The 55,919-nt window shown below is 70.0% G+C and carries 50 protein-coding genes and 1 riboswitch (1 of these 51 running past the window's edge); of the genes, 29 read left to right on the top strand and 21 right to left on the bottom strand.

What is annotated here, in order from left to right:
* The 3 genes from NS331_RS12445 to NS331_RS12455 all read left to right on the top strand — a co-directional run.
* Nucleotides 1-1,015 (top strand): PglL family O-oligosaccharyltransferase (locus NS331_RS12445; RefSeq protein ID WP_193758098.1); only part of this gene is annotated, 1,015 nt, incomplete at its 5' end.
* Nucleotides 1,016-1,156: 141 nt separating this feature from the next.
* On the top strand, nucleotides 1,157-2,317 hold the full coding sequence (mnmA, locus tag NS331_RS12450) for a tRNA 2-thiouridine(34) synthase MnmA (RefSeq protein ID WP_058642309.1): 1,161 nt from the start codon (nucleotides 1,157-1,159) through the stop codon (nucleotides 2,315-2,317).
* Nucleotides 2,317-3,042 (top strand): 16S rRNA (uracil(1498)-N(3))-methyltransferase, encoded by a 726-nt coding sequence (locus NS331_RS12455; RefSeq protein ID WP_058642310.1) that lies wholly within the window; start codon nucleotides 2,317-2,319, stop codon nucleotides 3,040-3,042. Before mnmA ends, NS331_RS12455 begins: the two co-directional genes overlap by 1 nt.
* 7 nt (nucleotides 3,043-3,049) lie before the next feature.
* On the opposite strand, the gene NS331_RS12460 is transcribed toward NS331_RS12455, so the two are convergent.
* Nucleotides 3,050-3,970: a LysR substrate-binding domain-containing protein gene (locus NS331_RS12460; RefSeq protein ID WP_058642311.1), complete on the bottom strand. Its 921-nt coding sequence runs from the start codon at nucleotides 3,968-3,970 to the stop codon at nucleotides 3,050-3,052.
* A 156-nt stretch (nucleotides 3,971-4,126) separates the two neighbouring features.
* Here NS331_RS12460 and NS331_RS12465 point away from each other — a divergent pair, with 156 nt between their 5' ends.
* Together NS331_RS12465 and NS331_RS12470 are read left to right on the top strand one after the other, a co-directional pair.
* Nucleotides 4,127-5,512: a M20/M25/M40 family metallo-hydrolase gene (locus NS331_RS12465; RefSeq protein WP_058642312.1), complete on the top strand. Its 1,386-nt coding sequence runs from the start codon at nucleotides 4,127-4,129 to the stop codon at nucleotides 5,510-5,512.
* A 140-nt stretch (nucleotides 5,513-5,652) separates the two neighbouring features.
* A complete protein-coding gene (locus tag NS331_RS12470; protein WP_058642313.1) occupies nucleotides 5,653-6,096 on the top strand; it encodes a YidB family protein in 444 nt (147 codons plus the stop codon).
* Nucleotides 6,097-6,190: 94 nt separating this feature from the next.
* Here the strand turns inward: NS331_RS12470 and NS331_RS12475 are convergent, their stop codons facing one another.
* A complete protein-coding gene (locus tag NS331_RS12475) occupies nucleotides 6,191-7,693 on the bottom strand; it encodes a M20 family metallopeptidase (protein ID WP_058642314.1) in 1,503 nt (500 codons plus the stop codon).
* Between the two features lie 101 nt (nucleotides 7,694-7,794).
* Between NS331_RS12475 and NS331_RS12480 the strand changes: the two genes are divergently transcribed.
* A complete protein-coding gene (locus NS331_RS12480; RefSeq protein WP_058642315.1) occupies nucleotides 7,795-8,604 on the top strand; it encodes a DUF72 domain-containing protein in 810 nt (269 codons plus the stop codon).
* Nucleotides 8,605-8,622: 18 nt separating this feature from the next.
* On the opposite strand, the gene NS331_RS12485 is transcribed toward NS331_RS12480, so the two are convergent.
* Entirely contained in the window at nucleotides 8,623-9,150 is a 528-nt protein-coding gene (locus NS331_RS12485; protein ID WP_058642316.1) for a bactofilin family protein, read from the bottom strand.
* Nucleotides 9,151-9,342: 192 nt separating this feature from the next.
* On the opposite strand from NS331_RS12485, the gene NS331_RS12490 reads away from it, so the two are divergent.
* Nucleotides 9,343-10,305, top strand: coding sequence for an ion transporter (locus NS331_RS12490; protein WP_440589384.1), 963 nt, complete (start codon nucleotides 9,343-9,345; stop codon nucleotides 10,303-10,305).
* Here NS331_RS12490 and metW read toward each other — a convergent pair.
* From metW to NS331_RS12505, 3 genes are all read right to left on the bottom strand, one after another.
* A complete protein-coding gene (gene metW, locus NS331_RS12495; protein ID WP_058642317.1) occupies nucleotides 10,286-10,873 on the bottom strand; it encodes a methionine biosynthesis protein MetW in 588 nt (195 codons plus the stop codon). The two genes, NS331_RS12490 and metW, sit on opposite strands and share 20 nt — an antisense overlap.
* Nucleotides 10,870-11,997, bottom strand: coding sequence for a homoserine O-succinyltransferase MetX (gene metX / locus NS331_RS12500; protein ID WP_058642318.1), 1,128 nt, complete (start codon nucleotides 11,995-11,997; stop codon nucleotides 10,870-10,872). Before metX ends, metW begins: the two co-directional genes overlap by 4 nt.
* Nucleotides 11,998-12,150: 153 nt before the next feature.
* Nucleotides 12,151-12,723, bottom strand: a complete 573-nt coding sequence (locus tag NS331_RS12505; RefSeq protein ID WP_058642319.1) for a TMEM165/GDT1 family protein — start codon at nucleotides 12,721-12,723, stop codon at nucleotides 12,151-12,153.
* An 18-nt stretch (nucleotides 12,724-12,741) separates the two neighbouring features.
* Nucleotides 12,742-12,921: riboswitch (yybP-ykoY riboswitch) on the bottom strand.
* A gap of 375 nt (nucleotides 12,922-13,296) precedes the next feature.
* Between NS331_RS12505 and rbp the strand changes: the two genes are divergently transcribed.
* Nucleotides 13,297-13,824, top strand: a complete 528-nt coding sequence (gene rbp / locus NS331_RS12510; protein WP_058642320.1) for an RNA-binding regulator — start codon at nucleotides 13,297-13,299, stop codon at nucleotides 13,822-13,824.
* A gap of 173 nt (nucleotides 13,825-13,997) precedes the next feature.
* Here rbp and NS331_RS12515 read toward each other — a convergent pair whose 3' ends face one another.
* The 4 genes from NS331_RS12515 to NS331_RS12530 are packed head-to-tail and all read right to left on the bottom strand — an operon-like array spanning nucleotide 13,998 to nucleotide 17,018.
* Complete coding sequence (locus NS331_RS12515; RefSeq protein WP_058642321.1) at nucleotides 13,998-14,786, bottom strand: SDR family oxidoreductase; 789 nt, start codon at nucleotides 14,784-14,786, stop codon at nucleotides 13,998-14,000.
* Between the two features lie 29 nt (nucleotides 14,787-14,815).
* Nucleotides 14,816-15,457 carry an LPS export ABC transporter periplasmic protein LptC gene (gene lptC / locus NS331_RS12520; RefSeq protein ID WP_058642322.1) on the bottom strand — a complete coding sequence of 214 codons (642 nt, stop codon included), beginning with the start codon at nucleotides 15,455-15,457 and terminating at the stop codon, nucleotides 14,816-14,818.
* Nucleotides 15,454-16,032 carry a KdsC family phosphatase gene (locus tag NS331_RS12525; protein ID WP_058642323.1) on the bottom strand — a complete coding sequence of 193 codons (579 nt, stop codon included), beginning with the start codon at nucleotides 16,030-16,032 and terminating at the stop codon, nucleotides 15,454-15,456. Before NS331_RS12525 ends, lptC begins: the two co-directional genes overlap by 4 nt.
* Complete coding sequence (locus NS331_RS12530; protein ID WP_058642324.1) at nucleotides 16,032-17,018, bottom strand: KpsF/GutQ family sugar-phosphate isomerase; 987 nt, start codon at nucleotides 17,016-17,018, stop codon at nucleotides 16,032-16,034. The genes NS331_RS12525 and NS331_RS12530 overlap by 1 nt, the downstream gene beginning before the upstream one ends.
* A gap of 69 nt (nucleotides 17,019-17,087) precedes the next feature.
* Between NS331_RS12530 and NS331_RS12535 the strand changes: the two genes are divergently transcribed.
* Nucleotides 17,088-19,076 carry a monovalent cation:proton antiporter family protein gene (locus NS331_RS12535; RefSeq protein ID WP_058642325.1) on the top strand — a complete coding sequence of 663 codons (1,989 nt, stop codon included), beginning with the start codon at nucleotides 17,088-17,090 and terminating at the stop codon, nucleotides 19,074-19,076.
* Nucleotides 19,077-19,184: 108 nt separating this feature from the next.
* Here NS331_RS12535 and mnmE read toward each other — a convergent pair whose 3' ends face one another.
* From mnmE to rpmH, 5 genes are all read right to left on the bottom strand, one after another.
* Nucleotides 19,185-20,603, bottom strand: coding sequence for a tRNA uridine-5-carboxymethylaminomethyl(34) synthesis GTPase MnmE (gene mnmE, locus NS331_RS12540; protein ID WP_058642326.1), 1,419 nt, complete (start codon nucleotides 20,601-20,603; stop codon nucleotides 19,185-19,187).
* A 119-nt stretch (nucleotides 20,604-20,722) separates the two neighbouring features.
* Nucleotides 20,723-22,474, bottom strand: coding sequence for a membrane protein insertase YidC (yidC, locus tag NS331_RS12545; RefSeq protein WP_058642327.1), 1,752 nt, complete (start codon nucleotides 22,472-22,474; stop codon nucleotides 20,723-20,725).
* Nucleotides 22,471-22,731 carry a membrane protein insertion efficiency factor YidD gene (yidD, locus tag NS331_RS12550; RefSeq protein WP_058642328.1) on the bottom strand — a complete coding sequence of 87 codons (261 nt, stop codon included), beginning with the start codon at nucleotides 22,729-22,731 and terminating at the stop codon, nucleotides 22,471-22,473. Before yidD ends, yidC begins: the two co-directional genes overlap by 4 nt.
* 31 nt (nucleotides 22,732-22,762) lie before the next feature.
* Nucleotides 22,763-23,182, bottom strand: a complete 420-nt coding sequence (locus NS331_RS12555) for a ribonuclease P protein component (protein WP_058642329.1) — start codon at nucleotides 23,180-23,182, stop codon at nucleotides 22,763-22,765.
* A 191-nt stretch (nucleotides 23,183-23,373) separates the two neighbouring features.
* Entirely contained in the window at nucleotides 23,374-23,508 is a 135-nt protein-coding gene (rpmH, locus tag NS331_RS12560) for a 50S ribosomal protein L34 (RefSeq protein WP_006299042.1), read from the bottom strand.
* Nucleotides 23,509-23,886: 378 nt separating this feature from the next.
* On the opposite strand from rpmH, the gene dnaA reads away from it, so the two are divergent.
* The 7 genes from dnaA (at nucleotide 23,887) to NS331_RS12595 (ending at nucleotide 32,791) form a co-directional block, all read left to right on the top strand.
* Nucleotides 23,887-25,299 carry a chromosomal replication initiator protein DnaA gene (gene dnaA, locus NS331_RS12565; RefSeq protein WP_058642330.1) on the top strand — a complete coding sequence of 471 codons (1,413 nt, stop codon included), beginning with the start codon at nucleotides 23,887-23,889 and terminating at the stop codon, nucleotides 25,297-25,299.
* 87 nt (nucleotides 25,300-25,386) lie between these two features.
* The gene (gene dnaN / locus NS331_RS12570) at nucleotides 25,387-26,508 is read left to right on the top strand and encodes a DNA polymerase III subunit beta (RefSeq protein WP_058642331.1); all 1,122 of its coding nucleotides are present in this window, start codon (nucleotides 25,387-25,389) and stop codon (nucleotides 26,506-26,508) included.
* A gap of 115 nt (nucleotides 26,509-26,623) precedes the next feature.
* Nucleotides 26,624-29,245: a DNA topoisomerase (ATP-hydrolyzing) subunit B gene (gene gyrB / locus NS331_RS12575; protein ID WP_082702431.1), complete on the top strand. Its 2,622-nt coding sequence runs from the start codon at nucleotides 26,624-26,626 to the stop codon at nucleotides 29,243-29,245.
* A gap of 161 nt (nucleotides 29,246-29,406) precedes the next feature.
* A complete protein-coding gene (locus NS331_RS12580; protein WP_058642332.1) occupies nucleotides 29,407-30,867 on the top strand; it encodes an ATP-binding protein in 1,461 nt (486 codons plus the stop codon).
* 135 nt (nucleotides 30,868-31,002) lie between these two features.
* On the top strand, nucleotides 31,003-31,482 hold the full coding sequence (locus tag NS331_RS12585) for a carboxypeptidase-like regulatory domain-containing protein (RefSeq protein WP_058642333.1): 480 nt from the start codon (nucleotides 31,003-31,005) through the stop codon (nucleotides 31,480-31,482).
* A 198-nt stretch (nucleotides 31,483-31,680) separates the two neighbouring features.
* Nucleotides 31,681-32,187, top strand: a complete 507-nt coding sequence (locus tag NS331_RS12590; protein ID WP_153012836.1) for a hypothetical protein — start codon at nucleotides 31,681-31,683, stop codon at nucleotides 32,185-32,187.
* Nucleotides 32,188-32,332: 145 nt separating this feature from the next.
* Nucleotides 32,333-32,791 carry a RidA family protein gene (locus NS331_RS12595; RefSeq protein ID WP_058642335.1) on the top strand — a complete coding sequence of 153 codons (459 nt, stop codon included), beginning with the start codon at nucleotides 32,333-32,335 and terminating at the stop codon, nucleotides 32,789-32,791.
* Nucleotides 32,792-32,800: 9 nt separating this feature from the next.
* Here NS331_RS12595 and NS331_RS12600 read toward each other — a convergent pair whose 3' ends face one another.
* Nucleotides 32,801-34,438, bottom strand: a complete 1,638-nt coding sequence (locus NS331_RS12600; protein WP_058642336.1) for an MFS transporter — start codon at nucleotides 34,436-34,438, stop codon at nucleotides 32,801-32,803.
* Between the two features lie 78 nt (nucleotides 34,439-34,516).
* On the opposite strand from NS331_RS12600, the gene NS331_RS12605 reads away from it, so the two are divergent.
* On the top strand, nucleotides 34,517-35,344 hold the full coding sequence (locus NS331_RS12605) for an alpha/beta hydrolase (RefSeq protein WP_058642337.1): 828 nt from the start codon (nucleotides 34,517-34,519) through the stop codon (nucleotides 35,342-35,344).
* 35 nt (nucleotides 35,345-35,379) lie between these two features.
* Here NS331_RS12605 and NS331_RS12610 read toward each other — a convergent pair whose 3' ends face one another.
* Nucleotides 35,380-35,856, bottom strand: a complete 477-nt coding sequence (locus NS331_RS12610) for an Lrp/AsnC family transcriptional regulator (RefSeq protein ID WP_058642338.1) — start codon at nucleotides 35,854-35,856, stop codon at nucleotides 35,380-35,382.
* Nucleotides 35,857-36,034: 178 nt separating this feature from the next.
* Here NS331_RS12610 and NS331_RS12615 point away from each other — a divergent pair, with 178 nt between their 5' ends.
* The 5 genes from NS331_RS12615 (at nucleotide 36,035) to NS331_RS12635 (ending at nucleotide 45,922) form a co-directional block, all read left to right on the top strand.
* The gene (locus NS331_RS12615; RefSeq protein ID WP_058642339.1) at nucleotides 36,035-39,643 is read left to right on the top strand and encodes an indolepyruvate ferredoxin oxidoreductase family protein; all 3,609 of its coding nucleotides are present in this window, start codon (nucleotides 36,035-36,037) and stop codon (nucleotides 39,641-39,643) included.
* A 280-nt stretch (nucleotides 39,644-39,923) separates the two neighbouring features.
* Nucleotides 39,924-40,253 (top strand): preprotein translocase subunit YajC, encoded by a 330-nt coding sequence (yajC, locus tag NS331_RS12620; RefSeq protein ID WP_058642340.1) that lies wholly within the window; start codon nucleotides 39,924-39,926, stop codon nucleotides 40,251-40,253.
* A gap of 77 nt (nucleotides 40,254-40,330) precedes the next feature.
* The gene (secD, locus tag NS331_RS12625; RefSeq protein WP_058642341.1) at nucleotides 40,331-42,217 is read left to right on the top strand and encodes a protein translocase subunit SecD; all 1,887 of its coding nucleotides are present in this window, start codon (nucleotides 40,331-40,333) and stop codon (nucleotides 42,215-42,217) included.
* Nucleotides 42,218-42,241: 24 nt separating this feature from the next.
* On the top strand, nucleotides 42,242-43,198 hold the full coding sequence (secF, locus tag NS331_RS12630; RefSeq protein ID WP_058642342.1) for a protein translocase subunit SecF: 957 nt from the start codon (nucleotides 42,242-42,244) through the stop codon (nucleotides 43,196-43,198).
* A 225-nt stretch (nucleotides 43,199-43,423) separates the two neighbouring features.
* The gene (locus NS331_RS12635) at nucleotides 43,424-45,922 is read left to right on the top strand and encodes a DUF1631 family protein (protein ID WP_058642343.1); all 2,499 of its coding nucleotides are present in this window, start codon (nucleotides 43,424-43,426) and stop codon (nucleotides 45,920-45,922) included.
* A gap of 57 nt (nucleotides 45,923-45,979) precedes the next feature.
* Here the strand turns inward: NS331_RS12635 and dprA are convergent, their stop codons facing one another.
* Nucleotides 45,980-47,146, bottom strand: a complete 1,167-nt coding sequence (dprA, locus tag NS331_RS12640) for a DNA-processing protein DprA (RefSeq protein WP_058642344.1) — start codon at nucleotides 47,144-47,146, stop codon at nucleotides 45,980-45,982.
* 216 nt (nucleotides 47,147-47,362) lie between these two features.
* Complete coding sequence (locus NS331_RS12645; RefSeq protein WP_058642345.1) at nucleotides 47,363-48,547, bottom strand: LysM peptidoglycan-binding domain-containing protein; 1,185 nt, start codon at nucleotides 48,545-48,547, stop codon at nucleotides 47,363-47,365.
* Nucleotides 48,548-48,708: 161 nt separating this feature from the next.
* On the opposite strand from NS331_RS12645, the gene def reads away from it, so the two are divergent.
* From def to NS331_RS12675, 6 genes are all read left to right on the top strand, one after another.
* Complete coding sequence (gene def, locus NS331_RS12650; RefSeq protein WP_058642346.1) at nucleotides 48,709-49,239, top strand: peptide deformylase; 531 nt, start codon at nucleotides 48,709-48,711, stop codon at nucleotides 49,237-49,239.
* Nucleotides 49,236-49,727 (top strand): hypothetical protein, encoded by a 492-nt coding sequence (locus tag NS331_RS12655; protein ID WP_058642347.1) that lies wholly within the window; start codon nucleotides 49,236-49,238, stop codon nucleotides 49,725-49,727. The genes def and NS331_RS12655 overlap by 4 nt, the downstream gene beginning before the upstream one ends.
* A 35-nt stretch (nucleotides 49,728-49,762) precedes the next feature.
* A complete protein-coding gene (gene fmt / locus NS331_RS12660; RefSeq protein ID WP_058642348.1) occupies nucleotides 49,763-50,755 on the top strand; it encodes a methionyl-tRNA formyltransferase in 993 nt (330 codons plus the stop codon).
* A complete protein-coding gene (locus NS331_RS12665; RefSeq protein WP_058642349.1) occupies nucleotides 50,755-51,501 on the top strand; it encodes an AzlC family ABC transporter permease in 747 nt (248 codons plus the stop codon). Before fmt ends, NS331_RS12665 begins: the two co-directional genes overlap by 1 nt.
* Nucleotides 51,498-51,833: an AzlD domain-containing protein gene (locus tag NS331_RS12670; protein WP_153012837.1), complete on the top strand. Its 336-nt coding sequence runs from the start codon at nucleotides 51,498-51,500 to the stop codon at nucleotides 51,831-51,833. The genes NS331_RS12665 and NS331_RS12670 overlap by 4 nt, the downstream gene beginning before the upstream one ends.
* Before the next feature lie 95 nt (nucleotides 51,834-51,928).
* A complete protein-coding gene (locus tag NS331_RS12675; protein ID WP_058642351.1) occupies nucleotides 51,929-53,122 on the top strand; it encodes a phosphoglycerate kinase in 1,194 nt (397 codons plus the stop codon).
* Between the two features lie 159 nt (nucleotides 53,123-53,281).
* Here NS331_RS12675 and NS331_RS12680 read toward each other — a convergent pair whose 3' ends face one another.
* Both NS331_RS12680 and NS331_RS26165 read right to left on the bottom strand, forming a co-directional pair.
* A complete protein-coding gene (locus NS331_RS12680; protein WP_058642352.1) occupies nucleotides 53,282-54,415 on the bottom strand; it encodes a fatty acid desaturase in 1,134 nt (377 codons plus the stop codon).
* Nucleotides 54,399-54,635: a hypothetical protein gene (locus NS331_RS26165; protein ID WP_153012838.1), complete on the bottom strand. Its 237-nt coding sequence runs from the start codon at nucleotides 54,633-54,635 to the stop codon at nucleotides 54,399-54,401. The genes NS331_RS12680 and NS331_RS26165 overlap by 17 nt, the downstream gene beginning before the upstream one ends.
* Between NS331_RS26165 and pyk the strand changes: the two genes are divergently transcribed.
* Nucleotides 54,634-55,919, top strand: partial view of a pyruvate kinase gene (gene pyk / locus NS331_RS12685; protein WP_058642353.1) — the 5' portion only. 160 nt of this gene lie beyond the right edge of the window; 1,286 of the gene's 1,446 nt are visible here — the first part of the coding sequence; its start codon is at nucleotides 54,634-54,636; the stop codon falls past the right edge of the window. The two genes, NS331_RS26165 and pyk, sit on opposite strands and share 2 nt — an antisense overlap.

Raw genomic sequence — 55,919 nt, forward strand, 5'->3', positions numbered from 1 at the left:
GTCGGCACCGCTGGCCGCGCTGGCCCTGTACACGGCCCTCGCCTGGCTGCTCCCCGGGTCGGCGGTCGCAATCGCCACCTGGCAGGCCGGCGCGGCCGGCGGTGCCGACGTGCAGGGCATGCTGGTGCGCCTGCGCGAGGGCGCGCCGCCGGGCCACAGCCGCTGGCTGCTGTGGCAGAACGTGCTGCACCTCATCGCCGAGCGGCCCTGGACGGGCTGGGGCTGGGAGCGGCTGAGCCTGGCGCACTACCTGGCCGACTATCCCGGCCCGCGCTTCGTCGAGATCCTGGACAACGCCCACAACCTGCCGCTGCACCTGGCGGTGGAACTGGGCCTTCCCGCGGCGGTGCTGATCTGCGGCGGCTTCCTGGCGTTGGTGCTCGCGGCCCGGCCCTGGCGCGAGCGCGATCCGCTGCGCCTCATGGGCTGGGCGCTGCTGGGGGTGCTGCTGCTGCACAGCCTGCTGGAATACCCGCTCTGGTACGGCCCCTTCCAGCTGGTGTTCGGCGTGTGCCTGGGCCTGCTGTGGCCGGCGCGGCGGCCGTGCCGGTCCGCCGGCCACCGATCCGGCACCGCAGCACCGGGGCACGCCGGCGCGAGTTCGTCGCCCACGCCGTTCGCGCTGGCCGCGGCGGCGGCCATCCTCGTCGGCACCGGCTACGCTGGCTGGCACTATGTCCGCGTCAGCCAGGCCTACCTGCCCGCGGCCCAGCGGCTGCCGGGCTGGCAGGACGCGCCGCTGGCCCGACTGGACGGCAGCGACTGGCTCTTCGCCCGGCAGGCGCGCTTCGCCGCGCTGGCGCTCACGCCCCTCAGGCCCGAGACGGCCGAGCAGGTGCATGCCCTGGCGACCGCCTCCCTGGCCTTCTCGCCCGAGCCGCGCGTGGTGCTCAAGCTGATCGACAGCGCCCGGCTGCTGGGCCGCGAGGCCGAGGTGCGGCAGCACGTCGAGCGGCTGCGCCAGGTCTATCCCAAGGCTTACCTGAAATGGCTGGCCGGCCAGCCGCCCGCCTAGGCCCGTACGCGGCCCGGGCGGTGGGCAGCAAGTGACCGCGGCGCGCCACGGCCAGCAGGCTGCCCGCAGTTCGCACCTGCACCACGGCGCGCCGAGCCCCCGACCCGGCAGCGCCCGCCGGCGCCAAGGGACAATCGCCGGATGACCAAACATCGGATCGTCGTCGGCCTCTCCGGCGGCGTGGACTCGGCCGTGACGGCGCACCTGCTCAAGCAGCAGGGCCACGAGGTCATCGGCATCTTCATGAAGAACTGGGAAGACGACGACGACAGCGAATACTGCTCGTCCAACGTCGATTTCGTGGACGCGGCCAGCGTGGCCGACGTGCTGGGCATCGAGATCGAGCACGTCAACTTCGCCGCCGACTACAAGGACCGCGTGTTCGCCGAATTCCTGCGCGAATACCAGGCCGGCCGCACGCCCAACCCCGACGTGCTGTGCAACGCCGAGATCAAGTTCAAGGCCTTCCTCGACCACGCCATGCGCCTGGGCGCCGAGAAGATCGCCACCGGCCACTACGCCCGCGTGCGCGCCGTCGATGCCGCCACCGGCCAGCCCTTCGCCGCCGGCGAGTCGGTGCCAGCCTCCGCGCGCTACGAGCTTCTCAAGGGCCTGGACCCGGCCAAGGACCAGAGCTACTTCCTGCACCGCCTCAACCAGGCACAGCTGTCGAAGGCGCTGTTCCCCGTGGGCGAGCTGCACAAGACGCAGGTGCGCCAGATCGCCACCGACATCGGCCTGCCCGTGGCCGCCAAGAAGGATTCGACCGGCATCTGCTTCATCGGCGAGCGGCCCTTCCGCGACTTCCTCAACCGCTACATCAGCAAGGCGCCGGGCCCAATCAAGGACGAGCGCGGCCGCAGGCTGGGCGAGCACCACGGCCTGTCCTTCTACACGCTGGGCCAGCGCCAGGGCCTGGGCATCGGCGGCGTCAAGGACAGGGGCGCGCAGCGCGGCGGCGGCGAGCATGCGCCGTGGTTCGTGGCCCGCAAGGACGTGGCGGCCAACACGCTGTGGGTGGTGCAGGGCCACGACCATCCCTGGTTGCAGTCGCGCGCCCTGCTGGCGGCCGACGCCAGCTGGGTGGCCGGCCCGCCGCCCGCCGCCGGCGGCTATGGCAGCAAGACGCGCTACCGCCAGGCCGATGCGCCGGCGCAGTTCGCCGACCGCGGCGAGGGCCGCTTCCAGCTGGTGTTTCCGCAGCCGCAGTGGGCCGTCACGCCGGGCCAGTCGGCCGTGCTGTACGACGGCGAGGTCTGCCTGGGCGGCGGCGTGATCGACGCCGCGGAGGGCGTGGCCTGATGCCGCGCATCCACTGCGCCACGCCGCTCGCCCCCGGCGCCCAGCTGGGCCTGCCGCCGGGCGCCGCCCGCCATGTGCAGGTGCTGCGGCTGCAGCCCGGCGACACGCTCACGCTCTTCGACGGCCGCGGCGGCGAGTTCGGGGCCACGGTGACGCGCATGGGCCGCAGCGACGTCGACGTGCAGGTGGGCGCCCGGCTCGACGCCGAGCGCGAGGCCGACATCGCCGTGCACCTGGCCGTCGGCATGCCCGCCAACGACCGCATGGACTGGCTGGTCGAGAAAGCCACCGAGCTGGGCGTCGCCAGCATCCAGCCGCTGCAGACCGCGCACGGCGTGCTGCGCCTGGCCGGCGAGCGCGCGCAGAAGAAGCAGGACCACTGGCAGGCCGTGGCCGTCGCCGCCTGCGAGCAGTGCGGCCGCAACCGCGTGCCGCCGGTCCACCCGGTGCGCGACCTCGGTGCCTGGCTGGACGGCCTGGGCGACGACGCGCCGGCCGCCCGCCATGTGCTCGGCTTCGGCGATGCGGCGCAGCCGCTGGGCGGCGCGGCGCCGGCGGGCGGCAGCGCGCTCTTCCTCAGCGGCCCCGAGGGCGGGCTCAACCCGCAGGAGGAAGCGCGTGCGCGCGCCCGTGGCTTCATGCTGACCACGCTGGGCCCGCGCATCCTGCGGGCCGAGACGGCGCCGCTGGCGGCGCTGATGCACCTGCTGGCCGTGGCGGGCTGAGCCCGCCTCACCGGCCAGGCGGCGGTGCCCCCTCCGCTTCCTCGGCCACCTGCCCGTCCAGCCATTCGCAGAAGGCCTTGACCGCCGGATCGTCCGCCCGGTGCGGCGCCACGAACAGGCTGTAGCCGCGCGGTCCGTCGGCCTCGAAGGGATGCGCCAGGCACAGCTCGCCGCTGGCCAGCTCGCGCGCCACGCCGTAGCGCGGCAGCAGGCCCACGCCGAGGTCGGCGCGCACGGCCTCCAGCACCATCGAGAACAGGTCGAAGCGGTGGCCCACCAGAGGGTTGGGCGGCCGGTCCGCGATGCCCGCCTGCGCGAACCAGGCCTCCCACGCGCCCAGGCGCGAACTGAGCTGCAGCAGCGGCAGTTCCCGGAAGTGGCCCTGCGCCGCTGCCGCGCGCCAGCGCGACCGGGGCGCGCACACCGCGACCACCCGCTCGCCGCGCAAGGGACGCACCGCCGCGCCCGGCCAGCTCGCATCGTCGTATTGCAGGCCGACGTCGTAGTGCGGCTCCTCCATGTAGACCTGCGTGGGAAACACCTGCAGATGCACGCTGCACGCCGGCTGCTGCGCCAGAAAGCCGGGCAACCGCGGCAGCAGCCAGCGCTCGGCCAGCACGGGCACGGCACCCACCAGCAGGCGCACGCCATCCGGCCGCTGCGCCATGGCCTCGATGGTGTGGTTCTCCAGCCGCAGCAGATCGCCGGCCACCTGGGCGTGGTAGCGGCGGCCCGCCTCGGTCAGCGTGGTGCCACGGGCGCCGCGCTGCACCAGGCGCACGCCCAACTGCTGCTCCAGGAGCCGCAATTGCTGGCTCACGGCGCTGTGCGTCAGGCACAGCTCCTCGGCCGCCTTGACCACGCCGTGGCAACGGGCGACGGCATCGAACACGAGCAGGGCGCGGGTGCTGGGCAGATGGCGAGGCATGTTAGGAAATCCGACGGTGCGGCGGATTAAATCAGAGACAGCCACGCAGCCAGACGCCAGAATTTCCGCCGGCCTGTGGCTTGGCGTCAGCTGGATGACAGCTGATGCGTACCGCAGAACCTTTCCTGCACCTTTCCCTCGCCTACCTCCTCATTCATGACGCGTCCCTCTTCGCCCCGGCCTTCCGCGCCCCGCCTCCCCGCGCTCGCCCCGCTGCTTGCCCTGTCGCTGGCGCTGGCCGGCGCGTCGCCGGCCGGGGCCCAGTCCTTCAGCGCCGTTGCGCCCACGCCCGCCCAGGTGCGGCCGGCGGTGGACCAGGCCTACACCCAGCTGTTGGCGGCGCCGCAGATCCAGGCGCTGATGGAGGCCGTCAAGGCCGACCATGCCCGATCGATCGACGACCTCAGGATGCTTACCGAGATCGAGGCGCCGCCCTTCAAGGAGCGCCCGCGCGCCGAGGCCTTCCTGGCCCGCATGAAGGCGCTCGGCCTGGCCGACGCCCGCATCGACAGCGAAGGCAACGTGGTCGGCCTGCGCAAGGGCACCGGCCAGGGGCCCAAGCTGCTGGTCTCGGCGCACCTGGACACCGTCTTTCCCGCCGGCACCGACGTCAAGGTCAAGGAGCGCGACGGCCGCCTGTATGCACCGGGCATCTCCGACGACACGCGCGGCCTGGCCGTGCTGCTGTCCTGGCTCAAGGTGCTCAACGACCAGAACGTCCAGACCGTCGGCGACCTGCTCTTCGTGGGCAACGTCGGCGAGGAAGAACTGGGCAACCTGCGCGGCATGAAGCACATCTTTGCCGAGCACCGCGACATCGACGGCATGGTCGGCCTGGAGCCGGCGCCGGACGGTTCGGTGCTGATCCTGGGCACCGCCAGCCACCGCTACGAGGTCAGCTTCAAGGGCCCGGGCGGCCACAGCTACGGCGCCTTCGGCCAGGTGCCCAGCGCCATCCACGGCATGGGCCGCGCCATCGCCAAGATCGCCGAGGTGCGCACGCCGACCTTCCCCAAGACCACCTTCACCGTGGGCACGGTGGGCGGCGGCACCTCGGTCAACACCATCGCGCCGGATGCGCGCATGGCGGTGGACATCCGCTCGGACCAGATGGAATCGCTGCTGGCCACCGAGAAGAAGATCCTGGCCGCCATCGACGAAGCCGTGGTCGAGGAGAACAAGCGCTGGAACGTCGAAACGCTCACCGTGCAGACCAAGCTCATCGGCGACCGGCCGGGCGGCCGCACGCCGTCGGATTCGGTGATCGTGGAAGCGGCCACGCGCGCCAACGCCTCCTTCGGCCACAAGACGCTGCTGTCCGGCGCCAGCACCGATGCCAACGTGCCGATGGCGCTGGGCATTCCGGCCATCATCGTGGGCGGTGGCGGCAAGACGGGCGGCTTCCACGCGCTGAGCGAGTGGATCGACCTGACGGACGGCTGGAAGGGCGCGCAGAACTCGCTGGCGACGGTGCTGGGGCTGGTCGGCGTGCAGGGCGTGACCCAGCCGCTGCTGGAAAAGCGCCCGCCGCGTGCACCCTGAAAACGCAAACTTCAGTGTCCAGACAGTGACTTATTCACGGCTTCGCGGAAAAAACGAAACCGTGGCACACGCGGCGCAGCGTCTGCCCGAACAATCGCAGCCTCGTACTTCTTTTTTCTTCATTTCGCAGGGAAATCGCCATGGGTCTGCTCGATTCCGTCCTCGGTCAGGTGCTCAACAGCGGCGCAGCCGCGCCGCATGCCTCGGGCAGCGACCCGGCCGCCATCTTCGGCAGCCTGCTCCAGGAAAGCGGCGGCCTCGGCGGCCTGGTGCAGAAGCTGCAGCAGGCCGGCCTGGGCGATGCGGTGGGCTCGTGGATCAGCACCGGCCAGAACCAGCCGGTGTCGCCCGACCAGGTGCAGGGCGCGCTGGGGCAGGACGTGATCGGTGCCGTGGCCCAGAAGCTGGGCCTGAACGTGCAGACGCTGCTGCCGCTGCTGGCCACGCTGCTGCCGGTGCTGATCGACCGGCTGACGCCGCATGGGCGGCTGCCCGACCAGGAGCCCTCGCTAGGGGGCGGCGCGGGCACGGGCGGGCTGGGCGATCTGCTGGGCGCGCTCGGCCCGCTGCTGGGCAAGCGCTGAGCGGCGCTTCGGCGCAGCAGCACGCCTGGCCGCGACGCCGTGGGCCGGCGCGGCGGGCCAGGCGCGGCCGGACTTCGCCGGCCGCCGTAGCTCCTCAGTCCGCCTGAGCGGCCACGGCCTGCGACGCCGGCATCGCCGCGATCACCTGCGCCACCGCGGCCGTGAGCCGCTTGGCGTAGGGCACGTGCAGGAACTCGTTCGGCCCGTGCGCGTTGCTTTTGGGTCCCAGCACGCCGCAGACCATCATCTGCGCCTTCGGAAAGCCGGCGCTCAGCATGTTCATCAGCGGGATGGTGCCGCCCTGGCCGATGTAGCCGCAGGGCGCGCCGAAATGCGCCTGGCTGGCCGCGTCGAGCGCGCCCTGGAACCAGGGCACCACCGCGGGCGCGTTCCAGCCGGTGGCGCCGCCGCCGGACTCGAAGGTCACCCTGGCCTGGTAGGGCGCGTTGTCCTCGAGCAGCGCCTTCAGCTCCTGCACCGCCTGCGCCGCCTCCACCAGCGGCGGCAGGCGCAGCGACAGCTTGAAGGCCGTGTAGGGCCGCAGCACGTTGCCCGCGTCCTTCAGCGCCGGAAAGCCGTCGGCCCCGGTCACCGACAGGGTCGGCCGCCAGGTGCGGTTGAGCAGTGCCTCGACCGGGTCGGTGGTGGTGGGCAGCGCGAAGGCGGTGGCGCCGCCGCAGTCGTAATGCGCCCACGGGAAGCGCTTGTAGACCTCCTCGCCCAGGATGGCGGCCGTGGCCTGCGCCTGCGCGAGCCGGTCGGCCGGCACCTCGCAATGGAAGCTGGCGGGCAGCAGCCGGCCGGTCTTGCTGTCCTCCAGCCGGTCCAGCACCTGCCGCATGATGCGGAAGCTCGACGGCACCAGGCCCGAGGCATCGCCGGAGTGCACGCCCTCGGTGAGGATCTCCACCTTCAGCGTGCCGCTGGCCATGCCGCGCAGCGAGGTGGTGAGCCACAGCTGGTCGTAGTTGCCGGCGCCCGAATCCAGGCAGACCACCAGCGCCACCTCGCCCAGGCGGCTGCGCAGCGCGTCCACGTAGGGCAGCAGGTCGTAGGAGCCCGATTCCTCGCAGGTCTCGATCAGGCCGACGATGCGCGGATGGGCCACGCCCTGCGCCTTGAGCGCCTGGATGGCGGCGACGCTGGCGTAGATCGCGTAGCCGTCGTCGGCGCCGCCGCGGCCGTAGAGCAGGCCGTCTTCGTATTTGGGCGTCCAGGGGCCGAGGTCGCGGCGCCAGCCGGTGAACTCGGGCTGCTTGTCCAGGTGGCCGTACATCAGCACGGTCTCGCTCATCGCCGTGCCGCTGGCGGGCAGCTCGAAGAAGAGCACGGGGGTGCGGCCTTCGAGGCGCACGATCTCCAGCCTGAGGCCCTCGACCTTCTGCGCCTCGACCCAGGCGGCGGCATTGCGCAGCACCGTCTCCAGGTAGCCGTGCGCCACCCAGTCCGGGTCGAAGCCCGGCGACTTGGCCGGGATGGCGATGTAGTCGCTGAGCTGGCGCACGATGTCGCCGTCCCAGCGGGCGGTGACGTCGGCCAGGGCGCGCTCGGTGTCGAGCAGGCCGGCGGGGATCTCTTTGTGCAGGGGGGCGTTCATCGGCAGTTCTCCGTGGGGGCGCAGGGCCGGGCAAGCGGACCATTTTGCGCCGGGATGGGCCCCGGCGTAGAGTCCGCAGGCCGCATCACCCCTGCACGCCCATGCCCAAGAAATCCGCGCCCGCCGCCGCCGACCTGCCCGCCCCGCCGCAGACACCCGTGCGCGTCGGCATCGGCGGCTGGACCTTCGAGCCCTGGCGCGGCAGCTTCTACCCGCCCGGCCTGCCGCATGCGCAGGAACTGGCGCACGCCAGCCGGCGCCTGACGGCGATCGAGGTCAACGGCACCTTCTACAGCACCTTCAAGCCCGACACCTTCCGCAAGTGGCGGGCGGCCACGCCCGAGGGCTTCGTCTTCTCGCTCAAGGCGCACCGCGTGACCACGCACCGGCGCGAACTGGCGAAGGCGGGCGATGCGGTGCAGCGCTTCATCGGCAGCGGCATCGCCGAACTGGGCGACCGCCTGGGCCCCATCGTCTGGCAGTTCATGCCCACGCATGCCTTCGACCCGGCGGACTTCGGCGCCTTTCTCGAACTGCTGCCACCCAAGGTGGACGGCCTCGCGCTGCAGCATGTGATGGAGGTGCGGCATCCCAGCTTCATCGACCCGGCCTACCTGGCGCTGGCCGAGCGCCACGGCGCCGCGACCGTCTTCACCGACAGCCCGAAGTTCCCCTCCTTCGAGACGCCGCAGGGCCCCATCGTCTACGCGCGGCTGATGGATGCGCAGCCGCGCTTCGTCAGCGGCTATGCGCCGGCCGCGCTGGATGCGCTGGCTGCCCAGGCGCGCGGCTGGGTCGCCGGGCGGCCCACCTACGTCTTCTTCATCAACGGCCACAAAGAAAAAGCCCCCGCCGCGGCGGAGGCTCTTCTGAAGCGATTGGCCGGCACGTCGGCGCCGGCGCCCGGCTGAACGCCGGGGCGGCGGCGCTCAGACCGCCAGCGTGGAGGACGACGGCCTGGACTCGCTCGACGCGCCGGTGCCCACGCTGATCTCGCCGGAGAGCTGGCCACCCTCCTCGATCACGATCTTGCCATAGCGGATCTTGCCCGAGACCTTGCCGGTGGCATGGATCACCAGCTTCTGGCGCACCGTCAGGTTGCCGTCGAACACGCCGCGGATCTCGGCGATGTCGATCTCGGCCGAGCCCTTGAAGGCGCCCTGCTCGGCGATCTGGATGACGCGCGAATCCATGGTCGCCTCGACCGTGCCCTCGACCACGAGCGTGTCGCAGTCGGTGATCTCCACGCCCTTGAGCTTGATGTTGGGACCCACGGTCAGCTTGCTGCCCGCCTCCTGGGCAGGGGCCGGCGCCACGGCGGGCGCGGCGGACAGCGCAGCGCCGCCCACGGGATGGCCCGAGAGCGTGCTGCCGCCCATCAGGGGTGCGGGACGCGAAGTCAGGCTGTCGTTGCTGTCGCGGTCACGTTTGCCGAAGAAGGGGGATTGCGAAGCCAAAGGGAGATCTCCTTGCGAAAGCGCCAATGGTAGACAGCGCATTCTGCATCTTGGCACTTCTTTACGAAAGATCGGTAACAACACGCCGCGCCCCCCCGTGGCGGAACGAATGCCGATCCGGCGTCAGAATCCGCCGTCGCACCGTGAAGCGCCAAACACGCACCGGCGCCGCCGGCGCACCCATCGATCCGCATGCCCCAACACCACCCTGCCTCCTGTCCCGACACGCACGGCGACGACATCCCCGGCATGTTCGACGACCGCGCCGCCGATGCCCGCTTCGGCAAGCCGCAGGCCGGCTGGCGGCGGGCGCTGTTCACCGTCATCTTCGAGTCCGAGACGCGAGGCGGCCGGCTGTTTGACCTGCTGCTCATCGCAGCCATCCTGGTGAGCGTGGGCGTGGTGATGGCCGAGAGCGTGGTGCCGCTGCGCGCGCGTTTCGGGCCCTGGCTGCATGGGGCGGAATGGGTGTTCACCGTCCTGTTCACGCTCGAATACCTGGGGCGGCTGGCCTGCGTGCAGCGGCCGCTGCGCTACGCGTTGAGCTTCTATGGCGTGATCGACCTGCTGGCGTTGCTGCCCACCTACCTGGTGGCCCTGGAGCCCTCGCTGGGCGCGCTGATCGACGTGCGCGTCCTGCGGCTCTTGCGAGTGTTCCGCATCTTCAAGCTGTCGCGCTACACGCACGAGTACCGCACGCTCGCCCTGGCACTGGCCGCCAGCGGCCGCAAGATCACCGTGTTCCTGGGCTTCGTCATGCTGCTGGTGCTGGTGTCCGGCACGCTGATGTACGTGGTCGAAGGGCCGCCGCATGGCTTCACCAGCATTCCGACAAGCATGTACTGGGCGGTCTCGACCATGACGACCGTCGGTTTCGGCGACCTGGTGCCGCGCACCGACCTGGGCCGGCTGATCGCCTCGGCCATGATGCTCACCGGCTGGGGCGTGCTGGCCGTGCCCACCGGCATCGTCACGGCCGAGATGGGCGCGCAGCGCCGGCTGGAACTGCTGCGCGCCGAGGCGGGCGCCCCGTCGCACTGCACCGCCTGCGGCGCTGTCGGGCATGCCGACGACGCGCGCTACTGCCGCCGCTGCGGGGCCGCGCTGCCCGCGGGCGCGACCGCTGCGGCGCCGGTCAGTCCCGCTCGAACTTGAACACCGCGGTGGCCGCGCGCAGGTTGGGCAGCGCCCGCACCACGCGGCCGGCCTGCAGGCCGAAGGCGTCGAGCACGCGCAGGCGGTTCTTGCGGGCCAGCGCGTCGAAGTCGCGGAAGGTGCCGACGCGGATGTTGGGCGTGTCGTACCACTGGTAGGGCAGCCGCCGCGTCACCGGCATGCGGCCCTGCAGGATGCTCAGCCGGTTGGGCCAGTGCGCGAAGTTGGGAAAGGCGACGATGCCGATGCGGCCCACGCGCGCCGTCTCGCGCAGCATGACCTCGGCGTTGCGCAGGTGCTGCAGCGTGTCGATCTGCAGCACCACGTCGAAGCTCGCGTCCTCGAACATCGACAGGCCCTCGTCCAGGTTCAGCTGGATCACGTCCACGCCGCGGCGCACGCAATGCAGCACGTTGCCGTCGGCGATCTCCACGCCGTAGCCGGTGCAGCCGCGTTCGCGCTGCAGGCGCTCCAGCAGCGCGCCGTCGCCGCAGCCCAGGTCGAGCACGCGCGCGCCTTCGGGCACCAGGCGCAGGATGCTGTCGTTGATGTCGTGCGTGCTGCTCATGCCAGCTCCTTGGCGATGCCGTCGAACCAGGCGCGCACCACGCCCATGTAGCGGGTGTCGTCCAGCAGGAAGGCGTCGTGGCCGTGCGGGGCGTCGATCTCCGCGTAGCTGACGCTGCGCCGGTTGTCGAGCAGCGCCTTGACCAGCTCGCGGCTGCGCGCGGGCGAGAAGCGCCAGTCGGTGGTGAAGCTCACCAGCAGGAACTTGGCCGTCGCCCGCTCGAAGGCCGCGCGCAGGCTGCCGCCGTAGGCCGCCGCGGGGTCGAAGTAGTCGAGCGCGCGGGTGATCAGCAAATAGGTGTTGGCGTCGAAATACTCGCTGAACTTGTCGCCCTGGTGGCGCAGGTAGCTCTCGATCTGGAACTCCACCTCCTGCGTGGTGTAGCGCACCTGCAGGCCCTCGCGCAGCTGGCGGCCGAACTTGGTGTTCATCACGTCGTCGCTGAGGTAGGTGATGTGGCCGATCATGCGGGCGATGGTCAGGCCGCGTTTCGGCACCACGCCGTGGTCGTAGAAGTGGCCGCCGTGGAAGTCGGGGTCGGTCACGATGGCGCGCCGGGCCACCTCGTTGAAGGCGATGTTCTCGGCATTGAGGTTGGGCGCGCTGGCGATCACCGCCGCATGGCGCACGCGCTCGGGGTATTGCAGCGTCCACGACAGCGCCTGCATGCCGCCCAGACTGCCACCCATCACGGCGGCCAGGGTGCCGATGCCGAGCGCGTCGAGCAGCCGGGCCTGGGCGTCCACCCAGTCCTCCACCGTCACCACCGGAAAGTCCGCGCCCCAGGGCCGGCCGGTGGCGGGGTTGGTGTGCATCGGCCCGGTCGAGCCGAAGCAGGAGCCCAGGTTGTTGATGCCGATGACGAAGAAGCGGTCGGTGTCCAGCGGCTTGCCGGGGCCGATCATGTTGTCCCACCAGCCCTGCGACTTCGGCTGGCCGGCGTACTGGCCCGCGACGTGGTGCGAGGCATTGAGCGCGTGGCACACCAACACCGCGTTGCTGCGGTCGGCGTTGAGCGTGCCGTAGGTCTCGTAGGCCAGCGCATAGTCGGCGATGGCGCTGCCGCTGCGCAGGGGCAGCGGCTCGGCGAAGGACATGGACTGCGGTGTGACGTCGAAGGACATGGCGAAAAAGAAAACCCGGCCTCGCCAAAAACGAGCCGGGTTGCGGGCATCCGTCTTTAGCTGCATTTATCAAGCGCCCGCAAGCTGGAGCAAATCGGCGCTGGTCGAAAGTATAGGCCGGGCGGCACCCTGGCCGCCCGGCAAGGACAAGCCTCAGGCACCCCAGCCGATGAGGGCGGCGACGCCGAGCACCAGGAAGATCACGGCCGAGATGCTGTGAACCAGCTTGATGGGCACCTTGCGCACGATGCGCTCGCCCAGCCACACCACCGGCGCGTTGGCCAGCATCATGCCGAGCGTCGTGCCGATCACCACCCACAGGTAGTCGTGGGTGAAGCGCGCGGCCAGCATCACGGTGGCGATCTGGGTCTTGTCGCCCATCTCGGCCAGGAAGAAGGCCACCAGCGTGGTGCCGAAGACGCCGAATTTGGAGATGCTCTTGGGCGCATCGTCCTCGTCGAGCTTGTCCGGGATCAGCATCCAGATCGCCATGGCGATGAAGGAGATGCCGAGGATCCACCGCAGCACGTTCGGCCCCAGCACGCCGGTGACCCAGGCACCGACGGCACCGGCCAGCGCATGATTGACCACCGTGGCCGCGAAGATGCCCAGCACGATGGGCCAGGGCTTGCGGAAGCGGGCCGCCAGGACGAGGGAAAGGAGTTGGGTCTTGTCACCCATTTCGGCCAGCGCGACGATGCCGGTGGCCACCAGAAAGGCTTCCATGAAGGGATGTGGGGTTGGGACGGCCGAAGGACACGATCGACCACGCAGCGCCTCCGGCCTTGTTCCCGAAGCTGCGTGGTCAATGGTCTCGCCAGGTCTTCTACTGTGTACGCCATGTTCCGCGTGGGACGCGATACAAGTCTGTTGACGCACACCCTTCTCGCATTCGGAAGGCGGCTACTCCCCAAAGACAGCGGGCATTCTAGCCCCACGATGCGGCGGCGCAGCAAAAATGCTGTACGCACGCCTTGGCGCGCCTGCTTGTAGGACTTTTTGCGCCGGCGGCGTCAGCGTGGGCAACGCTCTGTTCTTTATGCTGCGGGAGCGCTTCCGTACGCCCGCGAGGCCCGCTCTGGAGACGCTTTCGCCCGGTTCATGACCTTGTTGCAATTCAAGGGAAATTCCTGCCCCCGACCCAAACAAATCCCCCATAATGGCTGGACCTTCGGCCCGGAAAGCCGCAGGCCATTGGGTGATCGGTCAGTTTCGCCAGCCCCGTTCGGCATCGTGCCGCGGGTCTTGCGCCCGGGACTCCATCGCTGCTTTTCTTCGTGTTTTACAGGAGTCCCATTCATGGGCAACAAACTCTACGTCGGCAACCTGCCCTATTCGGTGCGCGACGGTGATCTCGAACAGGCCTTCGGCCAGTTCGGCGCAGTGACCAGCGCCAAGGTCATGATGGAGCGCGAAACCGGCCGTTCCAAAGGCTTCGGTTTCGTGGAAATGGGCAGCGACGCCGAGGCGCAGGCTGCCATCCAGGGCATGAACGGTCAGCCCCTGGGCGGCCGCAGCGTCGTGGTGAACGAGGCACGTCCCATGGAGCCGCGTCCGCCCCGTAGCGGTGGCGGCGGCTACGGTGGTGGTGGCGGTGGTTATGGCGGCGGTGGCGGCGGCTACGGCGGCGGTGGTGGTGGCGGCGGCTACGGTGGTGGCGGCGGTGGCCGCAGCGGCGGTGGTGGCGGCGGCTACGGCGGCCGTGGCGGCGGCGGTGGTGGTGGCAACGACGGCAGCTTCCGCAACCCCTATGGCACCGGCCCCCGTGGCGGTGGTGGCGGCGGCGGTGGTCGCGGCGGCTACGGCGGCGGCGGCAACAGCTACTGATCGATCATGCGGTCCCGTTGTTCGGGACGCATTGGAAAGGCTCCCTCGGGAGCCTTTTTCATTGGCGCGCCGGTCGGAATCCGGTAAGCCAGACCGGCCCGGCCCGGCCAGGGCCGGACCGGGCCGGACGGGGCTGGGCCACTGTTTACGCCCGTCAGCGCCGGGTCGTCGCCTTATTCGTCGCGGCGGCGCTTGCGCCCGCGCCCCTGCACCGCACGGTCGAACAGCGCATTGGGCAGGGCACGCATCAGCTTCGCCACCACCGCCATCTGCCACGGAATGACGCGGTAGCTGGCGCCGGCCTCGATGGCACGGAAGGCACGGTCGGCAAAAGTGTCGGCCGGGATGAGGAAGGGCATGCCATAGCGGTTGCCGCGCGTCAGCGGCGTGTCCACATAGCCGGGGCAGATCGTCACCACCTGCACGCCGCTGCGGTGCAGTTCGGTGCGCAGGCTTTCGCAGTAGGCGACGACGGCGGCCTTGCTGGCGCAGTAGGCGCCATGGCCGGGCAGACCGCGGATGGCCGCGACGCTGCCGATGCCCACCAGCCGGCCGCTGCCGCGCGCCACCATGGCGGCCACGAAAGGATGGAAGGTGGCGGCCAGGCCCACGTTGTTGAGCGCGAAGGTCTGCGCCATCACGTCCACGTCGCCTCGGTCGGCGGTGTCCATGCCGATGCTGACGCCGGCGTTGGCGATCACGGCGTCGGGCAGGCCCTGTCCGGCGATGCAGGCTTGGCCAGCGGCGACGATGCTGTCCACCTCGGCCACGTCGGCACCGTAGACGCGGCAGCGGTCGGGGCCGAGGCCCTGGGCGGCGGCCCATTCCTCCATCTGCGCCGTGCGTCGCGCGACCAGCGCGAGGCGCCAGCCGGCCTTAGCGTAGCGCGCAGCGAGCGCCTGGCCGATGCCGCTGGAAGCACCGGTGATGAAGACCAGAGGGGCAGCGGCGGCAGCGGGCATGGCGTCTTTCAGGGCGGCGGGCGGGCTGCCTAGGGCCGGCGGGCGCCCGGTGGGGCGGGCGGCTGGATCTGCCCGCGCACCCGGCCACGCAGGTTGGCGATGCCGCTCAGGTGGTCGTAGTCCAGAGAATCGGCCGTGAACCGGTCGCGGCCGCGCATCAGCGTGACCGGCAGGTGCGAGCGCACCTTTTCGTCGTTGCTGAAGACGTGCAGGAAGTCGCCCCGGAACTCCAGGCGCGGTGCCGGCTTGCCGTCGGTGGTCTTGCCTTCGTCGCGCACCACCACGGCATTGCCGAACAGCTGGATCTCGCTCGCGTCGGCATTGGAAAGGCCACGGTCGGCGATGGCGCGCGTCACCAGGCCCTGCGGCGAGACGGTGCGCACGCGCACGCCGTCGACCTCCATGGTGTCGGTGTCGGGATAGTGACGACCCTCGCGGCCGCTGATCTCGCTGTGCAGCGAACCGTCGGGCAGGAAACTGCGGACTGTGAAGTCGCGCATGAAGAAGTCGGGTTCGTGCGTCACGGCCTTGGGCACGCTGGGCTTGATGAGGTCGGGCGCATTGCGCACCAGCCAGTAAGTGCCCAGGGCGAGCAGGCCGGTCAGGATGATCGGCAGGTACATGCTCAGCCGGTCGAAGGCGAGGCCGAACACGGACAGCGCGCGCTTCATGCGTCGGGCACCCCGCAGGCGGCGTCGAGCAGGCCGGCATAGCGGCCGCAGGCGCACAGCAGCAGATCGCAGAACTCGCGCGCCGCGCCTTCGCCACCGCGGGCGCGGGTGACGTAGCGCACGGCCACCGCCACCTCGGCATGGGCATTGGCGGGGGCGGCGGCGAAGGCCACGCGGCGCAGCACCGGCAGGTCGGGCCAGTCGTCGCCGATGGCGGCGGCCTGCGGCCAGTCGAGGCCGAGGGCGGCGAGGATCTCGGCCGAGGCGGCCACCTTGTCCATGACGCCGTAGCGCGCGTGGGCCACGCCCAGCGCCTGCAGGCGGGCGCGCAGCGGCGCGGAGTCGCGGCCGGTGACGACCACGGGCTCGATGCCCGCCTTGCGCAGCATCTGAAGGCCATAGCCGTCTAGCACGCTGAAGCGCTTGAGCGTTTCGCCGGCGTCGGTGAAGTAGATGCCGCCGTCGGTGAGCACGCCGTCGACGTCGAAGAAGGCGACGCGCACGTCCTGCGCGGCCAGCAGCAGTTCGGGGTCGAAGGCGAGCACAGGTCGGGCGCGCAGCGGATGCGACGCCATCAGATGACCTTCGCCCGCATCAGGTCGGTGGTGTTGAGCGCACCGGCCAGCCGGCCGTCGGCATCGACGACGAACAGCCGGGTGATGCCGAATTGCTCCATCAGCTCGGCGGCCTCCACGGCCAGCGCATCCTGGCGGATGGTGCGCGGGCCGCGGTGCATGACGTCGGCGGCCTGGATGCCGCGCAGGTCGGTGCCGGCCTCGATCAGACGACGCAGGTCGCCGTCGGTGAAGATGCCTTCGGCACGGCCGCCTTCGCCCATGACGGCGGCGGCGCCGAAGCCCTGCACGCTCATCGCGCGCATGAGTTCGGCGATGCCGGCCTGCGGCGACACGCGGGGCACGGTCTCGCCGCGGCGCATGACGTCGGCCACATGGGTGAGCAGCTTGCGGCCGAGCGCACCGCCGGGGTGCGAGCGGGCGAAGTCCTCGGCACCGAAGCCGCGGGCGTCGAGCAGCGCCACGGCCAGCGCGTCGCCCAGCGCCATCTGCGCGGTGGTGCTGGCGGTCGGCGCCAGGTTGAGGGGACAGGCTTCCTTCTCGACGCCGCTGTCGAGCACCAGGTCGGCATGGCGGGCCAGCGAGGAGGCGGCGCCGCCGGTCATGGCGATCAGCGGCACGCCCTGGCGCTTGAGCACGGGCAGGATGGCGTCGAGCTCGTTGCTCTCGCCGCTGTTGGAGATGGCCAGCACCACGTCGGCCGCGGTGACCATGCCCAGGTCGCCGTGGCTGGCCTCGGCGGGGTGCACGAACAGGGCCGGCGTGCCGGTGGAGGCGAGCGTGGCGGCGATCTTGCGGCCCACATGCCCGCTCTTGCCCATGCCCATGACCACCACGCGGCCCTGCAGCGCGAGGATGCGCCGCACGGCCTCGACGAAGCTCGCGCCGACGCGCGACTTGAGGCCCTGCACGGCCGCAGCCTCGATGTCGAAAGTGGCGCGCGCGCGGGCCAGCAACGCGTCGGGATCCGGGGCCGGAAAGCTCATCGGGCGATTTTATCGGTGCGCCTTGGCCCCGCTCCGGCGCAGTGCATGGCCCTTGCTAGGATCAGCCGGATGAACACCTTCGAGCTGACGCTGCTCTACCTGCTGGCCGCCGTGCTGGGCGTGGTGGGCTGCCGTTCGCTCAAGCTGCCGCCCATGCTCGGCTACCTGGTGGCGGGCGTGCTGATCGGCCCGCACGCCTTCGCGCTGGCGCAGGATTCGGACGGCGTGCGCCACCTGGGCGAGTTCGGCGTGGTGTTCCTGATGTTCGTGATCGGCCTGGAATTCAGCCTGCCCAAGCTGCGGGCCATGCGCCAGCACGTGTTCGGCCTGGGGCTGCTGCAGGTGGCGCTGACCATGATGATGGCCACGCTGGGTGCGCTGGGGCTGTCGCGGCTGCTGCCGGATGCCTGGCGCATGAGCTGGCAGACGGCGCTGGCCCTGTCGGGGGCGCTGGCCATGAGCAGCACCGCCATCGTCGTCAAGCTGATGGCCGAGCGCCTGGAACTGGAAAGTGAGCACGGCCGCCGGGTGATGGGTGTGCTGCTGTTCCAGGACCTGGCGGTGGTGCCGCTGCTGGTGCTGATTCCTGCACTCGGCGCGCCGCCCGAGGCGCTGGTGCGCGGCCTGGGCCTGGCGCTGCTCAAGGCGACGGCGCTCATTGGCGTGCTGCTCTACGGCGGCCCGCGCGTGATGCGCTGGTGGCTCACGCTGGTGGCACGGCGGCGCAGCGAGGAGCTGTTCATGCTCAACCTGCTGCTGGTCACGCTGGGCCTGGCCTGGCTGACCGAGGCGGCAGGCCTGTCGCTGGCGCTGGGCGCCTTCATCGCCGGCATGCTGGTGTCGGAAACCGAATACAAGCACCAGGTGGAAAGCGACATCCGCGCCTTCCACGACGTGCTGCTGGGGCTGTTCTTCATCACCATCGGCATGTCGCTGGACTGGCACGTGGTGGTGCAGCGCTGGCCGCTGGTGCTCGGGCTGCTGCTGGTGCCGCTGGGCTTCAAGCTGCTGCTGGTGACGGTGCTGGCGCGGCTGCTGGGCGCGACGGCCGGCGTGTCGCTGCGCACCGGCCTCTATCTGGCGCAGGCGGGCGAATTCGGCTTCGTGCTGCTGTCGCTGGCCAATGGGCGCGGACTGCTGCCCCCGTGGCTGGGCGACCCGGTGCTGGCCTCGATGATCGTGTCGATGCTGGCCACGCCCTTCATCGTGATGTACAGCGAGGCCATCGTGCGCAAGCTGGTGGCCAGCGACTGGATGCAGCAGTCGCTGCAGGTGACCAGCCTGGCGCGCAAGATGATCGACACCGCCGAGCACGTGATCATCTGCGGCTACGGCCGTTGCGGCCAGAACCTGGCCCGCATGCTGGAGCGCGAAGGCATTCCCTACATGGCGCTGGACCTGGACCCCGACCGCGTGCGCCAGGCCGCTGCGGCGGGCGACTCGGTGGTCTTCGGCGACGCCGCGCGACCGCAGGCGCTGATGGCCGCCGGCCTGGGCCGCGCAAGCGCGGTGGCGATCACCTACCTGGACGTGCCAGGCGCCCTGAAGGTGCTGGCCGCCGTGCGGGCCCATGCGCCGACGGTGCCGGTGGTGGTGCGCACGCAGGACGACCACGAGCTGGCCAAGCTGCAGCGCGCCGGGGCCACCGCCGTGGTGCCGGAGACGGTCGAAGGCTCGCTGATGCTGGCCAGCCATGCACTGGCCCTGGTCGGCGTGCCGATGCGGCGCGTGATCCGCCTGGCGCAGGAAGCGCGCGATGCGCGCTACCACCTGCTGCGCGGCTACTTCCGCGGCGCGGACGACGACGCCTCGCTGGAAGACCTGGAACAGGAGCGCCTGGACAGCTTCACGCTGGAGGCGGGCAGCCGGTGGGTCGGCCAGGCGCTGTCGCGGCTGGACCTGGCCGATGCGGGCGTGCGCGTGGTGGGCCTGCGGCGCAGCCAGGGCCGGGCCATGGAGCCGGAGGACGACACCGTGCTGGAGCCCGGCGACACGCTGGTGCTGTCCGGCCTGCCCGGCCCGCTGGCCCTGGCGACGGAGCGCTTGCAGCGCGGCTGAGGCAAGGCGGCACCGGCTGCCGCACGGCGGTCTCTGGCGGGCCGCCCGTGTGCGGCAGCATCTCGGGCCGCAAGATTGCCCCGGCATCGCGGGCGATGCGGAGCCGCCCTACTTGCCGATGCAGAAGCGCGAGAAGATCACGCCGAGCAGGTCGTCCGCGCCGAATTCGCCGGTGATCTCGTTGAGCGCGTTCTGGGCCAGCCGCAGTTCCTCGGCCAGCAGGTCCAGCGCCGGCATGGGCGCCGCGAGGTGCTGCGCCGCCAGGTCCAGATGGCCGTCCACGCGATGCAGCGCCTGCACGTGGCGCGCCCGCGCCAGGTACACGCCCTCGGGCACGGCCTGCCAGCCGGCCAGGGCCAGCAGCTTCTGCCGCAGGGCCTCGATGCCCTCGCCCGCCTTGGCCGACAGGCGCAGGCCCTCGGCCGCCGCTGCGGGCAGCGCATCGGCCGCCACGGCATCCGACTTGTTCCACACCTCCAGCAGCGGCACGCGCGCCGGCAGCCGGCCCGCCAGGCCGGCGCGGATCTGGGCATCGGCGGCCTGGTAGTCGGCCTGCCCGGCGCGGGTCAGGTCGTGCAGGAAGAGCACCGCGTCCGCGTCCTCGATCTGGCCCCAGGCGCGGGCGATGCCGATGCGCTCCACCTCGTCGCCGGATTCGCGCAGGCCGGCCGTATCCACCACGTGCAGCGGCACGCCCTGGATCTGGATGGTCTGCGACACGATGTCGCGCGTGGTGCCGGCCACCGGGCTCACGATGGCCAGTTCGGCACCGGCCAGCGCATTGAGCAGCGAGCTCTTGCCGGCATTGGGCTGGCCGGCGATCACCACCTTGATGCCCTCGCGCAGCAGCGCGCCCTGGCGCGCGCGCTGCTGCACCGCCGCCAGTTGCGCCTGCAGGCGCTGGAGTTGGCCAGCGGCATCGGCCTGCTGCAGGAAGTCGATGTCCTCCTCGGGGAAGTCCAGCGTCGCCTCCACCAGCATGCGCAGGTGGATCAGGGCGTCGCGCAGCGTGTGGATCTCGCGCGAGAAGGCGCCGCCCAGCGAACGGCCGGCGCTGCGGGCAGCGGCCTCGGTGCTGGCGTCGATCAGGTCGGCGATGGCCTCGGCCTGGGCCAGGTCGATCTTGCCGTTCTGGAAGGCGCGCTGGCTGAACTCGCCCGGCTGCGCCACGCGCAGGCCGGGCAGGCGCGGGCGGCCGGTGGCGGCATCGGCCTCTTCGCCGGCCGCGAGGCAGCGGGCCAGCAGCAGTTGCAGCAGCACCGGGCCGCCGTGCGCCTGGAGTTCGAGCACGTCCTCGCCGGTGAAGGAATGGGGGCCGGGAAAGAACAGCGCCAGGCCGTGGTCCAGCGCGGCGCCGTCGGCATCGAGGAAGGGCAGGTACGTCGCTTCGCGCGGCTTGAGGTCGCGGCCGCACAGGGCGCGCACCAATGGCCCCAGGCCCGTACCCGACACGCGCACGATGCCCACCGCGCCGCGGCCTGGGGCGGTGGCGATGGCGGCAATGGGGTCGTTCAGGCGGGCAAGCATGGCGGCGATTCTTTCAGCAATGGCCAGGGTGGGGCAGCCCGGCGGCCGAAGACCGTGGCGCCGCAAACGAACAAGCCGCCCGGAGGCGGCCTGTGGGGCAGAGCGCAGGTGCTCCGCGCTTACTTGGTGACGCCGAGGCGCCGGTTGATCACGTACTGCTGCGCGATGGACAGGATGTTGTTCGTGATCCAGTACAGCACCAGGCCGGCCGGGAAGAAGAAGAACATCACGCTGAAGGCCAGCGGCATGATCCACATCAGCTTGGCCTGCATCGGGTCCGGCGGCGTGGGATTGAGCCAGGTCTGCAGCAGCGTGGTGCCGGTCATCACCAGCGGCAGGATGAACCACGGATCGGGTGCCGACAGGTCACGGATCCACAGGATCCAGGGCGCATGGCGCATCTCCACCGACGACAGCAGCACCCAGTAGAGGGCGATGAACACCGGGATCTGGATCACGATCGGGAAGCAGCCGCCCAGCGGGTTGACCTTCTCCTCGCGGTAGATGCGCATCATCTCCTGCTGCATCTCCTGCGGCTTGTCCTTGAGGCGCTCGCGCATTTCCATGATGCGCGGGTTGATGGCCTTCATCTTGGCCATGCTGCCGTAGGCCTTGGCGTTGAGCCAGAAGAAGGCGGCCTTGAGCAGCACCACCAGCGCCACGATGGACCAGCCCCAGTTGCCCAGCAGCTTGTGCAGCTGGTCGAGCAGCCAGTACAGCGGCTTGGAGATGATGGCGAAGATGCCGTAGTCCTTGACCAGGTCCAGGCCGGGGGCCAGGGCTTCGAGCTTCTTCTCTTCTTCGGGGCCGGCGAAGAGCACGGTGTCCACCGACTGGGAGGCGCCGGGCGCCACCGTCGGCAGGTTGGCCACCATGGCCACGGCGTACAGGTTGGGGCCGAGCGCATCCGGGCCCTGCACGCGGAACTCGCGCTTGAGGCCGGCGCTGAAGGTCGGCTCGATCAGCCAGGCCGAGGCGAAGTAATGCTGCACCATCGACACCCAGCCGTCGGTGGCCACGGGCGGCAGCTCGGCCTTGCCCTTGGCGATGTCGGCGAAGGCGATCTTGTGGAACTTCTTTTCGTTGGTGTAGGCCGCCGGACCGGTGAAGGTGCTGGTGCCCAGCATGGAGCCGTGCGACTCCACGCCGTGGCGCAGCAGCTGCAGGTACAGCTGCGGATCGCGCGGCTGGTCGCCCACGTTCACCACCTGGTGGCGCACGTGGATGGCGTAGTCGCCGCGCTTGAAGACGTAGGTCTTGACGTACTTGAGGCCGCCCGCGGGCTGCGACTCGAAGCTCACCTCCAGCGTGTCCTGGCCGTCGGCCATGCGGTACGGGCCGGGCTTGGTCGCCATCAGGCTCAGGTGGTTGGGGAAGCTGCCACCGGCGCCGGAGGGATTGAGCAGGCCGGTCTGGGCCAGGTAGCGGTTGGCCGGGCCGTCGTCCATGAGGATGACCGGCTCCTCGACCACCGGCAGCGCCGGCATGCCGACCCAGCGGCGCACCATCGGCATCAGGCCACCGTGCGAGGTCTCCTGCATGTACTGCAGCAGTTCCAGGCGCGACAGCGTGCCGCCCTGCGGATCGATGGCGGCCTTGTAGACGTCGGTCTCGACCTGCACGCGCTCGGCCGGCACGGCCGTCGGCGCGGCGGTGGGCGCGCTGGCGGTGCTGGTGGCGCCACCGGCCGCCGCCGGCACGCCGGTGGCCGGCGCGGAGGCGCCCGATGCCGGCGCCGGTGCCGTGGCCACGGGCTTGGCCGAAGGCAGGAAGGTCGGCGTTCGGCCGTTGTGGACCTGCCACTGGTCCCACAGCATCACCAGCGAGAAACCGAAGATCACCCAGAGGATGGTGCGGCGAATGTCGTTCATGAAGAGGACTTCTTGTCGAGAGAGGAGAACAGCCCGGCCCCGGCCGACGGCGGCACGGGGTCGTGCCCGCCCGCACACCAGGGATGGCAGCGGGCCAGGCGTCTCAGCGTGAGATAGCTGCCCTGCGCCGCGCCATGCGTCTGCAGCGCCTCGATGGCGTAGACGGAGCAGGTGGGCGAAAAGCGGCAGGCGCCACCCAGCCAGGGGCTGAGCAGCAGACGGTAGGCGCGGACGATGGCAATCAGAAGACGCTGCATCGGCAACAACGGGCGGGGGATGCGGCGCGCGTCAGCCGGCCGTCCGCCGGGCGCGGGCGAACAGCTGCTCCAGTTCCGCGCGCACGGCGCGGCGCAGCGGCTCGGACGTGGCGCTGACGAACTGGCGGCGATCGAAGGCCGAGCGCAGCCGCACCACGTAGGCGGCGGGCGGCTGGTCCTGCAGCGCGAGGCCCAGGGTGTAGATCTGGCGGCGGATGGCGTTGCGCGTGACGGCACGGCGCGCCCAGCGCTTGGGCACCATGGCGCCCAGCCAGACACCGGTCGGCCGGAACAGCGGCACGGCATCGTGCTCGGCGGCAACGCCTTCGGCTGCCGGCTGCGCGGGAGGCAGCGGCAGGCTGCGGCGGTGCAGCGCGAAATGGGGCGTGCGCGCGACGGTCGCGCCGGCCAGAGCCGCCTGGAACTGGTCTCTGGTGCGCAGGCGCAACATGGATCCGGGGACCGGCGAAGCCGGCAGTCCCGCGGCGCGTTGGACGACGCTCACGCGCTGTGGACAAGCAGCTGGCGCGCGCCGGCGCAGGCGGCAAAGACCCGCTGCACCGGTCGGCCAAAACCCGCCTCGGCCCGTGCCGGCGAGGTCCGCGGCAGTGCCGAAGGCGGGCGCGCCCACCACGTCACCGTTCAGACGGCCAGACGCTTGCGGCCCTTGGCGCGGCGGGCGTTGATGACGGCGCGGCCGCCACGGGTCTTCATGCGGACCAGGAAGCCGTGGGTACGGGCGCGGCGGATCTTGGACGGTTGGTAGGTGCGTTTCATGACGAGGGTTCCTGCAAGAGTGCTGATTCGACAGGCCCGTCTTATCGATGTGGTGTCGGCCTGGAACTGCGGCGATGGGCACCCGTGAACATGCTGCACACGGGCCGCCGATTGCTGCAGCCAGGTCCGCGGCCGGGCCCCGGCTACCCTTGGTCGCGCGCACCGAAGCCGGCCGGCGAAAAAGGGAACCCGAAATTATCGCAGACATGCGCTGACACGGCAATCGGCGCGGCGCGCTTACAGCATTCACCCCGCCCGTCAAGGGGTGTGGATAAGTTTTTGACAAGTTAGAATCGCGCGTGCTTTCCGTTCCCAACTATCCACAACAGACGCACGCGCCGATGAACCCGCAGCGGCCGTCCTGCCTGCCGAGCCGCCATGTCGAGTGAAGGGGTCGGCGCCAGCCTCTGGCAGGCCTGTGTCGACCAGCTCGCCCAGGAGCTGTCCGAGCAGCAATTCAACACCTGGATCAAGCCGCTGACCGCGCAGGTGACCGACGACCTGACGCGTATGACGATCTTCGTCGCCAACCGCTTCAAGCTCGACTGGATCCGCGCCCAGTACGCCGCCCGCATCGCCGACATGGCCGAGCGCCTGTCGGGCCAGCCGGTGGCCGTCGAACTTGCCCTGACACCGCGCGAGGTGCCGGTGCGCCAGCCCGTCACGGTGCAGGCCGTGCCCTCCGCCATCTCCGAGCCCGAGCCGCTGCGCGCAGGCGACGGTCCGGGCAGCATGGCCGGCATGGCGCCCGACGAGCCGGCCGGCGCCTTCAAGAACCGCCTGAATCCGCAGCTGACCTTCGACAGCCTGGTCGAGGGTTCTGCCAACCGCATGGCGCGCGCCGCGGCGATGCACGTGGCCGGCACGCCGGGCCACCTGTACAACCCGCTGTTCATCTACGGCGGCGTCGGCCTGGGCAAGACCCACCTGATGCATGCGGTGGGCAACAAGCTGCTCACCGACAAGACCGACGCCAAGATCCTCTACATCCACGCGGAGCAGTTCGTGTCGGACGTGGTCAAGGCCTACCAGCGCAAGACTTTCGACGAGTTCAAGGAGCGCTACCACTCGCTCGACCTGCTGCTGATCGACGACGTGCAGTTCTTCGCCAACAAGGACCGCACGCAGGAGGAGTTCTTCAACGCCTTCGAGGCCCTGCTGGCGAAGAAGTCGCACATCGTCATGACGAGCGACACCTATCCCAAGGGCCTGACCGACATCCACGAGCGCCTGGTGTCGCGCTTCGACTCGGGCCTGACCGTCGCCATCGAGCCGCCCGAGCTCGAGATGCGCGTGGCCATCCTGATCAACAAGGCCGCGGCCGAAAGCGCCGAGATGCCCGAAGAGGTCGCCTTCTTCGTCGCCAAGAACGTGCGTTCCAACGTGCGCGAGCTCGAAGGCGCGCTGCGCAAGATCCTGGCCTATTCGCGCTTCAACCAGAAGGACATTTCCATCCAGCTGGCGCGCGAGGCGCTGCGCGACCTGCTGTCGATCCAGAACCGGCAGATCAGCGTGGAGAACATCCAGAAGACCGTCGCCGACTACTACAAGATCAAGGTCGCCGACATGTACAGCAAGAAGCGCCCGGCCAGCATCGCGCGGCCGCGCCAGATCGCGATGTACCTGGCCAAGGAACTGACGCAGAAGAGCCTGCCCGAGATCGGCGAGCTCTTCGGCGGCCGCGACCACACCACGGTGCTGCATGCGGTGCGCAAGATTTCCGGCGAACGGCAGCAGCTGACCGAGCTGAACCAGCAGCTGCACGTGCTGGAGCAGACGCTCAAGGGATAGGCGGCGCAGGCCGCAGGGGCGCAGACAATGCGCCGGCATCCGGGCGCAGGCCCGTGAAGATCGAGGACGAAGAGGAAGAGGACATTCATGATCGTTGTGAAGGCACCCCAAGACCAGGTTCTGGCCGCGCTGCAGTCGGTGGCGGGCATCGTCGAGCGCCGCCATACGCTGCCGATCCTGGCCAACGTGCTGATCCGCAAGGCGGGCGGCCAGCTCCAGCTGACCACCAGCGACCTGGAGATCCAGATCCGCACCACCGCCGAACTCGGCGGCGACGACGGCACCTTCACCACCACGGTGGGCGCGCGCAAGCTGATCGACATCCTGCGCACCATGCCGGCCGACCAGACGGTGAGCCTGGAGTCGAACCAGAGCAAGCTGGTGCTCAAGGGCGGCAAGAGCCGCTTCACGCTGCAGACGCTGCCGGCCGAGGACTTCCCGCTGGTGCAGGAATCGGCCAGCTTCGGCCCGGCCTTCAGCGTCCCGCAGAAGACGCTCAAGGCGCTGCTGTCGCAGGTGTCCTTCGCCATGGCGGTGCACGACATCCGCTACTACCTCAACGGCATCCTGTTCGTGGCCGAGGGCAAGCAGCTGTCGCTGGTGGCCACCGACGGCCACCGGCTGGCCTTCTCCAGTGCCACGCTGGACGTCGAGGTGCCGCGCCAGGAAGTGATCCTGCCGCGCAAGACCGTGCTGGAACTGCAGCGCCTGCTGTCCGACGCCGACGGCGGCGACACGCCGCCCATGATCGAGCTGCAGTTCGCCAACAACCAGGCCAAGTTCAACTTCGGCACGATGGAGTTCGTCACCAAGCTGGTCGAGGGCAAGTTCCCCGACTACAACCGCGTGATCCCCAAGAACCACAAGAACAGCGTGACGCTGGGCCGCGCGCCGCTGCTGGCCAGCCTGCAGCGCACCGCCATCCTGACCAGCGACAAGTTCAAGGGCGTGCGGCTGAACATCGAGCCGGGCCTGCTGCGCATCGCCTCCAACAATGCCGAGCAGGAAGAGGCCGTGGACGAGCTGGACATCGACTACGGCGGCGACAGCATCGAGATCGGCTTCAACGTCACCTACCTGATCGATGCGCTGGCCAACATGGGCCAGGACATGGTGCGCGTCGACCTGCAGGACGGCAACAGCTCGGCGCTGCTGACCATTCCCGAGGACGCGAACTTCAAGTACGTGGTCATGCCGATGCGAATCTGAGGTCGCCGCGCGCCCTCAGATTCGCATCGCGTGCATGTGGCGCACCCCCTGCCCCCGCCAAGCGGGGGTTCTAGCCAGATGACAGTCACAGCCGCTTGGCGGCTTCAAGTTAAAGATGAGCGACAACAAGCAGCCCGACGCGCCTGAAACGCCCAAGACCGAACCCGTGTACGAAGCCGAGATCGACAAGGCGACCCCCATCGAGGTGACGCCCGATACCGGCTACGGCGAAGGCGCGATCCAGATCCTGGAAGGCCTGGAGGCCGTGCGCAAGCGGCCGGGCATGTACATCGGCGACACCTCCGACGGCACCGGCCTGCACCACCTGGTGTTCGAGGTGGTCGACAACTCCATCGACGAGGCCCTGGCCGGCCACTGCGACGACATCGTCGTCACCATCCACACCGACAACTCGATCTCCGTCACCGACAACGGCCGCGGCATCCCGACCGGCGTGAAGATGGACGACAAGCACGAGCCCAAGCGCTCGGCGTCCGAGATCGCGCTGACCGAGCTGCACGCGGGCGGCAAGTTCAACCAGAACTCGTACAAGGTCTCGGGCGGCCTGCACGGCGTGGGCGTGTCGTGCGTGAACGCGCTGTCCAAGTGGCTGCGCCTGACGGTGCGCCGCGAGGGCAAGGTGCATGCGCTGGAGTTCTCGCGCGGCTTCGTGCAGAACCGCATCATCGAGCAGGTGAACGGCGTCGAGGTCTCGCCCATGAAGGTGATCGGCGACACCGACAAGCGGGGCACCGAGGTGCACTTCCTGCCGGACACCGACATCTTCAAGGAGAACCACGACTTCCACTACGAGATCCTCAGCAAGCGGCTGCGCGAACTCTCCTTCCTGAACAACGGCGTGCGCATCCGCCTGAAGGACGAGCGCAGCGGCAAGGAGGACGACTTCTCCGGCGCCGGCGGCGTCAAGGGCTTCGTGGAATTCATCAACGGCACGAAGAAGGTGCTGCATCCCAATGCCTTCTACGCCACCGGCGAACGGCCGGCCGACAGCTACGGCGGCATCCCCGGCACCAGCATCTCGGTCGAGGTAGCGATGCAGTGGAACGACGCCTACAACGAGCAGGTGCTGTGCTTCACCAACAACATTCCGCAGCGTGACGGCGGCACCCACCTGACCGGCCTGCGCGCGGCCATGACGCGGGTGGTGGGCAAGTACATCGACCAGAACGACCTGGCCAAGAAGGCCAAGGTCGAGGTCAGCGGCGACGACATGCGCGAAGGCCTGTGCTGCGTGCTGAGCGTGAAGGTGCCCGAGCCCAAGTTCAGCAGCCAGACCAAGGACAAGCTGGTCTCCAGCGAAGTGCGCGCGCCGGTCGAGGACATCGTGGCCCGCGCCCTGACCGAGTACCTCGAAGAGCGCCCGCAGGACGCCAAGATCATCTGCGGCAAGATCGTCGAGGCCGCCAAGGCCCGCGAGGCCGCCCGCAAGGCCCGCGAGATGACGCGCCGCAAGGGCGTGCTCGACGGCATGGGCCTGCCCGGCAAGCTGGCCGACTGCCAGGAGAAGGACCCCGCCCTGTGCGAGATCTACCTGGTGGAGGGCGACTCCGCCGGCGGCAGCGCCAAGCAGGGCCGCGACCGGAAGTTCCAGGCCATCCTGCCGCTGCGCGGCAAGATCCTGAACGTGGAGAAGGCGCGCTACGAGAAGCTGCTGACCAGCAACGAGATCGTGACCATGATCACGGCGCTGGGCACCGGCATCGGCAATGCCGGCGCCACCGGCGGCAATGGCGCCGACGACTTCGACGTCGCCAAGCTGCGCTACCACCGCATCATCATCATGACCGACGCGGACGTGGACGGCGCCCACATCCGCACGCTGCTGCTGACCTTCTTCTACCGCCAGATGCCCGAGCTGGTGGAGCGCGGCCACATCTACATCGCGCAACCGCCGCTGTACAAGGTCAAGGTCGGCAAGGAGGAGCAGTACCTCAAGGACGGCCCCGCGCTGGAGGCCTTCCTGCTGCGCGTGGCCCTGAAGGACGCGGCCGTGCACACCGGCGGCGCCAACCCCACGGTGCTGAGCGGCGAGACGCTGGACGCGCTGGCGCGCAAGCACCAGCTGGCCGAATCGGTCATCGACCGCCTGGGCGTCTTCATGGACGCGGAGGCGCTGCGCGCCATCGCCGACGGCGTGCGTCTGGACCTGGACACGCCCGCCGCCGCCGAGGCCAGCGCCGTGGCGCTGCAGGCCCGCCTGCGCGAGATCAGCAGCAACGGCATCCCCGCCGAAGTGGCCAGCGAGTTCGACGTGCGCACCGACAAGCCGCTGCTGCGCATCAGCCGCCGCCACCACGGCAACAGCAAGAGCAGCGTGCTCACGCAGGAATTCGTGCACGGCGCCGACTACGCCGCGCTGGCCGAGGCCGCCGACACCTTCCGCGGCCTGCTTGGCGAAGGCGCCACCGCGCGCCGCGGCGAGGGCGACAAGGCCAAGGAAGAACGCGTGAGCGACTTCCGCAGCGCCATGCAGTGGCTGCTGTCCGAAGCCGAACGCGTCACCGCCCGCCAGCGCTACAAGGGCCTGGGCGAGATGAACCCCGAGCAGCTCTGGGAAACGACCATGGACCCGGCCGTGCGCCGCCTGCTGCGCGTGCAGATCGACGACGCCATCGAAGCCGACCGCGTGTTCACCATGCTGATGGGCGACGAGGTGGAGCCGCGGAGGGAGTTCATCGAGACGAATGCGTTGCGGGCGGCGAATATCGACGTGTGAGGCGATCCGAGTCCGCCCGCCAGGATCGAGTCGGCAGCGCAAGGTCCTGGTTACAAGACCCGGCTGCTCGTAGTGCGACGGCCGGTAGAGGCCGTCGCGTCTATCACACGCGAATCCGGAAAATTCAAAAAAGTCCAGCTTAATCAGGCACTTGCTATCACATGGCAACCAAGCTCTGGGTCAAGGAGGCGCTTCAGATCCTGGCGGAAAGCCTGTCGCCGGTCCCCCATGAGCTGAACGAACTGGACTGGAAAGCTCGCCTTTCCGACCACAAGGACAGGCTCGCCGAGCACCTCATGGCCCTGGCGAATCACCCCGATGGCGGCTACCTCGTCTTCGGAATCGACAACGACGGTCGTGCTGTCGGCGTCGAGCCTGCAGACGTCAACGGCATCGTCACCCAACTGAGCAACCTCGGCCGGGATGCCATCGAGCCGCCCTTGGCGCTGGACCATGCTGTCACGCCAAATGCCGAAGGCATTCCTCTTCTGCTGGTGCGCATCCCCGAATTGGCCGTCAAGCCGGCCCACCGGCGTGGCAAGTCGATTGAAGAAAGCTGGATCCGTGCGGGCGGCAGCACGCGCAAAGCGTCGCGGCAGGAAATCGGTGCGCTGCTGATGAACAGCAGCAATCCACGCTGGGAGGATCTGCGCGCATCTCCGCTGCTCAGCGTGGCCGAGGTGCAGCAGCAACTCGATCTCGAAAGCATCGCGCAGTTGCTGCAGCGCCCGCTGCCTGACGACACTGAAGATCTGGGCCAATGGCTAGTTCAGGAAGGCATCGCCATCGCGGACGCTCGCGGCTACTACATCAGCAACTTCGGCGCCATTGCCGCAGCCCGCAAGCTGGACGACTTTCCGTCTCTGGCGCGCAAACGCATCCGCGTGGTGCGCTATCGCGGCACCAACAAGGTCGACACCATCGACGAACTGCCAGGGCAACGCGGCTATGCCGTCGCCTTCGAGGGACTGATCGGCTATCTGCAGCGGGTGCTGCCCCATTCGGAAGTCATCAGGCAATCGCTGCGCGCCGACACCTCGGTCTATCCTGAAATCGCGTTGCGTGAATTGATGGCCAATGCCTTGATTCACCAGGACTTCAGCATCACCGGCGCTGGCCCCATGGTCGACATCTTCAGCGACCGCATCACCATCACCAATCCTGGCACGCTGCTGCCTGGCAAGCGGCCTGACCGCCTGATCGGCGCCACGCCCGAGTCGCGCAACGAAAAGTTGGCCTCCTCCTTTCGGCGCTTTCGCATCTGCGAAGAGCGGGGAACGGGCTTTCAGAAGGTGGTTCAGGCCATCGAGCTTTTCGGTTTGCCGCCTTTTCATATCGCCGCGGACGAGAACGCCTTCAGCGTCACGCTGAGTGCGCCTCGCAGGTTCGCCGACATGGGCCCAGCGGAGCGTATGGAGGCCTGTTACCAACACGCAGTACTTCAATACCTCTCCAGCCAGACGCTGACCAACACCACATTGCGCCAGCGATTCAAGCTGCACGAAAAGCAGCGCAATTCGATCACCAACTTGATCGGCGACGCCGTCAATGCCGGGCGCATCAAGCGCAAGGATGCGCACAGCGGCAACAAATTCGCCGAATACATCCCTTACTGGGCATGAGCGCGGCGGCTTCGCTTTAAGCATCCCCTAAGCCTCCAGGCACAAAGTCCTTCCCAAGCCCCGGACGCCACGGCGTCCGCTCCGCCGCCGGGGATGCGAATCCAGCGGACGGAAAGCCAAGGAAAGGACACTGCCATGACCACCCTTCGTCACTCCATCGCTCAACGCACGGCCCGCCCCTTCGCCGTGGCCCTGCTGCTCGGCATGGGCGCCCTGACGGGGGCGGCCCACGCCGGGACTTTGCCGCCCGTGCGCACCGCGCCGACCGGCGTCGAGTACATCAGCGGCGGCGTGGGCAGCGACGAGGCCCATGCGATGGAACAGGTCACCCCAAAGTGGCCCGCCAGCTTCGAATTCGCGGTCAAGTCGGGCGACAAGGCCGACTTTGCGGCCAACGTGCACGTCACGGTGCAGGACGCCCGCACCGGCGCCACCGTGCTACACAACGTGAAGGCGGACGGGCCCTTCATGGCCGCCAAGCTGGCCCCCGGTGTCTACCGCGTGACGGCCTCGCTGGACGGCAAGGCGCTGCAGCGGCAGATCGACGTCGGCGCCAAGGGGCCAGCCCATGCCGTCTTCGTGTGGCCGGCCGGCACGGACATGGCGAGTAATTAAGAAAGACCCCCAGGCTGCGCGCTTCGCGCTCCGCCTTCCCCCTGTAGGGGGCACATCCTGCGGCCCGGCGAAGCCGGTTCCGCGGATGTTGCTGGCGTGGCCTGCTCCGCGGCCTTCTGATCGGGCAAGACCCGCGACGACCACGCAGCACCGAACGGCACTGCGCCCCGCCAAGAACCTGTCACACATCACGCCATCATGAACACCACCACATTCGACCGCTCTCCTGTCCGCCAGGCCTTCAACCCAATGGTCGCGGTGGGCAACCTCATGGCCGCAAGCCTGCTGGCCGTGATCGCCAGCTCGGCCCATGCCTCGGCCACCTACAACCCGCCCATCGAGATGACCAAGACCGGCATCGAATACATGAGCGGTGGCACCACGCCCGACGAGGCGAAGCTGATGAAGGTCGTGGAGCCGCGCTGGCCCGCCAGCTTCGAGTTCGATGCCAAAGGCCAGGGGCCCGTGCCCACCGGCACGCCCGTCAAGGTGACGGTGCGCGACGCCGGCAACGGCGCGGTGGTGCTCAACGACGTGACCGCCGGCGGACCGTACATGGTCGCGCGGCTGGACCCGGGCCGCTACCAGGTGACGGCCACGCGCGACGGCCAGAGCGTTTCGCGCGACATCGAGGTGGGCCGCTACACCACGGCCCATGCGGTGTTCGACTGGAACGGCGGCACGGGCGTGGCCAGCAGCCGCTGAACGGCGGCGGCGCTCACGCCCGGAGCAGGCCCACGACAGCGGGCGCGCCGCCGAGGCCCGGCCGGCACGGCCCGTGCGTGCATCGCGGCAGCCTGGCCACAATGGCCGCTGACCGACGCAGCCCGCCGTCGCAAGGAGTCTTTCCATGAGCATGGGCACCCCCATGGCCCGCTATGCCGCCGCCCGCCGGGTCGGCGATTTCGTCTTCATGAGCGGCGTGGTGGCCGTCGATCCGGCCACGCGCCGCGCGGTCTCGCGCTACGAAGACCTGCCCGAGGCGGCGCAGGCCGAACTGCGCGGCCTGGGCTATGCCACCGGCCAGATGTCGGTGGACGTGTTCGAGGCGCCCGTGGTAGCGCAGAGCTGGTTCGTGCTGGCCCGCATCCGCGACCTGGCGGCCGAGCACGGCGGCACCATGGACGACGTGATCAAGCTGGTGCAGTACTTCCGCCGCCTGCCCGACTATGCGCTGTTCAACCGCGTGCGCGGGCTGTTCTACCCGGGCGAGCCGCCGGTCTCCACCGTGGTCGAGGTCAACCGCTTCCTGCCGGGGGACGAGGTGCTGATCGAGGTCGAGGCGACGATGTACCTGCCGCGCGGCTGAGACGCCGCGTCAGCCGCGTTGCACGATGTAGCGGTTGACCACGGGCATCGTCTCGCCACGGTGGAAGGCCAGCCGCCGCTCGCGCAGCGCCAGGTCTGCCGCGGTGGCGCGGTGGAAGCGCCGCAGGTGCTCCGTCCACGACTCGTCCACCACCTGCTCCACGTAGCGTTCGGGCGCCGACAGGTCATGCAGCAGCTCCCACGCGATGGCGCCCTGGCTCAGGCGGGCGCGGCGCGTCTCCTGCATCACGGCATGGAAGGCGGCGGCGCGGGCCGGGTCGATCAGGTATTCGACGGTGATGACCACGCGGCCGTCCTCGCCCGCACTCGCAGGCGGCGGGTTGAAGGCCCAGTCGGTGCCGGCGGGGCTCATGTCGTCCTCGCCTGGGCCGTCGGGCACCCAGCGCAGCACGGCCAGCATCACCAGCGTGCCCGTCACGGCGGCCACCAGCAGGCTGGCGCGCAGCGTGCTCAGTTCCGCGATCTGGCCCCACACCGCCGCACCCAGCGCGCCGGCGCCCATGATGGCCATCTGGTAGGTGGACATGCCCCGCGCCCGCACCCAGTCGGGCAGCGCCAGCTGGGCCGACACCGACAGCGAGTTGGCCACCGTGATCCAGGCCGCGCCACAGAAGAACACGGCGAAGGCGGCCACCCAGAGCGCGGGCGACAGCGCCAGCACCGCCGTCCCGGCCGACAGCAGCATCGAGCCGTACAGCACCCGGTGGTCGCGGTCGAACATCTCCCGCAGCCGGGGCAGCAGCAGCACCGCGATGATCGAGCCCGCCCCCATCGAGGCCAGCAGCAGCGTGAAGGTGCCCGCCCCGCCCTTCGGCCCCTCGTGGAAGCCGCGCGCCAGCAGCGGCAGCAGCGCCAACACGGCGCTGGAATGGAAGAAGGAGACGGCCACCCGCGTCAGCACCGCCCGCATGCGCTGTGACTGCCGCACGAACTGCACGCCCACGCGCATCGCACTCACCAGCCGCTCGCGCCCCAGCGGATCGACCTTGTGCTCGCGCCGCCAGCGCAGGATGACGAAGCCCGAGGCGATGCTCAGCACCGCGTTGAGCACGAAGACCCACACGCTGCCCGCGCTGGCGATCAGCACGCCCGCCACCAGCGGCCCGACGATGCGCGAGGCGTTCATCGCGATGCCGTTGAGGCCCATGGCCGCCGGCAGCAGCGGCCGCGTGACCAGCTCGGGCACGATGGCCGAGAACACCGGCCAGCGCAGCGCCAGCCCGATGCCGTTGGCGAAGGTGAGCGCCAGCAGCAGCGGCGCGTTCATCCTGTCGAGCCCGATGGCCACGCACAGCACGGTGGCCGAGCCCGCCAGCCAAAACTGCGTGGCCACCAGCCAGCGGCGGCGGTCCAGGATGTCGGCCAGCGCGCCGCTGGGCAGGCCGAGCAGGAAGACCGGCAGCGTGGACGCCGTCTGCACCAGCGCCACCCACATGGGCGAGGTGGTGAGCGTGGTCATCAGCCAGGCGGCCGCCACGTCGTTCATCCACATGCAGGTGTTGGCGATGAACCAGGTGCCCCACAGCAACCGGAAGACCGGCAGGCGCAGCGGCTCCAGGGCAGCGAAGCGCGGCGCGCGTCGGGGTGGCGGGGCGGGGCTTGTCTCTTCCGGGTCGATGGGTGGCATGCCCGCTCGATTGTGGTGCAGGCGGGCGGCGCTTAAGCTCGGGTGCTTTCTTCGCCCCCCGGTGCGCTCATGAATACGATGGCTTCCGCTCCCTCCGGCCCGGCGCTCTGGCGCGGCATGGACCGCCCCACGCTCGACGCCGCCTACGACAGCTCGGCCGTCGTGCCGGACTTCCAGGCGATCACCGGCCGCTGGCCCGAGCGCAGCGCGCCCTGGCGCGCGCGGCCCGACACGCGGCTGGACGTTCCTTACGCCGACGCGCCGCGCTGCCGCGTCGACCTGTTCGGCCCGGCGGACGCCTCGCCGCTCGTCGTCTTCCTGCATGGCGGCTACTGGCAGATGCGCGGGCGAGAGCAGTTCTCCTTCCTCGCCGAGGGCCCTCTGGCGCATGGCCTCGGCTTTGCCGCCGTGGGCTACACGCTGGGGCCGGAGGCGGGCATGGACCGCATCGTGGACGAATGCCGGCAGGCGCTGGCCTTCCTGCAACGCGAGACGGGCCGGCCGATCGTGCTGTCCGGCTGGTCGGCCGGCGGCCACCTCACGGCCTGCCTGCAGAACGAAGCGGGCGTGATCGGCAGTCTGGCGATCAGCGGCCTGTACGAGCTGGAGCCGATCCGCCTGGGCCGGCTGAACGACAAGCTGGGCATGGACGCCGCCACCGCCCGGCGCCACTCGCCGCTGCACCACCTGCCGGCCGGCTCGCCGCCGATGGTCATTGCCTGGGGGGAAGCCGAGCAGCCGGAGCTGCGCCAGCAGTCCCTGGACTACGCCGCCGCCCGCGAGGCAGCCGGCCTGCCCACGCGCCGGCTGCCGCTGGCCGGGCTGCATCATTTCGACGAGCTGGACACCTACGCCGATCCGCAGGGCGCGATGGCGCTGGCGCTGGTCGAACTCGCCAAAGGCTGAGCGGCTGCTCGCCGGCGCCGCCATGGTGCGGCCCCTCACCCGCCCAGGTGCCCCAACGGCAGTGCCGAGTTCGCCTTCACCTCGCCCAGCGAGAAGCTGGTGTGCAGGTCCTTCACGTTGGGCAGCGTCATCAGGCTGTTGAGCGCGAAGCGCGAGAAGGCGTCCAGATCCTGCGCCACCACCTGCAGTTCGAACATGCCGTTGCCGCTGATGTAGTGGCAGGCCACCACCTCGGGCAGGCGGCGGATGGCTTCTTCCAGCACGCGGGTGGCGTCGCTGGTGGCGCGGTCGGTGTCCACCCGCACGAAGGCCAGCACCCCGAGCCCGATCTTTCGCCGGTCCAGTTCGGCGTGGTAGCCCTTGATGTAGCCCGCCGCCTCCAGCGCGCGCACGCGCCGCCAGCAGGGCGCGGCCGACAGGCCGACGCGTTGCGCCAGTTCGGCATTGGTCAAACGGGCTTCGTCCTGCAGCTGGCGCAGGATGGCCAGGTCGTACTTGTCGATACTTTCCACAGATGGTGCTTTCGAGAAAGATTCTTTCCCGATCATCCATTTGCGGCGCATGGAACGCAAACACCTGTCCGAACGCCAGGCATACACTTTGCCGACGCGATGCACCGGGGGACTTCCACCCGATGCCGCCCACCCCCGCCACGGCCCACAAGGCCCCAGCCGACGGAGAGAGACAACGATGAACGCTCCCTTGCCCGAACACATCCGCAAGGCCCTCGAGACGGTCACGCTCGACGACAAATACAGCCTGGACTACGGCCGCGCCTTCATGAGCGGCGTCCAGGCGCTGGTCAAGCTGCCCATGCTGCAGCGCCTGCGCGATGCGCAGCAGGGCCACAACACGGCGGGCTTCGTCAGCGGCTACCGCGGCTCCCCGCTCGGCGGCTACGACCAGGCGCTGTGGAAGGCCAGCAAATACCTCAAGGCGCAGAACATCGTCTTCCAGCCCGGCGTAAACGAAGAGCTGGCCGCCACCGCGCTGTGGGGCACGCAGATGCTGGGCTTCTCGCCGAAGGAGCAGCAGAAGTTCGACGGCGTCTTCGGCATCTGGTACGGCAAGGGGCCGGGCGTGGACCGCTGCTCCGACGTGTTCAAGCACGCCAACATGGCCGGCACGGCACCCCTGGGCGGCGTGATCGCCATCGCGGGCGACGACCACATCTCCAAGAGCAGCACCGCCGCGCACCAGAGCGACCACATCTTCAAGGCCTGCGGCACGCCGGTGTTCTTCCCGGCCAACGTGCAGGAGATCCTGGACCTGGGCCTGCATGCCTTCGCCATGAGCCGCTTCGCCGGCATCTGGTCGGGCATGAAGACGATCCAGGAGATCGTCGAGTCCAGCGCCACGGCCATGATCGACCCCGACCGGGTCGAGATCGTGCTGCCCACCGACTTCGACATGCCGCCCGGCGGCCTGCACATCCGCTGGCCCGACGCGCCGCTGGAGCAGGAGGCGCGCCTCATGCACTACAAGTGGTACGCCGCGCTGGCCTACATCCGCGCCAACCGGCTCAACCACAACGTCATCGAAGGGCCGCACGACCGCTACGGCATCATGGCCAGCGGCAAGGCCTACAACGACACCCGGCAAGCGCTGGCCGACCTGGGCCTGGACGACGCCGCCTGCCGCCAACTGGGCATCCGCCTGCACAAGGTGGGCGTGGTGTGGCCGCTGGAGGCGCAGCTGACGCGCGACTTCGCCACCGGCCTGCAGGAGATCCTGGTCGTCGAGGAAAAGCGCCAGGTCATCGAATACCAGCTCAAGGAAGAGCTCTACAACTGGCGCCCCGACGTGCGGCCCAACGTGCTGGGCAAGTTCGACGAGTTGGAGGGCGACTTCTCCGGCGGCGAATGGGCCATGCCCAACCCGACGGCCAACACGCTGCTGCGCGCCAATGCCGACCTCAACCCGGCGCTGATCGCGCGGGCGCTGGTCAAGCGGCTGAAGAAGACCGGCATCCTGGCCTCGGGCGGCGCCGACCTGGTGGCGCGCGTGGAGGCGCAGATGGCGCTGCTGGAGGCCAAGGAGCGCTCGATGCAGGTGCTCAACGCCGGCGGCGTGCAGGGCGCGGACCGCGTGCCATGGTTCTGCTCGGGCTGCCCGCACAACACCAGCACCGTGGTGCCCGAAGGCTCGCGCGCCATGGCCGGCATTGGCTGCCACTACATGGCGAACTGGATGGACCGGTCCACCTACGGCTTCACGCAGATGGGCGGCGAAGGCGTGCCCTGGGTGGGCCAGGCACCCTTCACGCACGAGAAGCACCTGTTCGCCAACCTGGGCGACGGCACCTACTTCCACAGCGGGCTGCTGGCCATCCGCCAGAGCATCGCGGCGGGCGTCAACATCACCTACAAGATCCTCTACAACGACGCCGTTGCCATGACCGGCGGCCAGCAGGTGGGCGAGCGGCCCGAGGGCCATTCGGTGCTGCAGATCGCCGAGAGCCTGCATGCCGAGGGCGCGACCCAGGTGGTGATCGTGACCGACGAGCCGGCCAAGTACGACGGCGTCGCCATTCCCGGCAGCTACGGCGGCCAGCCCGTCAAGGTGCGCCACCGCGACGAACTGGACGCGGTGCAGCGCGAGTTCCGCGAGATCGCCGGCACCACGGCCATCATCTACGACCAGACCTGCGCCACCGAGAAGCGCCGCCGCCGCAAGCGCGGCACCATGCTCGATCCGGCAAAGCGCGTGGTCATCAACGACCTGGTGTGCGAAGGCTGCGGCGACTGCAGCGTGCAGAGCAACTGCCTGTCGGTGGAGCCGCTGGAAACCGAGTTCGGCCGCAAGCGCACCATCAACCAGAGCACCTGCAACAAGGACATGAGCTGCCTCAAGGGCTTCTGCCCGAGCTTCGTCACCGTCGAAGGCGGCCAGCTCAAGAAGAAGGCCAAGGGCAAGGCCGGCACGCCGGCCGAGCTGGGCGCCCTGCCCGAGCCCGCACTGCCGGTGCTGGCGGCGAATCAGGTCTGGGGCATCGTCGTCGCCGGCGTGGGCGGCACGGGCGTCATCACCATCGGCCAGCTGCTGGGCGTGGCCGCGCACATCGAGGGCAAAGGCATCGTCACGCAGGACGCCGCCGGCCTGGCCCAGAAGGGCGGCGCCACCTGGAGCCACGTGTTGATCGGCGCCCGGCAGGACGACATCCGCACCACCCGCGTCGGCACCGCCGCCGCCGACCTGGTGCTGGCCTGCGACCCCATCGTCACCGTCAACGGCGAGACGCTGGCCCGCATGCGGGAGGGCCGCACGCACGTGGCGCTCAACACCCACAGCACGCCCACCGCCAGCTTCGTCAAGAACGCGCAGTGGCAGAACCCGCAGGACGCCTGCGCCGTGCAGATCGGCAAGGCCGTGGGCGAGGCCGGCCTGGGCGCCTTCGACGCCGACGCGGCCGCCACGCAGCTGATGGGCGACACGCTCTTCGTCAACCCGATGATGCTGGGCTATGCCTGGCAGAAGGGCTGGATCCCGCTGGCGCACGAATCCCTGATGCGCGCCATCGAGCTCAACAACGTCGCCATCGAGGCCAACAAGGCCGCTTTCGAATGGGGCCGCCAGGCCGCGCACCGGCCGGCCGAGCTGGCCCAGCGGCTGAACCCGGGCCAGGTGATCGAGTTCAAGAAGCGCGAGACGCTGGCCTCGCTGGTGGCGCGGCGCGTGGACTTCCTCACCGGCTACCAGAACGCCGCCTATGCCGAGGACTACCGCGCCTTCGTCGAGCGCGTCCGCGCCGCCGAGGCGCCGCTGGGCAAGACCGCATTGGCCGAGACGGTGGCGCGCCAGCTCTTCAAGCTGATGGCCTACAAGGACGAGTACGAGGTGGCGCGCCTGCACACGCAGACGGGTTTCCGCGAGCGCATCGACCAGATGTTCGAAGGCGACTACACCGTCCACTACCACCTGGCGCCGCCGGCGATTGCCAAGCGCAATGCCAAGGGCGAACTGGTCAAGCAGCGCTTCGGCCCCTGGATGCACCGCGCCTTCGGCGTGCTGGCGCGGCTGAAGGGCCTGCGCGGCACCGCCCTCGACCCCTTCGGCCGCACCGAGGAGCGCCGCACCGAGCGCGCGCTGATTGGCGAGTACCGCGCCGCCATCGAGGAAGTGCTGCAGGCCCTGGATGCCGACCGCCACGCGCTGGCGCTGGAGATCGCGGCCCTGCCCGACGGCATCCGCGGCTACGGCCATGTGAAGGAACGCAACCTGGCCGCAGTGCGCACACGCTGGGAGGCGTTGATGGCCCGCTGGCGCAGCGGCGAGCCCGCCACTCGCGCGGCGGCCTGAGTCCGGCCGGAGCGCCGGGACGGCCTTCTCGCGACGTCGCCTTCCGCCTCGCTGGCGGACAGGCTGCGACGCGAAAGGCCGGACCGTGCAATATCCCGCAACCGCCTGCCGGTTTGACGGCAGGCCGTCAATACCCCCCGCATACAATCCGCCGGTTGTGCGAAGCCCTCCCCTCGTGGGCCTCTTCGCGCACCGGCGGCCCCGCTTCCAGCGACCCGGCCGCCCCGGAACCGCTGGCACCGCCAGCGGTCAGACCCCATCCGCTCTCCTGGAGACCCCCTTGTTCATTTCCTCCGCTTTCGCCCAGACCGCACCTGCCGCCGGTGGCGGCGACATGATGTCCTCGCTCACCAGCATGCTGCCGCTGGTGCTGATGTTCGTGGTGCTGTACTTCGTGATGATCCGGCCCCAGATGAAGCGCCAGAAGGAAATGCGCGCCATGCTCGACGCGCTGGCCAAGGGCGACGACGTGGCCACCGCCGGCGGCGTGGTCGGCCGCATCAGCGCGCTGGGCGACCAGTTCCTGACGCTGGAAATCTCCAACGGCGTCGAGATCAAGGTGCAGCGCAGCGCCGTCGTTCAAGTGCTCCCCAAGGGCAGCTACAAGTAATTAGGCGCAGAGGCTGCCTCTCGGGCAGCCTCTCTTTTTGAGCGCATCCGGCGTCTCGATTCCTTAGGTATCCAGCGATGAACCGCTATCCGGTCTGGAAGTACGCGATCATGGTGATCGTGCTGCTGGTGGGGCTGATCTACACCCTGCCCAATCTCTTCGGCGAGGCGCCGGCCGTGCAGGTCTCGCCCGCCAAGTCCACCGTCAAGGTGGACGCGGCCACGCAGCAGCGGGTGGATGCGGCGCTCAAGGCCGCCAACCTCGCGCCCGACATGCTCACGCTGGATGCCAACTCCATCCGCGCCCGCTTCGCCACCACCGACGACCAGCTCAAGGCCCGCGACGTGCTGCAGCACGCCCTCGTGCCCGACGCCAGCGACCCGCCCTACGTGGTCGCGCTGAACCTGGTGTCCCGCTCGCCGGCCTGGCTGTCGGCGCTGCACGCCTTCCCGATGTACCTGGGCCTGGACCTGCGCGGCGGCGTGCACTTCATGCTGCAGGTGGACATGCAGGGCGCCCTGGACAAGCGCGCCGAAACCTTCGCCAGCGACCTGCGCACCGCCCTGCGCGACAAGAACATCCGCGGCGCCGCCGTCACGCGCAATGGCCAGGCCATCGAGGTGCGCCTGCGCGACGCCGCCGCCCAGCAGGCCACGCAGAACCTGATCCAGGACCAGTTCGCCGACCTCACGGCCACCGCCAGCCAGGACGGCAGCGACTACAAGCTGGCCGTGGCCATCAAGCCCGAGGCGGCCCGCCGCCTGGAAGACAGCGCCCTCAAGCAGAACATCACCACGCTGCACAACCGGATCAACGAGCTGGGCGTGGCCGAGCCGGTGATCCAGCAGCAGGGCCTGGACCGCATCATCGTGCAGCTGCCCGGCGTGCAGGACACCGCCAAGGCCAAGGAAATCCTGGGCCGCACCGCCACGCTGGAGCTGCGCCTGGTGGACGAGAGCGCCGAGGGCCGCGCCGCCGAACTGGGCACCGGCCCGGTGCCCTTCGGCTCCGAGCGTTTCCTGGACCGCGAAGGCCGTCCGGTGATCGTCAAGAAGCAGGTCATCATCAGCGGCGAGAACCTCACCGACGCGCAGCCCGGCTTCGACTCGCAGACGCAGCAGCCCAAGGTGGACCTGACCGTGGACGCCAAGGGCGGCCGCATCATGCGCGACGTCAGCCGCGAGAACTACCGCAAGCGCCTGGCCATCCTGCTGTTCGAGAAGGGCAAGGGCGAAGTGCTGACGGCGCCGTCGATCAACGGCGAACTGGGCACCCGCTTCCAGATCTCCGGCTCGATGAACGTGGTCGAGGCCAACGACCTGGCCCTGCTGCTGCGTGCCGGCTCGCTGGCCGCGCCGATGGAAATCATCGAAGAGCGCACCATCGGCCCCAGCCTGGGTGCCGACAACATCGCCATGGGCTTCAAGAGCGTGGCCTACGGCTTCCTGGCGATCATGGTGTTCATGTGCGTGTACTACGCGCTGTTCGGCGTGTTCTCGTCCATCGCGCTGGGCGTGAACCTGCTGCTGCTGGTGGCCATCCTGTCGATGCTGCAGGCGACGCTCACGCTGCCGGGCATCGCGGCCATGGCGCTGGCCATCGGCGTGGCCATCGACTCCAACGTGCTGATCAACGAACGCGTGCGCGAGGAACTGCGCAACGGCGCCTCGCCGCAGGCTGCCATCCACGCCGGCTACGACCGCGCCTGGGGCACCATCCTCGACTCCAACGTCACCACGCTGATCGCGGGCCTGGCGCTGCTGGCCTTCGGCTCGGGCCCGGTGCGCGGCTTCGCGGTGGTGCACTGCATCGGCATCGTCACCTCGATGTTCTCGGCCGTGTTCTTCTCGCGCGGGCTGGTCAACCTCTGGTACGGCCGCAAGAAGAAGCTCAAGACCGTGTCCATCGGCACCGTCTGGCGTCCGGGCCAGGCCGACGAGACCTCCCTGGCCAAGGCCAAGTAAACCGCGGCACGGAGCACAACGACCATGGAATTCTTCCGCATCCACCGCACCATCCCGTTCATGCGCTATGCGAAGGTGCTGAACGCGATCTCGATCGTCACCTTCGTCCTGGCGGTCTTCTTCCTGTTCCACCGCGGGCTGCACCTGTCGGTGGAATTCACCGGCGGCACGGTGATGGAAGTGAACTACCCGCAGGCGGCCGAGCTCGACAAGGTGCGCGGCGCCGTCAGCGGCCTGGGCTACCAGGACGTGCAGGTGCAGAACTTCGGCAGCTCGCGCGACGTGATGATCCGCCTGCCCGCCCAGAAGGGCGTGAGCTCGCAGGAGCAGAGCAACCGCGTGATGGCCGCCCTCAAGACGGTGGACCCGTCGGTGCAGCTGCGCCGCAACGAATTCGTCGGCCCGCAGGTGGGCGACGAGCTCACCTCCAACGGCCTCAAGGCGCTGGGCATGGTGGTGGTGGGCATCATGATCTACCTGGCCTTCCGCTTCGAATGGAAGTTCGCGCTGTCCACCGTGCTGGCCAACCTACACGACGTGGTGATCATCCTGGGCTTCTTCGCCTTCTTCCAGTGGGAGTTCTCGCTGGCGGTGCTGGCGGCGGTGCTGGCGGTGCTGGGCTATTCGGTGAACGAGTCGGTGGTGATCTTCGACCGGATCCGCGAGAACTTCCGGCGCTACCGCAAGATGGACACGGTCGAGATCATCGACAGCGCCATCACCGGCACCATCAGCCGCACGATCATCACGCACGGCTCCACCCAGCTGGTGGTGCTGTCGATGTTCTTCTTCGGCGGCCCGACGCTGCACTACTTCGCGCTGGCGCTGACCATCGGCATCTGCTTCGGCATCTATTCGTCCTGCTTCGTGGCCGCGTCCATCGCCATGTGGCTGGGCGTGAAGCGCGAGGACCTGATCAAGGGCGGCCCGGCCAAGCGCGACGAGGATCCGAACGATCCCAACGCCGGCGCCACGGTCTGAACCCCGCCCGGCGGCGGACAGTCCGTCACCGTTGCACCACAAGCCCGGCCCCGCCGGGCTTTTTTCATGGCCGAAACAACGGCGTGGGGAAGCGTCCGACGGTGAAGTGGCCCCGTCTCCGTTACATTCCAAAGGCCTGAATTAACAAGAATTCACTATTTTTCGACCAGCCCGGCTTGCGCCGTCGCTGGTCTCGTTCCGTCCGCGAGACGCCGTCCTGCTGCCATGAGCCCTGCGCTCCCCCGCGAACCCGCCCTGCTGCTTGCCCGTGAGGCGCGCGAACGCTTCGTCCGCGCGATGGACGCGGCCGTCGCGCGCACGGCGCAGGCGATCCGCGAGCGCCTGCTGGCCCTGTCGGGCGAGGTGGGCACGGCGCGCAAGATGCAGGAGAACCGGGACCACCTGCTGGCCTGGGAGGCCGGCCAGGCTGCCTGGCTGGACACCGTGCGCCAGCGCTGGACGCAGGCCCTGTCTTCGGCCCGCCCGGCGGGCGGCAGCGGTGCGGCCTCGCTGCGGCTCGAGCTGGTCGGCGACGACGTGGTGGAAGAAGGCATCCTGATTTCGCGACTGTCGATGGCGCTGCAGGACAGGTCGCCCTTCGCCCTCAACGAACTGAAGCTGCGCATGCAGCACCTCGAAGGCAACGGCGGCGTGGACTGGGCAGTGGGCGACGTGCTGCGGCCCGAGACGCTGGCCCGCATCCTCGTCGAGGCCTGGAGCGCCACGGCGCTGCCGCGCAGCCTCTGGGCGCAGGTGCAGGACGTCATTGCCGGCCACCTGGGCGACGCGTCGACCAAGGGCTACGACGACCTCAACGCCTTCCTGGTCGGCCGCGGCATCCTGCCCGAGATCGAGTTGCGCAGCCTGGTGCGCCGCGGTGCCGACAGCAGCCCTGCGCCGCTCGGCAGCCCGACCGGCTCGGCGTCGCTGCGTGGCGGGCCGGGGGCGTACGGCGCCGGCGCGGCGGGCCATGGGACCGGGGCGGCGCCCTACGGTGCAGGCGCGGCGCCCTACGGGCCAGGCGCTGGCGCGGCGTCCGCCGGGTGGGACCGCACGCGCCCGCTGTCGGTGCCCGACCAGTCCGTGGGCGCGGTGCCGCCACCCGTCTCCGCCGCGCGCCAGCAGGCGGGCGCCATGCTCGGCCGCCTGCGCCGGCTCATCGGCGTGGTGTCGGGCACGTCCGGCGGCGCTTCCGCCCCGGCCGCCCCCGGGGGCGGTGCGGGGGCGGGCCATCCGGGCGCCACCTGGGCCGGCCCCGGCGGCTTCGCCGCGCCGGTGGGCGGCGGCCCCGCCATGGCCGGCGGTCCGCCGCAGGGCGGCAGCTGGGCCACCCGCACCGGTTCCCAGGCTTTCACGGCCGCCATCGCCGACGTCGAGGCCGCCTATCCCTTCAATGCTGCCGTGTACGTCGACATCGCCGATCCCGCTTCCGTCCAGCGCGCCTCGGCCGACCTTCGCCGGCAGAGCGGCGAGCTGAAGCGCCGCGCCCCCACCTCCGCAGACAAGGCCACCGTGGAAGTCGTCGCCCTGATGTTCCAGGCCATCCTGTCCGAGGAACGCATTCCCTTCTCCGTGCGCGTGTGGTTCGCCCGGCTGCAGATGCCGGTGCTGCGCGTGGCGGTGGCCGACGCCGAATTCTTCGCCACGCTGCAGCATCCGGCGCGCATGTTGATCGACCGCATGGGCTCGGTGGTGATGGGCTTCGACGCCGCCGCCATCTCGGGCAGCGCGCTGGAGGGCGAAATCCGCCGCGTGGTGCAGGTGATCGAGCAGTACCCGGAGACCGGCCAGCGCGTCTTCAAGCTGGTCTACGACGAGTTCGTGACCTTCCTGTCCAAGTACCTGACGCAGAACGACGCCACGCAGAAGGTGGTGAGCGTGGCCCAGCAGGTGGAGCAGAAGGAGACGCTGGCGATCCAGTACACCATCGAGCTTCGCAAGATGCTCAACGACATGCCGGTGCGCGAGGAGATCCGCGAATTCCTTTTCAAGGTGTGGGCCGAGGTGCTGGCCATCGGCGCCCTCAAGTACGGCGCCCACGACGAGCAGACGGCGCAGTTGCGCCGCGTGGCCTCCGAGCTGGTGTGGGCGGCCAGCGCCAAGCCCAGCCGCAGCGAGCGCGCCCGCATGATCCAGGCGCTGCCGGACCTGCTGCAGCGCCTGCGCCAGGGCATGGACCTGATGGGCCTGACCGGCCAGCCGCAGGAAGACCACATCAAGACGCTGGGCCGCACGCTGTCCGACGCCTTCACCGCCAAGACCGAGAGCATTCCGGTGGCGCAGATCGAGAATCTGGCAAGCCGCCTGGCCAACCTGGAGGCCGTGATCGGCGACGAGGCCTCGGCGCCGCTGGCGCTGGATTCCACCAATCTGGAGCTGCTGCTGGGCATCGACGTGTCGTCGATGGAGGTGCTGCCCAACAACGGTGCCGAGGCGCCGGCCGAGGCGGTGGCCTGGGCGCATGCGCTGCAGATCGGCGCCTGGTTCCTGCTGGACCACAACAGCCGGCCCAGCCAGGTGCAGTTCGTCTGGCGCAGCAAGCACCGGCAGCTGCATCTGTTCGCCTCGCCGGACGGGCGGCAGTTCCTGATCCAGGCGCAGCGCCTGGCGGCCTACCTGCAGGGCGGGCTGCTGGTGCCGGCGGAGGAAGAGACCCTCACGGCGCGCGCCACCCGCGAGGCGCTGGCCAAGATCGACGCGAATCCGGAGCGTCTGCTGACGTAGGCACGCGCGCCAGGCCGCTTTGCGGGGCCGGCCGCTCTGTCGGCCGGCTGGCCGTGCTCAGCCGCGTTCGACGCGCTGGAACAGGCCGCCCGGGAGGCGGCCCACGCGGCCGTCCAATTCCAGTTCCAGCAGACGCGCCTGCAGCACCGGCGTGGGCAGGCCGGTGCGGGCGCACAGGGCATCGAGCGTGGCGGGGGCGTGGCCCAGGTGGGCGAGCAAGGGATCGTCGCCGGCGTCCTCGTCGGCCAGCGCGCCCTCGTCCTCCAGGATGTCCGCCGCGGGACGCACCGCCGTTGCCGCCGTCGGCCGGCGCAGTTCCTCCAGCACGTCCTCGGCCGTCTCCACCAGCTTGGCGCCCTGGCGGATCAGCGCATGGCAGCCGCGCGACTGCGGCGCGTGGATGGAGCCCGGAATCGCGAACACCTCCTTGCCCTGCTCCACCGCGCAACGGGCGGTGATGAGGGAGCCGGAGGCGAGCGCCGCCTCCACCACCAGCGTGCCTTGCGACAGCGCGGCGATGAGCCGGTTGCGGCGCGGAAAGTTGGCCTGCAGCGGCGGCGTGCCCAGCGGCTGCTCGCCGAGGATCACGCCGCGCTCGGCGATGCGGTGGGCCAGCGCCCGGTGGCGCGCCGGGTAGACCCGGTCCAGCCCGGTGCCGACCACGGCGACGGTGGCCAGCACGCCGTCACGCGCCGTGGCGGCTTCCAGCGCGCCCTCGTGCGCGGCGCCGTCCACGCCCAGCGCCAGGCCCGAGACGATGGTGAGGCCCGCCTCGCCCAGCGCCCGGGCGAAGAGCCGCGCATCGACGGCGCCCTGCGGCGTGGGATTGCGGCTGCCCACGATGGCCAGGCCGTCGGCCGGCAGCGGCACGTCGACCAGCGCCGCCGGACCGAGCAGGTACAGCAGCAAGGGCGGATCGGCGATCTCGAGCAGGCCGGGCGGATAGGCCGCGTCGCCCAGGGCGACGATGCGGTGCACGGCGCCGCCGGGACCGGTGGCCGCCAGCCAGTCCTGCGTGCGCGCCAGCACGGCGTCGAAACCCTCGGGCGGCGCCAGGATGGCGCGGGCCTGGGCAGCGCTGCACACGGCTTCGAGCGCGGCGGCACTCTGGCCGAGCAGTGCGTCCGGCAAGCCGAAGGCGGTCAGCAGCCGCCGTGCGGTGCCCGGGCCGACGCCCGGGGCCAGGGCCAGCCGCAGCCAGCCCGCCAAGTCCTCCCTGTCCAACCCTCGCTCCCTTTCGCTCTTGTCAGTCGTCCGCGGCGCTAACGCGCCACCCGCATGGCATAGAACCGGCGCCACCCTCCTGATCGAATGGCCGCGGAGCAGGCCATGCCAGTGCACCCGCGGAACCGGCTTTGCCGGGCCGGGGGGTGCGCCCCTCGAGGGGGATTGGACTTCCACACGCAGTGAGGAAGTCCAAACGGGGTGGTTTCATCCATCTCATGGATTGGCAAGGCGGTCGCCCGCACGCGGCGGGCTGGTGATCTCGAGCACCAGCGCGTACGACACGCGCTCGAAGGGACGGAACACCATCAGCAGGCCGATGCGCTCGTCGGGCAGCTTGAGGGTTTCCTTGTCGCCGCCGGTGCGGTCCACGATGGTCTGGCCGTTCTTCAGGATGGCCAGCACGTTGCCGCTCTCGATGCCGTCGGCCAGGCCCTTGTTGATGGTCACGACCTGGTTCTGGCCGGCGTACTGCACGCCGCTGCCGTAGATGGAGATGATGCGGCCGTTGGCGACCTCCACCTTCGGCGCGCGCGGCGCATAGCTGATGAGCTGCTGCGGCGGCTCGGGCAGCAGCCGGTCGCCGGCGCGGATCTCCTCCCGCGCGGCGATCACGTCCACGGTGGCGGGCACGACCAGGCCGGGTGCGGAATCGGTGTCCGGCGTGCGCGATTCGCCACGCACCAGGCGCACGCGGCCGACGTACTGGGCCTCGTAGCCCAGGATCTCGCCGGTGCCGGGGTCGGCCAGCGGCGTCGCGTTGCGGAACACGCGGTATTGGGGCAGCGGGCCGGCCGGCTCGGTCACCGGCGCATCGGCCGGGCCGCGGACATAGGCGCGGTCGCCGCGCGACAGCAGCACCCGCTCGCCGTCGCCGGCCACGATGCGCGGGGCGGCGGCCAGCGTGCCCTCGTCGACCACCAGCGGCTCGGTCAGGAAGGCATCGATGCGGCTCGGATCCAGCATGGGCAGGGCCAGGCTGTTCGGATCGGACTCGTAGCGCGTGCGCGGCGACAGCTTGACCGTGTCGCCGCTGCCGCCCGCGCCGCGGCGCAGGCCCAGGCGGGCCCGGCCGCCGGACTTGTCGAGGTAGAGCACCTGGCCGGGATAGATCAGGTGCGGATTGGCGATTTCCCGCAGGTTCATGCCCCACAGCTCGGGCCAGCGCCAGGGCTTGCGCAGGTAGAGGCGGGAGATGGCCCAGAGCGTGTCGCCGCGCTTGACCGTGTACTCGTCGGGCGCGTTGGGCGCCAGTTCGGACAGCGGCACGCCCTGTTGCGCCGTCTGCTGGGCGACGGCCCGCTGGGTCGGCGTGACCGGGTAGTTCTGCGCGGACGCGGTGGCGGCGCCGAGCAGGGCTGCGGCGGCGAGGGGGATGGCGGGCAGTCGAAGGTGGTACATGGTCGGCGCGCCATCCTGCCACGGGACGGGCGGGAGCAGCGGATACTCACAATTTGCAACGATTTTGCGCGCAAGCCATGCCGGCAGCAACGTCATCCGGGTCCCCGACGGACGGTCGGTGGGCGAAATGGCGAAAATAGCCACAACTTTGTGCAAAAGACATGGCCCTGAGACCCATCCTGAGCTACCCCGACCCGCGCCTTCACACCGTCGCCAAGCCGGTGCAGGCGGTGGACGCGCGCATTCGCGCGCTGGTCGCGGACATGCTCGACACCATGTACGACGCCAGCGGCATCGGCCTGGCGGCCTCCCAGATCGACGTGCATGAGCGGCTCGTCGTGATCGACGTGTCGGAAGAACGCAACGAGCCCATCGTCCTGATCAACCCCGAGATCGTCTGGGCCAGCGACGAGAAGGTCATGAACGAGGAAGGCTGCCTGTCCGTGCCCGGCATCTACGACGGCGTGGAGCGTTCGACGGCCGTTCGGGTGCAGGCGCTGGACGCCGACGGCAATCCGCGCACCATCGAGGCCGAGGGCATCCTGGCCATCTGCATCCAGCACGAGCTGGACCACCTGCTGGGCAAGGTGTTCGTGGAATACCTGTCGCCGCTCAAGCGCAACCGCATCAAGACCAAGCTGCTCAAGCAGCAGCGCGATGCCGGCCGCGACAGCGGACGGCGCAGCGCATGACCGTCCTGCAGCGCTTCGCACTCGCGGCGGCCGTGGCCGCCCTGGTGGCCGGCTGCGCGAGCGAGCCGCAGCGCCTGGCGCCCGGCACCGGACGGGCCGAAGTGCTGCAGCAGCTGGGCATGCCGACGGCCAGTTACCCGCTGCCGACGGGCGAACGCCTGCAGTACTCGCGCCAGCCGGCAGGCTTCGCGGTCAACAACGTGGACCTGGATGCCGCCGGCCGCGTCGTCGCCGTGACGCAGGCGCTGGACGAGCGCCTGTTCGGCCAGATCGCCGTCGACCAGTGGCGCGTGGCCGACGTGCTGCGCGCCTTCGGCCGGCCCGAACTGGTGTCGCGGGTCGGCTCGTTCGGCGGCGACGTGTGGCAGTGGCGATATCTCCAGCTCAACTCGCCGCGATTGCTGTACATCTACATCGATCCGCAGGGCATCGTGCGCCGCTACCACACGGGCGACGACCTGCGCTTCGTGCCGCCGAACTGGCCCTGACCCCCACACCGAGACCTGAAGAAGCCGTCGTACCGATGAGGATCGTTTTCGCGGGCACGCCCGAATTCGCCCGCGTGGCGCTGGAAGCGCTGGAATCCGCCGGCTTCGACATTGCCCTGGTGTTCACCCAGCCCGACCGGCCCGCGGGCCGCGGCATGAAGCTGCAGGCCTCGCCGGTCAAGGCCCATGCCGTGGCGCGCGGCTGGCCCGTGGCCCAGCCGCGCAGCCTGCGGCTGGACGGCAAGTACCCCGAGGATGCGGCCGACGCACGGCAGCAATTGATCGACGCCGGCGCCGACGCGATGGTGGTGGCCGCCTACGGCCTGATCCTGCCGCAGTGGGTGCTGGACCTGATGGCTGGCCGGGGCGACGGCGCGCCCGGGGGCACGCGCGCCCTGGGCTGCCTCAACATCCACGCCAGCCTGCTACCGCGCTGGCGTGGTGCCGCGCCCATCCACCGCGCCATCGAGGCCGGCGATGCCGAGACCGGCGTGACGATCATGCAGATGGACGCCGGCCTGGACACGGGCGACATGCTGCTGGCCGAATCGCTGGCCATCGGCGCCCAGGAGACCACCGGCCAGCTGCACGACCGCCTGGCCGCGATGGGCGGCCGGCTGATCGTGCAGGCCTTGCGCCAGGCCCAGGCCGGCCCGCTGCCGCGCACGCCCCAGCCCGCCGAGGGCGTGACCTACGCGCACAAGATCGAGAAGGCCGAGGCCCGCCTCGACTGGCAGCAGGACGCTGCCACGCTGGCGAGGCGCGTGCGCGCCTTCGATCCCTTCCCGGGTGCCGTGGCCGAGCTGGACGGCCAGCCCATCAAGATCTGGGCCGCGCATGCCGAGCCCGCCGACGGCCACGCCGGCGCCCCCGGCACGGTGCTGCGCGCCGATGCCGGCGGCGTCGCCATCGCCACCCGCGACGGCACGCTGGTCGCCACCCAACTGCAGCGCGCCGGCGGCAAGCGCCTGCCCGCGGCCGACTTCCTGCGCGGAGCGCCCCTGGCCGCCGGCACGGTGCTGGCCTGATGTTCTGGTCGTCCGCCATCCGCCGTCAGCCGGCCTTCCGTGAAGGCGCGCGGCTGATGGCGCCGGTGGCCCTGGGCATCGGCGCCTGGGGGCTGATGACGGGCGTGGCCATGGTCAAGGCCGGCCTGTCGCCGCTGGAGGCCGTGCTGATGACGGTGCTGGTCTATGCCGGCAGCGCGCAACTGGCGGCGGTGCCGCTGCTGGTGGCGGGCGCGCCGGCCTGGGTGATCCTGGTCACGGCCTTCTGCGTCAACCTGCGCTTCGTGGTCTTCAGCCTGCACCTGCGCCATTACCTGATGCACATGCCGCGCTGGCGCCGGCTGGTGCACGGCTACCTGACGGGCGACCTGAGCTATGCCGTCTACACCCGCCGCTATCCGCAGCCGCCGGCGACGCAGGACGAGCGGGACGACCAGGAGGCCTACCTGGTCGGCGGCTACACGGTCAACTGGGCCTGCTGGGTGCTGCTGAGCCTGGCCGGCGTGGCGCTGGCCGAGCTGATTCCGCAGCGCTGGGGCCTGGGCTTCGCCGGCGTGCTGGCGCTGGTGGGCATCCTGGCCTCGATGGTCACCACCCGGCTGCAGGTGCTGGCCTTGCTGATCGCCAGCGCGACCGCGGTCGCGGCCTATTCGCTGCCACTGCGGCTGAACATCGTGCTGGCCATCGGCCTGGCGGTGATGGCGGCCTTCTGGATCGAGCAGCAGCTGGCGGCCCTGTCGCGCCGCCGCGCGGGCGAGGCCGGCTGATGCAGACCGACCCGTGGACCGTCGCCGTCATCGTCGGCCTGGCCGCCGTGACGGTGATCACCCGCGGCTTCTTCTTCATTTCCGAGCGCAGCCTGCCGCTGCCCGCCTGGGTGCACCGCGCGCTGCGCTATGCGCCCGTGGCGGCGCTGGCGGCGGTGATCGCGCCCGAGATCGTGATGACCGGCGGCCAGTTCATCGGCACCTGGCACGACGCACGGCTGTTCGCGGCCGCCGCCGGCGCGGCCCTCTACCTCTGGCGGCGCAGCACGCTCATCACCATGGCCGGCGGCATGGCGGTGTACCTGCCGCTGCACCTGGGACTGGGCTGGTAGGGCACGGACCGCTCCCTACAATGCCCCGTTGCCCGTCCCGCCCCGCGCGCGGACGCCACCGAGACAACCCTTTCCACACCCTTCCCGCCCCGACCATGAACGTCATCCGCTTCTCCGACCTGTGTGCACAAGGCAAGGCCCAGGGCCGCCGCGTCTTCATCCGCGCTGACCTGAACGTGCCGCAGGACGACGCTGGCCGCATCACCGAAGACACGCGCATCCGCGCCTCGGTGCCCTGCATCCAGATGGCGCTGGATGCCGGCGCCGCGGTGATGGTCACCTCCCACCTCGGCCGCCCGACCGAGGGTGCCTTCAAGCCCGAGGATTCGCTGGCCCCCGTCGCCCGGCGCCTGGGCGAGCTGCTGGGCCGCGAGGTGCGCCTGGCCGCCGACTGGACCGACGGCGTGCAGGTCGCGCCCGGCGAGGTGGTGCTGCTGGAGAACTGCCGCCTGAACAAGGGCGAGAAGAAGAACGACGAGGCGCTGGCCCGCAAGATGGCCGCGCTGACCGACATCTACGTCAACGACGCCTTCGGTACCGCCCACCGCGCCGAGGCCACCACCTACGGCATCGCCCAGTTCGCGCCCGTGGCCTGCGCCGGCCCGCTGCTGGCGGCCGAGATCGACGCCATCACCAAGGCCCTGGCCGCGCCGAAGCGCCCGCTGGTGGCCATCGTGGCCGGCTCCAAGGTGAGCACCAAGCTGACCATCCTCAAGAGCCTGTCGGCCAACGTGGACCAGCTGATCGTGGGCGGCGGCATCGCCAACACCTTCATGCTGGCCGCCGGCCTGCCCATCGGCAAGTCGCTGGCCGAGGCCGACCTGGTCGGCGAGGCCAAGGCCGTGATCGAGGCCATGCGCGCCCGTGGCGCCGCGGTGCCGATTCCGGTGGACGTGGTGACGGCCAAGAGCTTCTCGGCCGACGCGCCCGCCACCGTCAAGCCCGCCACCGAGGTGGCCGAGGACGACCTGATCCTGGACATCGGCCCGCAGACCGCCGAGCAGCTCGCCGCCCAGTTGAAGCAGGCCGGCACCATCGTCTGGAACGGCCCGGTCGGCGTGTTCGAGTTCGACGCCTTCGCCAAGGGCACCGAGGCCATCGCCCGCGCCATCGCGGCGAGCGACGCCTTCTCCATCGCCGGCGGCGGCGACACGCTGGCGGCCATCGCCAAGTACGGCATCGAGAAGGACGTGGGCTACATCTCCACCGGCGGCGGCGCCTTCCTGGAAGTGCTGGAGGGCAAGACGCTGCCGGCCTTCGAGATCCTGGAGAAGCGCGCAGCAGGCTGAGCACCTGGTGGCGGCGCCCGATGCGCCGTCGTGGGGCCAGCCAGACGGATCCCGTCAAAGGCGCCCGCAACAAAAAACCCGGCCCGCATCGCTGCGGGGCCGGGTTTTTTGTTGTCCCGTCGCATACGGCGTCAGGCCGCTGCGAGGGCTCGGGCGGCGTCAGGCCGGACGGGCGGCGGCGTCGGCCTGCGGCGGCACCAGCGAGCGCAGTTCGCTCGTGGCGCGGCCCTTGAAGTCGGTCCAGCACTGGCGCGTGAAGTCGTACAGCTTGCAGGCGCGGGCGGTGTCGAAGTACCACTTCCAGGAGAAGCGCTGGATGATGATGCGGCCAGGCAGCATCTGCTCGAGCACCTTCTGCGTTTCCTTGAGCTTGTAGAGCGGGATGCTCATGTCCACGTGGTGGGCGGTGTGCTCCATGATGTGGTGCATCAGCGCGCCGACCTTGAACGGGAAGGTCAGGTGCACGGTGGTGGACACGAAGGGCTGGGCGCGCTGCCAGGCGGCCTTCTCGTTGTGCCACTGGACCTTGACGTGGGTGTGGTGGCCGTAGATGACGAAGCCCATCATGTTGAACCAGAACACCATCGGCACCACGAAGCCCAGCAGCACCAGCAGCCAGGCCGACTGGCCGGTGGCGAAGGCGGCGCCGACCAGGGCGGCGATCCACACCAGCGCGAAACCGCTGACCAGCAGGCAGTCGCGGGTGAAGACCGGGCGGTAGGTGTTGCCCATGATCTTCTTGCTGGGGAACATCATCTTGGCCCACCAGATCTCGACGGCGTAGTACAGACCCGGGCCCCAGCCGCTGCGGTAGATGCGCTCGGCCACGCGGCGCATCGGCGACATGGCGCGGTACTCGTCCTGCGTCATGGGCGCCCAGACGAAGTCCACGCCCTTGAGGTTGGTGAAGCCGTGGTGCACCACGTTGTGGCCCATGTCCCAGAGGCTGTAGGCCGTGAGCGAGGGCAGAAAGGCGATGCGGCCGAGCCACTTGTTGAGGCGCCGGTTCTCGGTCAGGCTCTGGTGGCAGCCGTCGTGCCCAATGATGAACAGCCGGCCGATGACGAAGCCGGCGGCCAGGGCGGCCAGCAGCTTGAGCCAGACGGCATCGACCAGCACCACCGCGGCCATCAGGCCGAAGAACAGGATGTAGTCGAGCGTGACGAGGCCGAAGGCGCGCCAGGTGCTGCGCTGCGCGAGGGGCGTCAGCCAGCTGCGGATGATCTTGCGGTGCGGCAGCGGGGCGCTGGGCTCAAGCGGCTCGGGCAGCGCAATTTCAGGTCGGTAAGCCATTGATATCAGGCAGGTTTTCGGATCTGGACAACCCGCGACGATAACCGATGCGCTTGTCGCGGCGATGACGGCCGTCAAAAAAGCCCTTGAAAGAAATGCCGATAAGCGCTATTCCCGCGCGGCATGCCGGTGCAGCCGGCCGCCCGCGGCGCATGGGTGAGAATTCCCCACCGCCCTGCGCTTCCGTCTGGGGCGGCGCGATTCCGGAGACACCGTTCATGGCCCCCCGCATTCCCCGCCACGCCACCAAGATCGTCGCCACCCTCGGCCCGGCCTCGAATTCGCCGGCGCTGATCGAGCAGATGATCGTCCACAAGGTCAGCGTGGTGCGCCTGAACTTCAGCCACGGCCAGGCGCAGGACCACATCGACCGCGCCGCCATGGTGCGCGAGGCCGCGCGCCGTGCCGGCCGCGAGGTGGCCATCATGGCCGACCTGCAGGGCCCAAAGATCCGCGTCGGCAAGTTCGCCGAGGGCAAGGTCTGGCTGGAGCCGGGCGCCACCTTCGTGCTCGATGCCGCCCGCCTGGAGCCGGGCGACGTGCAGACCGTGGGCCTGGACTACAAGGACCTGCCGCGCGACGTGAAGGCCGGCGACCGGCTGCTGCTCAACGACGGCCTGATCGTGCTGCGGGTGGACGGCGTGCGCGGCGACGCGGTGCACACCACGGTGGTGGTGGGTGGCGAGCTGTCGAACAACAAGGGCATCAACAAGGAGGGCGGCGGCCTGACGGCGCCGGCCCTGACGGCCAAGGACATGGAGGACATCAAGACCGCCATGAGCTTCCAGGCCGACTACGTGGCGGTGAGCTTTCCGAAGAACGCCACCGACATGGAGATGGCGCGCCAGCTGTGCAACGTGGCCGGCGCCGAATGGGGCCACAAGCCGGGGCTGATCGCCAAGATCGAGCGCGCCGAGGCCATTCCGCGGCTGGAGGAAATCCTGCGCGCCAGCGACGGCATCATGGTCGCGCGCGGCGACCTGGCGGTGGAGGTCGGCAACGCTGCCGTGCCGGCGCTGCAGAAGAAGATGATCCGCATGGCCCGCGACATGGACCGCGTGGTCATCACGGCCACGCAGATGATGGAGTCGATGATCACCAACCCGGTGCCCACCCGCGCCGAGGTCAGCGACGTGGCCAATGCCGTGCTGGACGGCACCGACGCTGTGATGCTCTCGGCCGAGACGGCCGCCGGCCGCTATCCGCTGGAAACGGTCAAGGAGATGAGCCGCATCTGCGAGGCCGCCGAGCAGGCCGAGGACCCGGCGCACGACCTGGACTTCAGCGGCGGGCACTACAACCGCATCGACCAGTCCATCGCCATGGGCGCGCTCTTCACCGCCCACCACCTGGGCGCCAAGGCCATCGTGGCGCTGACCGAATCGGGCTCCACCGCGCTGTGGATGAGCCGGCATGCGGCGCACATCCCCGTCTACGCCCTCACGGCGCGGCTGACCACGCAGCGGCGCATGGCGCTCTACCGCAACGTGCGGCCGCTGCTGAT

This window comes from Pseudacidovorax intermedius, assembly GCF_001476815.1.
Lineage (GTDB): Bacteria > Pseudomonadota > Gammaproteobacteria > Burkholderiales > Burkholderiaceae_C > Xenophilus > Xenophilus intermedius_A.

Excerpts from the sequence above, each read along its gene's own strand:
- mnmA (WP_058642309.1), top strand. The coding sequence starts at position 1,157 with ATGACCAAACATCGGATCGTCGTCGGCCTCTCCGGCGGCGTGGACTCG.
- NS331_RS12455 (WP_058642310.1), top strand. The coding sequence starts at position 2,317 with ATGCCGCGCATCCACTGCGCCACGCCGCTCGCCCCCGGCGCCCAGCTG.
- NS331_RS12460 (WP_058642311.1), bottom strand. The coding sequence starts at position 3,970 with ATGCCTCGCCATCTGCCCAGCACCCGCGCCCTGCTCGTGTTCGATGCC.
- NS331_RS12465 (WP_058642312.1), top strand. The coding sequence starts at position 4,127 with ATGACGCGTCCCTCTTCGCCCCGGCCTTCCGCGCCCCGCCTCCCCGCG.
- NS331_RS12470 (WP_058642313.1), top strand. The coding sequence starts at position 5,653 with ATGGGTCTGCTCGATTCCGTCCTCGGTCAGGTGCTCAACAGCGGCGCA.
- NS331_RS12475 (WP_058642314.1), bottom strand. The coding sequence starts at position 7,693 with ATGAACGCCCCCCTGCACAAAGAGATCCCCGCCGGCCTGCTCGACACC.
- NS331_RS12480 (WP_058642315.1), top strand. The coding sequence starts at position 7,795 with ATGCCCAAGAAATCCGCGCCCGCCGCCGCCGACCTGCCCGCCCCGCCG.
- NS331_RS12490 (WP_440589384.1), top strand. The coding sequence starts at position 9,343 with ATGCCCCAACACCACCCTGCCTCCTGTCCCGACACGCACGGCGACGAC.
- metW (WP_058642317.1), bottom strand. The coding sequence starts at position 10,873 with ATGAGCAGCACGCACGACATCAACGACAGCATCCTGCGCCTGGTGCCC.
- metX (WP_058642318.1), bottom strand. The coding sequence starts at position 11,997 with ATGTCCTTCGACGTCACACCGCAGTCCATGTCCTTCGCCGAGCCGCTG.
- NS331_RS12505 (WP_058642319.1), bottom strand. The coding sequence starts at position 12,723 with ATGGAAGCCTTTCTGGTGGCCACCGGCATCGTCGCGCTGGCCGAAATG.
- rbp (WP_058642320.1), top strand. The coding sequence starts at position 13,297 with ATGGGCAACAAACTCTACGTCGGCAACCTGCCCTATTCGGTGCGCGAC.
- NS331_RS12515 (WP_058642321.1), bottom strand. The coding sequence starts at position 14,786 with ATGCCCGCTGCCGCCGCTGCCCCTCTGGTCTTCATCACCGGTGCTTCC.
- lptC (WP_058642322.1), bottom strand. The coding sequence starts at position 15,457 with ATGAAGCGCGCGCTGTCCGTGTTCGGCCTCGCCTTCGACCGGCTGAGC.
- NS331_RS12525 (WP_058642323.1), bottom strand. The coding sequence starts at position 16,032 with ATGGCGTCGCATCCGCTGCGCGCCCGACCTGTGCTCGCCTTCGACCCC.
- NS331_RS12530 (WP_058642324.1), bottom strand. The coding sequence starts at position 17,018 with ATGAGCTTTCCGGCCCCGGATCCCGACGCGTTGCTGGCCCGCGCGCGC.
- NS331_RS12535 (WP_058642325.1), top strand. The coding sequence starts at position 17,088 with ATGAACACCTTCGAGCTGACGCTGCTCTACCTGCTGGCCGCCGTGCTG.
- mnmE (WP_058642326.1), bottom strand. The coding sequence starts at position 20,603 with ATGCTTGCCCGCCTGAACGACCCCATTGCCGCCATCGCCACCGCCCCA.
- yidC (WP_058642327.1), bottom strand. The coding sequence starts at position 22,474 with ATGAACGACATTCGCCGCACCATCCTCTGGGTGATCTTCGGTTTCTCG.
- yidD (WP_058642328.1), bottom strand. The coding sequence starts at position 22,731 with ATGCAGCGTCTTCTGATTGCCATCGTCCGCGCCTACCGTCTGCTGCTC.
- NS331_RS12555 (WP_058642329.1), bottom strand. The coding sequence starts at position 23,182 with ATGTTGCGCCTGCGCACCAGAGACCAGTTCCAGGCGGCTCTGGCCGGC.
- rpmH (WP_006299042.1), bottom strand. The coding sequence starts at position 23,508 with ATGAAACGCACCTACCAACCGTCCAAGATCCGCCGCGCCCGTACCCAC.
- dnaA (WP_058642330.1), top strand. The coding sequence starts at position 23,887 with ATGTCGAGTGAAGGGGTCGGCGCCAGCCTCTGGCAGGCCTGTGTCGAC.
- dnaN (WP_058642331.1), top strand. The coding sequence starts at position 25,387 with ATGATCGTTGTGAAGGCACCCCAAGACCAGGTTCTGGCCGCGCTGCAG.
- gyrB (WP_082702431.1), top strand. The coding sequence starts at position 26,624 with ATGAGCGACAACAAGCAGCCCGACGCGCCTGAAACGCCCAAGACCGAA.
- NS331_RS12580 (WP_058642332.1), top strand. The coding sequence starts at position 29,407 with ATGGCAACCAAGCTCTGGGTCAAGGAGGCGCTTCAGATCCTGGCGGAA.
- NS331_RS12585 (WP_058642333.1), top strand. The coding sequence starts at position 31,003 with ATGACCACCCTTCGTCACTCCATCGCTCAACGCACGGCCCGCCCCTTC.
- NS331_RS12590 (WP_153012836.1), top strand. The coding sequence starts at position 31,681 with ATGAACACCACCACATTCGACCGCTCTCCTGTCCGCCAGGCCTTCAAC.
- NS331_RS12595 (WP_058642335.1), top strand. The coding sequence starts at position 32,333 with ATGAGCATGGGCACCCCCATGGCCCGCTATGCCGCCGCCCGCCGGGTC.
- NS331_RS12600 (WP_058642336.1), bottom strand. The coding sequence starts at position 34,438 with ATGCCACCCATCGACCCGGAAGAGACAAGCCCCGCCCCGCCACCCCGA.
- NS331_RS12605 (WP_058642337.1), top strand. The coding sequence starts at position 34,517 with ATGGCTTCCGCTCCCTCCGGCCCGGCGCTCTGGCGCGGCATGGACCGC.
- NS331_RS12615 (WP_058642339.1), top strand. The coding sequence starts at position 36,035 with ATGAACGCTCCCTTGCCCGAACACATCCGCAAGGCCCTCGAGACGGTC.
- secD (WP_058642341.1), top strand. The coding sequence starts at position 40,331 with ATGAACCGCTATCCGGTCTGGAAGTACGCGATCATGGTGATCGTGCTG.
- secF (WP_058642342.1), top strand. The coding sequence starts at position 42,242 with ATGGAATTCTTCCGCATCCACCGCACCATCCCGTTCATGCGCTATGCG.
- NS331_RS12635 (WP_058642343.1), top strand. The coding sequence starts at position 43,424 with ATGAGCCCTGCGCTCCCCCGCGAACCCGCCCTGCTGCTTGCCCGTGAG.
- NS331_RS12645 (WP_058642345.1), bottom strand. The coding sequence starts at position 48,547 with ATGTACCACCTTCGACTGCCCGCCATCCCCCTCGCCGCCGCAGCCCTG.
- def (WP_058642346.1), top strand. The coding sequence starts at position 48,709 with ATGGCCCTGAGACCCATCCTGAGCTACCCCGACCCGCGCCTTCACACC.
- NS331_RS12655 (WP_058642347.1), top strand. The coding sequence starts at position 49,236 with ATGACCGTCCTGCAGCGCTTCGCACTCGCGGCGGCCGTGGCCGCCCTG.
- fmt (WP_058642348.1), top strand. The coding sequence starts at position 49,763 with ATGAGGATCGTTTTCGCGGGCACGCCCGAATTCGCCCGCGTGGCGCTG.
- NS331_RS12665 (WP_058642349.1), top strand. The coding sequence starts at position 50,755 with ATGTTCTGGTCGTCCGCCATCCGCCGTCAGCCGGCCTTCCGTGAAGGC.
- NS331_RS12675 (WP_058642351.1), top strand. The coding sequence starts at position 51,929 with ATGAACGTCATCCGCTTCTCCGACCTGTGTGCACAAGGCAAGGCCCAG.
- NS331_RS12680 (WP_058642352.1), bottom strand. The coding sequence starts at position 54,415 with ATGGCTTACCGACCTGAAATTGCGCTGCCCGAGCCGCTTGAGCCCAGC.
- NS331_RS26165 (WP_153012838.1), bottom strand. The coding sequence starts at position 54,635 with ATGAACGGTGTCTCCGGAATCGCGCCGCCCCAGACGGAAGCGCAGGGC.